This is a genomic window from Alistipes muris (genome assembly GCF_943193205.1).
Lineage (GTDB): Bacteria > Bacteroidota > Bacteroidia > Bacteroidales > Rikenellaceae > Alistipes > Alistipes muris.
Map to the genome: position 1 here is coordinate 115,344 of NZ_CALPDD010000004.1, position 44,431 is coordinate 159,774.

Here is a 44,431-nt window from a genome sequence, read left to right on the forward strand (position 1 = left end):
GGACATGAGGGCCGACGAAATGTAGAACTTGTTGTCGAAATGGTGCTTGTCGGGATCGTCGTTCTTGCAGCCCGTGAAAGCGACTGCGGCGAGCGCCGAAAGAACCAAAAGGCATTTGTTGTATTTCATGGCTTTCAGTTTTAGAGGGAGGGATTCATGATGCCGATGGCCTCGCGGGTCTTGGCCCACACCTTGGCGGGGTTGTAGTAGTCGTAGCGGACGTCCTCGATAAGCAGACCCGCACGCGTGTAAGCCGGCGAAGGAAGCGTGGTCCACCCGGCCCAGGCCTCGATGGCCTCGATCGTGTTGCCGAAGCTGTCGGCCATGCCGGTATAACCGAATTCCTTCTTGTCGTCGCCGGGACGGGTGGTCTGGGCGGTCACGATGAGCCGGTCGGCCGGCACGCCTGCCACCCTGACGGCGGTCAGAGCCGAGAACGACATCTCGTCGAGCGTCCTCACGCTACTGGTCGACAGAATCATGTAGGCACACTCTTCGAGCAACGGAATGTTGGCCTCCGTGAGGGCTCCGGTGAAGCCGCGGAAGATAATCAAGCGCGACGGATTGGCTTCATGCCATGCACGGATGGGCGCGAACAACGCGTCCTGACGGGCGGAATAGACTTCCAGTGCCTCGCCCTGCATACTGCCCACGGCCAGACCCGGGTAGGTGAAGATGAAACCGTCGTAACCCCAGCGGTCGGCCAGCGCAATCTGCTCATCGACGCGTCCGTCGAGATAAGCCAAGGCATCCTCCTCGGTGAGCGAAGGGTCCTCCTTGAGCACCTGCGTCCAATCGTTCTCGAACGTCTGCAAGTCGATGTTGAAGAGAACGCGCGTCCCTTTCACCTCGCGGACCTGCCGCATCTCGTCGACCAGCGTCCGGCAAAGCTCCCGGGGCGTATTGACCACGATGAAATCGACGCTGTCGGGAATGGCCATGAAGTGCTGCGTGCGGTGGGTGGTGGCAGCGCCCGCTTCGGGCACGTCCATCGTCACGAACACCGCCTTGTGAGCACCCGCCTTGTACTCCCGAACCGCCTGCATGTACTGCGCGTAGAGCTCGGGGTGCGCCTGCTCGAACGACCCGTAGTTGACCCCGATGGATTCGGGTTCGACCGCCTCGTGGCAGCCCGCCATGAAAAGAACGGCTGCGAGGGGCAGGATATGTTTTCTGATATTGAAATTCATGGTTTGTCGGTTTTATAGGTTAGCGGATCCGGGGATTGCAGTCCCACCACAGCCGGGTCGACATCTTGTCCTGACCGCCCAGCCACTCGTCCACAGCGGCCTGAATCGTTGCGCCGTTGGCCTCGTACTCCTCCAATGGGTAGGTCAGACGGCGGGCGCCCAACTGCACGTTCGTGATGTCGGGGTTGTTGTTGACCACCACGGGGAACAACTGCGGATAACCCGTGCGGCGGTAGTCGGCCCACGCTTCGGAACCCAGCGGGAAATTGGCGATCCATTTCTGGGTGATGATCCGTTCGAGGTTCTCCTCGAAATCGGCTGCATCGTTCCACGGAATCGTCACCGTCGAGAGGTTGGTATAATCGTGACCGAACGCCGGGTCGGCATAGCTGCCCGGAAGCGCCGCCGAAGCCATGTAGGCCGCCAGCTGGTCCGCCACGCCGCAGCGCTCGAACGACAGCCGGATACCCTCCTCGTAGAACGTCTTGGCGTCGCCGCCCATCGCCCAACCGCGCAGAGCGCCCTCGGCGCGCAGGAATGCCACCTCCGAAGCGTTCATCCACATGAGCGACGTCGAAGCCGTGACGTTATAACGCGAATACCTGTTGATACGCTCGTCGTCGGGAATCTGAATGCCGTTGCGCAGACCCACGTAACCGCCGCCGCTGAAAGTCGCCTCGTTGAAATAACTGGCGCGGCGGGGGTCGGCATAACCGTTCATGAACGACGTGATGTCGGCAGCGATGCGGTGGTCGCCCTCACCGGACTTGAAACTGAAGAAGCAGACGTAGAACGGATTGCCGTCCTTACCGAAACCCGAGTACATGGCATTGTCCGCATTGCTGGTCATCACGCCCAGCTCCGAACTGACGGCCTCTTCGGCCAACTGCTGCGGAGTACGGCCGTCCTCGGTGGTGAAATCGGTGTAGACGATACGCATCGCCAGGCGGAGCTTGAGCGAATTGGCCAGACGGCCCCAACGCTCCAGGTTACCGCCGTAGACACGGTCGGCGTCGGTCGAAATCATGCCAGCGCGGTTGCGCGTCAGCACTTCGATGGCAGCGTCGAGGTCGGCGAACATGGCCTTGAAGACCTCCGCTTCCGAATCCAGCGGCACCGGATTGACGCCCGTGCCGACCTGCGTGTAGGGAATCGGACCGTAGGTGTCGGAGACACGGTGCACGCCGGCCACCTTCACCACCTTCGCCACGGCGATGGCGTTCTCGTCCTCGGTCACCTTGCACAGCTCCGAGTAATTCGACATCTCATTGGTATAGACGACGCGGTAGAACACCGGCGACCAGTTCGACTGCGGGTCGTAGGTCGAGAACTTTCCGGTGTTGAAACCGCTGTTGGCGTCGGTAATGTACCCGCCGTAGGGACCGCCCAGCAGCACGTCGGTGAACTGGCACTGGTTGCGGTCGGTCGGAACGACCCAGCTCTGCATGGTGGTCATGAACGACCGCATGGCGTAGCCGTCGCGCTCCATCTCCTCGCCGGTCACCTCGTAGGGGTTCCGGTTGATATCTTCGTAGTTGGCCGTGCAGGAAGCCGCGCCGAGCGCCGCCACCGCAAAGACCGCCTTGATGTTCGATATGTTGAATTTCATGGCGTTTTAGCTTGGTTAGAATTTGACACGCAGGTTGAAGCCGACGCTGCGCAACGAAGGCATCATGAAGTAGTCGATACCCTGGTAGTAGTTGCTCGTCGTAGCCACGGCTTCGGGGTCGAACGGCGCCTTGTTGTAGAGCATCCACAGGTTGCGGCCCACCACCGACACGGTGATGTCGCACACGTTGCCGAGCAGCTTGCGCGGAATCGTATAGCCGATCGAAGCCTCCTGCAACCGCACGTTCGTAGCCGAATAAGTATAGTACTGCGGGGTGGTATCGCCGTTGGCCACGGTCTGGTACCACTTCTGCGCGTCGATGATGTCGCTGCCGTTGAAGACGATGCCGCCGGCGTCGCGCGCTGCGGCCGAAGCCTCCGAGACACCGTAGTAATCCATCACGGCCTGCGTACGCGAGTAGACCACGCCGCCGATGCGGGCCGTCAGCAGGAACCCGAAATTGAGGTTGCGCCAGCGGAAGTCGTTGCGGAACGCCAGGTTGGCATCGGGGAAGACGGAACCCAGCTTGATGAAGTCCTTGGTCTGGGTCTTGTTGTCGACGAAGATATTGCCGTCCATGTCCTGGTAGATGTCGCCGTTGGAATCGCGGCGCAGGTCGGCGCGCGAGTAAATGTCGCCCAACGAACCGCCCTCGCGCAGGATGAAGCGCACGTTACCCATGCCGCCCACGTTGAGGTCGCCGATGGGAATCACCTTGCCCGTGTTGGGATCGACCACCTCCTTGCCCAGCCGCATGATTTTGTTGCTGTTGGCGCTGGCCGTGAAGTTGCTTTCCCACGAGAAACGGTTCCAGGTGTTCCGGTAGCCCAGCGAGAGCTCGAAACCGCGGTTGCGCACGTCGCCGTCCTGCTTGTAGACCTTGCTGTACATCGAGCTCGCGGGGATACCCGTGTTGAAAGTCTGGTTGACGGTGCGGGTGTTGTAGTACGAAACATCCAAATTGAAGTGGCGCAGGAAACGCATCGTCAGACCCACCTCGAACGACTTGGTGCGCTCGGGCTTCAGGTCGTAGAGCGGGCTCTGCGACGAGAGGTTCCAACTATTGGTCGAAGCGTTCCACGAACGGGTCGGGTTGGCATAGAAACGCGAGAAAGCCAGACCCACCGACGCATAGGATGCGCGCAGTTTGACATAGGAGAGGTCCTTGGGCATGTTCGGGATGATTTCCGACAATACGATCGAAGCACCCACCGACGGATAGAAGAACGAAGAATTCACCGAATTGGGACCTGCCAGCTGCGAGGGCCAGTCGTTGCGGCCCGTCACCGTCAGGTAATAAGCCCCCTTGAACCCGGCTTCGGCCGAGAAGAAGATCGACTGCGACTGCTCGCGCCAGCCGATCTGCTCGCGGACGGTCTTCGAGTTGGAAAGGTTGTAGACGTTGAAGACGTTCGGAATGTTGTTGGGCTCGTAGATGGGGTTGCCGTCCTTGTCGTAACCCGTCTGCTCGCCGTAGGCGATGGGACCGCGGACCTTCGATGCGTCGGAATAGAGGTCCGAAATCGAAGCGCCGACATTGGCCTGCAGGCTCCAGTCATCGCCGAAAGTCTTGTTGATGTTGACCATCACGTCGCCGTAGGTCTGGCGGTCGTTGGTCTTGGTGATGCCGTACAGACCGTTGGGCGAACCCTCGGTGCGCAGGTTGTTGGTCGAAGCGTAGAGCTTCTCGGTATAGTCGCTGTTGGAGTTGTCGACCCGGATTCGGCCCGACACCGACAGCCAGTCGAGAATGTCGTAGGTCAGCGACGCGTTGAGCATGTAACGGTCCTTGCGGGTCTCGCGCAGGTTGCGGTAGCTGATCCAGTAGGGGTTCTGCATCTGGTAGGTGTCGGCACCCATCGTCGGCCAATACTGCTCGTAGATGCCGCGCGACGCATTGTAGCGCTCGTACATCTTGATGTCCGCCCAGTCGTCGCCGCGCGGGAAGAGGTAGGCCGACACCAGCGGGTTGGAATAAACACCCTGGTTGACCATGTTGCGGTCGGTCTGGATGATATAGCTGGCACCTGCGTCGAGCTTGAGCTTGTCCTTGAGGAACGACGAGGTGTTGCGGAACGTGAAGTTGTAACGGTCGTAACCGTTGTTGGGGATGATACCGCGCGAATTGACGGCGCTGGCCGAAGCGTAGGTCTGACTGCGCTCGTTGCCCGTCGAGAACGAAACCGTCTCGGTACCCACGACACCCGTCTGGAAATAGTCGGCGGCGGGGTCGTATCCTCGGTAATTGAACGAATTAAGGCGCTCGCCCCACGAATAGATGCCGTTGGTGGCTCCGGCCAGCTTGTCGCCCGTGCCGTAGCGGGTCTGGAACATCGGCGTCACGAAAGGCGTGAGCACCTCTGTGTTGCTGGTCACCGTCACGGAAGTCTGTCCGGCCGTACCGCGCTTGGTCGTAATGAGGATGGCACCGTTGGCGGCGTCCGAACCGTAGAGCGCCGCCGCGGCAGCACCCGACAGCACGGTCATCGACTCGATGTCCTCGGGGTTGAGGTCGGCGATGGCTTCCGAAGCGCCCTGCGAATCGAACTCCTCGCTGCCGTCGCTGCGGAAGTTGCACATCGGGATGCCGTCGATGACATAGAGCGCGTTCGACGACTGCTCGATGGACTTCGAGCCGCGCATCACCACTTTCGACGCACCGCCCACGCCCGACGACGAAGCGTTGATGTTCAGACCGGCGACCTTGCCGCTGAGCGAATTGATGAAGTTGGCGTCCTTGACAGCGACGATGCTTTCAGCGTTGATTTTCTGAGCGTTGTACGACAGCGCCTTTTCCGAACGCTTGATACCGAGGGCGGTCACCACCACCGACTCGATTTCGGAAGCCGATTCCTGGAGCGTGATGTCGAACGAAGTGCGGCTGCCGATGGCGAGCGCCTGGGGCTCGTAGCCCAGATAGCTCACTTCGAGCCAAGCCGTCGAAGGTGCGGGAACCGACATGGCGAAGCGGCCCTCGGCGTCGGTCGTAGCACCGATATAGGTGTCACGGACAATGACCGTCGCACCGATGATCGGCATGCCGCTTGCATCGTGCACATAGCCCGTAATGGAAGCGGGCTGCTCGGCCTTTTTCACCGAAAGGATGATGCTCAGCGAACGGATGTCGTAGCTCAGGTCGGTGCCTGCGACCATCCGGTTCAGCGCCTCGGTGAGGGGAGCCGCCGTCACGTCGAGGCTGGCGATACGGTCGGTCTTGACGTCCGCGCCCGTGACGAACAGATATTTGGTCTGCTGCTCGATTTCGGACATGATTTCGGACATCGGAACACGGTCCATGCGGATCGTCACTTGAGGCAAGCTGCTGTTCTGCGCCACCGCCGGTTGCAGCCGGCAAAGACACAATCCGAACACAAAAAGGAACACGAACGCCCTTTTCGCCTGCCGGAAAATCTTTTTATTCATAAATTTGTTCATTTTAGGTTTAGGTAGAGAATTCGCCCGAACCCCGGCCTGCGGGATACGCTACTATCCGTGCAGGCCATTTTTTTCGGAGTTCCGGCAATGTCATTCGATCTTCAAACAAGGTCGGCTTACATCATAGGCAGTCGGATTTTCGGATTATACTTGGTTTATCGGATGGTTATCGTATTGCTCTGCTCGTCTTTCACGTACTCGAAATCGCCGAAGCGCCGGAGCACCTCCAACGCATTGTCGATGCCGACCGACTGACGGATTTTACCCTGTCCGATGCGGATGGAGGGTTCGCGCTCGATGCGGATCGTCACGCCGAAAGTCTTCTCGAAGCGGTGCATCAGCTCGGCGAACGTCTGGCCCGTGAGCCCGATGATTCCGTTCGTCCACATGTATTCCTCGTCGCTGCCGATCATCGCCCGGCACAGGTGTTCGCCCTCGAGCGTCACCACTTCGTCGGGTTCCAGCATCAGCCGCTCGCCGGGAACGATGCGGTTCGTCACGGCGACACACCCCTCGAACAAGGCCGTGGCAAAAAGGCCGTTCCGCTCCTCGGCCATGACATTGAATTTGGTACCCAGGACCTCCACGTCGCAGGCGTAGGTCTCCACGATGAAAGGATGCCTGGCGTCGTGCGCCACCTCGAACCGCGCTTCGCCGTCGATTTCCACCCGGCGTTCACGCCCCGTGAAAAGCGCCGGATAACGGAACGTCGTTCCGGCGTTGAGCCACACCGAAGTGCCGTCCTGCAAAGTCAGATTGACACGCTGTCCGTAGGGCACCGACACGGTCAGCAGCTGTTCGCCGCGCTGCGAGAAATCCCGCGCGACATGAAAATTATAGCCGCCGAACGCCAGCAGAACGGCTGCGGCCGCAGCGGCGCTCCAACGACGCAGGGCCCGGCCGAGCCGGAAAGTGCGGTCCTTGGCATAGAGCTCGTTGATGACCGGGGCGCTCATGGCCACCAGATCGTGCTGGCGCTGCACCTCGGCAAGCTCGGATTCGTGTGCGGGGTCGGCATCCAGCCAAGTCAGTACGGCCGTCTCCTCTTCGGGCGATGCCTGGCACGCCACATAGCGATACAATGTCTCTTTCTCCATAATCGCTATATTGACGCACAACGAAGCGGGATTTGCGAAAAAAATCGCAAAATCCTGCAAATAAATATTTTTAATAATTCGGGAAGGGAATTTTCCGGCTTCTCAAAGGCCGCTGAGAAGCAATCCGACGAGCGGAAGATAATCCTTGAGCGCGGCTTTCAGCGTCTCTTTCGCCGCACGGAGTTCATAGGTCACCTGACCCTCGGAAAGCTCGTACACGGCGGCGATTTCGCGGTAGGACATCTCTTCGTAACGATGGGCCACGAAAATCCGGCGCCGCTGTTCGGGCATCCGGCGCAGTTCGCGCTCGATGATGGCAAGCGCTTCGGTCATCATGAGGTTCTGGGGGTCGTTGGCTTCGAGCCGTGCGACGCGCTCGCCGACCACCCGCTGCTCGGTCCGGTGGAGGTCCTGATGAATCCGCAGGTGAATGGCCCTATCGCGCAGATGGTCCAGGCATTTGCGCTTGAGCATCGTCAGCAGGTAGGCGGGCAGGTTGCGGGGCGTCGTCTCCGCGCGGTTCTCCCAGGCTTTCAGAAAAGTGTCCGCGACGAGGTCTTCGGCCGCCATTCGGTCACGCACATACGACACGGCGATCCGCACGAAATACGGTTTGTATTTCGCGTAGACCTCCTCCAGCCCGTGGGGGGGGGAATTCTTGGGTGTGCGGTTCATGGCGGTATCGCGTCCGAATGAAAAATAAAGGTAGCGTTTTTTGTTATTCCCGCAAATTTTTTGCTCCGGATTTTTCCCGCTCCGCCCCGCGGAAATATATAATATTTCCGATTCGCACAAAAAAACCGGCCCTCCTGAGGAGGGCCGGGGTCATCGGGTATTGCAAAGATTCGGGGTTATTCGTAAGTTATCTCAAGATTTTCGTTATAAGTTCCAGTAGGTGTCAACTGGCCCGCCACCGATTTAGGCAAAATCACTTTTTCCAGTTTCGAGCAGAGATTCAGCCCCAAATTTTTGATTGCCGCACAATTACGCAGGTCTACCGTACCGGCCAGGCTCGAACAGCCGTTGAGCTTGATTGTGGTAATGTTATAACACTGCGAAAGGTCAATCTCAGTCATGGCTCCATTGATTTCAAGCTCCTTGACGTTGCCCCTTGAAATAACCGTCAACGATGTTGACATCAAATTGCGGGGATCGAACCACGAAAGGTTCATTTCACCCAAATCAGCATACGTCAGATTTTGCACATTATTAACACTCAAATTAGTGATATTCGGATTCTTGGACAAATCCAAACGGGCCAACGGATTGCCGGACACGTTAAGCGTCGTGATATTCGTGAACACCTCTATTCCCGTCAAGTCCGAAATCTGGCAGTTGCTGACATTCATCACAGGAATCGTCGTTCCATCATCAAGCACCTTGCAAACCTCGCTGGCGTCACTCTCGATATAACCCAGCGCCAGCAGTTTCGCGCGGAAGTTGGCATCGGGAATACGCACCGCACCCTCCGGCAGCGGCTCCTCGCCGTCCTGCTTGATGGTAACCTCCAAATTGAGTTCTGCATTCTCCGGATGGGCAATGGTCACCTTACCCTCGCGCGGTTCGCCGTCGTTGGCGGCCACTTCGATGTTGAGCGTATAGGCCGCAACACCCTCCTCGGCCGAAGCGGCCACGGGTTCGCCTACGGTAATCCAATCGGCCGAAGCAGCGACCGCAGGCTTGAAGTTGGCCTCGAACGCGAACGAAACCGTCTCGGCGGGTTTGCCTACTTCATAGCTCAGTTCTGTTCCCTCGGCTACTTTCAGCACGTCGTTCTGCGCCTGCGTCACCACCACGTCGACCGACATTTCGCCCAGCGTGAAAGTAACGGTCGCCCGGCGGGCCTTGCCCGTGTCGTTGGCGGCGGCCACCAACTCCGCACGTTCCGGAGTTGCAGCGGCAGCCGAAGCGGCCGTCGGTTTGGTCAGCCAGTCGGCCCCCTCCTCGACGGTGTATTCAAAGGCACCCGAAGCCTTGACCTCAACATAGATGCTGCCGCCCTTGACGGGTGCCGCATATTCGCGCGTCTCGATAGTGAGCTCGTCTCCGCCCGACTGCGTGAGCGTCAGCTCGGCGATCTCACCGTCGCACAGGAACTGGAAAGTCCCGGTGCGCTCCTCCGATTGGGGGTTCACGCCTACGGTGAAGGTCACCTTGTCGCCGTTTTCGCCCGACTTGGCCGACGGCTCGAATACCTTGTCGTCGCCGATGAGCTCCCATGCGCCGCTCGACGTCACCGTGATTTCGTCCGACGTACCCCCGGCCGCGGCAAAAGCATACTCCGTCGCGCTGAGCGAGATGGCCGCTTCCGTCACGGGCGGTTCGGGTTTCTGCGGTTCGTCCACGTTCTTGTCATCGCCGCACGACCATGCGAGCATTGCCGAAGCAAGCAGAATCAGATACTTTTTCATTTTGATTTAAGTTTTAGGTGTGTAATTTGGTGTTCGTTTTCATACAGCGACCGGGGCTACCAGTCCTTGGCGTAGGTCTTGCCGGACCAGACCAGCTGGTCGCCGAAAAGCCGCGACGCGATGTTCCGCATCGACTCCAGCTGGCAGCCCACCCGGTTGGGATTGGGCTGGGAGAAGTTGGCGCGCGTGGGGTCCATGGCGAAAATCATGTGGACCTGGCACCCGGTGTCGAGCATCTGCTGGTACTCGTCCTGGCCCGCGATAATGAGGTTGAAGACGTCCTTGAAATACTCCTCGGGGTAGATGCCCAGCCGCTGCACCGGATAGCCCGTAACCAAGTCTTCGTGGCGGTAGTCGTTGAGCATGTAGTCGACCCATTCGGCCGAGGGACGGCCGTCCACGTCGGGGAGGTTGTAGAGCCGTCCCGGGCGGTAGGTTCCGGCCATATAATCGCCCATGTAGGCCATATAGACGATATTGAGCTTGTCGGGCATCGCCTGCTTGGTCTCGTAAATCAGTCTCGCCGCCGCAGCGCCCGACGCCGGATAGACGAAGCCCGGACCCTCTGCGTAGTCCGAATACTCGTCGTCCCAGAATATGCCGTCCAGCTCGTAGGCTTCGCACAAGTTTTTCAGTTCGCGGGCGAATGCGCGCGCCGTCTCGTCGGCCAGCCCCGCCACGCCGGCCCGGTCGTGGTTGCCCATCATGCTCAGCACCACCTTGATGCCGCGCTGCTGCAAGGGCTTGATGTATTTCTCGCGGTTGTCCAGCAGGTGACGGATGTTCTCGTTGTTGGAGATGTAGACCCGCCCGGTCTTCGCGTCGTAGTTCATGTTGGACGAGAAGAGCACCACGATGTCGACCAGCATCTTGCCGCTGTTCTTGAGCGTGAATTCCAGGTTGTTGAGCGGATTGGTCTCGTTGACCTCCATGCAGCTCACTATCTTGATGCCCGAAGGTTTCGTGGCATCGGGAATGTCGCCCATGTCCTTCACGAGCAGCATGTAGACGTCTTCGCCCGGCGCCATCCGGATCGAGGCGTCCGTGGGGGTCACGCGCAAGGGCACGGCATAGGTCCGGCCCTCGGCCGCTGCCGGCGCCGCTTCGACGGTCACCGTTATCTCCGACGAGCGCTGCGACTGCGCCGTCACCAGCACACGTCCGCCCGCCTGCAACGACACGGCGTCGGCCGGATAGAGTTCATACGAGGTTGCGTGGGCGAGGTTGTAGGCGGCGAGCGCCGATTCGTCGTAGGCAAAAGTCACCGTCATGGTCTTCGCCGCGGGGCGCGTCATACCGAAGTAGATTTGCGTCGTGCCCGGCTTGCCGTTGCGCAGTTCGAGCGTCGTCGTCGAACGCGGTTCGTCGAGGTTACGGACATAGCCGCAGGTCTGGTCCACCCCCTCGAAGCCCTCGCCCGAGGGTCCGGGGACCTCGATTCCGTCGGTACAGGAAGCCAGCACGGCCGCAGCCGCCCAAAGCAGGTTCTTTATGGTTCGTTTCATGGTTGGGTTATTCATTGGTTGGTGCTTGTTTTTCGGGCAGCCAGACTTTCGTCCAGCCGATGCCCCGGACGACCTCGCCGTCGCGGTTCTGCCCCACGCGGCCGTGGTTGGCCGAGGGCGACGAATCCCGGATGACGGTTCCCGACCCCTCGTCGAATTTCCAATAGGCCACCAGCCCCTCCGACGCCGGGTCCACCTCGTAGGGGTGGGCCGCTATTTCGGCCTGCGTGCGCACCACGTTCCAGATGCGGCACTCGGCGATGCAGCCGGCCAGCCAACGGTTCTTGTCGTACGAAAGGCCGATGTGGAATCCTGTGCCGGGCGATGCGACGTCGGTCTTCACGGCCAGCGTCCGCGTGCCGTAGACCTGCTTGCCCGAGGCCTTTTCCTCGCCGTCGAGATAGATGCGCCAATCGCCCTTGATGAGGTCGTGGGTCACGGCGATGTGGACCCAGCGCCCTACCGGAACCGCCGGGCTCTCGGCCGCCGTCGGGAAGTTTTCGTTCGACGAACGGCCCGCAATCTGAATCTGGTTGTTGGCGTAGCCCGCATCGCCGATGCGCATCAGGTAGAGCCCCTCGATGCCCATCACCGTCGAAATCATCCGGTCGAACTTGTCGACCTTGACGAGCGCTTCCATCGTTATCTGCCGCAGGCCGCTCAGCGGGGCCGGGTTGTCGAACTTCGGGAACTCCACGTAAGTCTCCGTCATGTCGGCCACCACGTTGATGATGGCCCCCTCGCGCAGCAGGTAGTAGTACGTGCGGGCGCTTTCGAGCACCTCCATCCCCGAGCGGACGCTCACCGGAAGCACATAGGAGCGGCTCATGTCGAGCTCGTCCAGCCGGTGGAACCCGACGGTCGCTTCCGACGACTTCACGCCCCCGGCCGGAATCGTCGCCTCGGCCGGCTCGATGGTGTAGAATTCCTCGGGCAGCAGCTCGGCTTCGGTGTAATAGGCTTCACAGAAGCGCTCCACCTTCGAGGCGTCGGCCTCGAAGCGCACCGTCAGCTCCCCGTCCACGGGTTTGGCCGTGGCCACGCTCAGCGCCCGCGTGTAGCTTTGCGTGGTGGGTTTCACGGGCAGGTCGGCCGAAAGTTCCGTGCGGTCGATGAAGACCTTGTTGTCGAAGCGCACTTCGTTGGGGTCGTCGTGCTTGCACCCGGCCAACCCGAGAGCCGCTGCGGCGCAAGCAGCCATTATGATTCGTTCGATTTTCATGGGGTCGTCAGTTTTTGGGCGAGGGGTTGACGGTCGCAATCGCCTCGCGCGCATGTTTGTAAATCAGCCCTGCATTGTAGAAGTCGCGTTCGATGCCCTCCACCAGCAATCCGGCCCGCGTGAAGTCGGCCGAGGGGCGGGTCATCCACGCGGCGGCCAGCGGCAGGGCCATCTCCTTGCCGTAGTAGCCCACAGCGTCGGGGTCGTCGCGCACGACGGTGGGAACCGTCACCACGAACCGCCCTGCGGGAACTTGCGGTCCCATGCAGGAGCGCACGGCGAACGTCAGTTCATCGACGCTCGTGGCGGCCGACGTGTCGACCACGATGTAGTCGGCCTTAAGCAACAATTTCGGGTCGAGCAGGGTCGTGGGGTCGCCGCCGAAAAGGAAGAGTTTCGATTCGCTGCCGTCGACCCATTCGGTCACCGGGCCGATGAAAGCGCGCTGCTCGGCGGTGTAGACGGCCAGCTCTTCCGGTGTCATGTGAAGCGTGCTTTTGCCGTTGTAGCGCACCAGAACGCCGTCGTAGCCGTATTGCTCGCAGGCATCGAAAGCCGTAGCCATCCGCTCCGCAAGGTAGGCGGTCCATTCGGCCGCATCGGCGCCCCCGGCGGCTTCCCAGTCGCTGCGCAGCCCGTCATGGTCGACCGCATAGATGAAGCGGGTGCCCTTGTCGCGGCGGGTCTGCTCCATCTCGGTCTGCTGCCACTCGGGCAGTTGGGGCGCCGTGAGCACCACCACGTCTAAGCTGTCGGGCAGCGAAGCGATATGATGGGCCCGCGAGGAGGGTTCGGCGGTCGAGTTGTCGAAAGTCGCCAGCACGGCCTGGTGCGCTGTGGCTTTCCAGCTCCGCAGGTTCTCCAGGTAGGCGGCATACTGTTCGGGGTACTCCTCCCCTATCTCCGGGGTGTGGAGCCCGAGCGATTCGGGGTCCGTCCAGTCGCTGCACGAAGCCAGCAGGAACGCTGCCGGCACCGCCAGCAACCGGGCTATTTTATGGAATGTCGTTTTCATGTCGGTGTTCATTGTCAGTTGTTTTTGCGGTCCCACCACACGCGCGTGGACATGTCGTCCTTGCCGCCCAGCATTTGCAGCGCCTTGGCGTAGTTCTCCGTGTTCTCGGTGTATTCCGTATCGGGATAAGGCATGCGGCGGGCTCCCCGGGCGTCGTCGACCACGCCGCCGCTCATGTTGTGAGGCACAGCCATGAGCCGCGGATAACCCGTGCGGCGGTACTCGGACCAGCTCTCCACGCCCATCGGGTAGTTGGCGATCCATTTCTGGGTGATGATGCGTTCGAGGTTGCGCTCGAAGCGGTCGGCGCCCGTCTCCCAAGCTATCGTGCAGCCCGAGGGAGTGCCGCTGTAAGAGTAGTTGCCCAGCGGGTCGGCGTAGGTCTCCTGCGTATGTTCGGCGTCGGCCAAGTATTCCGCGGCTCCCGCAGCTCCCCATTGCTCGAACGAGAGGGTCACGCCCTGGCGGTAGAACGATTCGGCGTCGCCGCCCATCGACCAGCCGCGCAGGGCCCCTTCGGCCCGCAGGAACGCCACCTCCGCAGCGTTCATGATGCAAATGGGGTCGCTCGACCGCACCGCCATACGGCTATAGCAGTTCATCGTCTCCTTCGAGTTGAGGTAGCGCTGCTGCTCGATGCCGTTGCGCACGCCGTGATAACCGTTGACGATGCCCGTAGTCTTCTCGTCGAAAGTCGAAAGCGTGAAGTAAAATTCGCGGCGCGGGTCATTGTAGCCGTTCATGTAGCTGACGATGTCGGCCGAAGCGCGCGCATCGCCCCACTGGTTCATGAAGAAATCCCACGGGTTGTTCTTCGATATAAGGCGCCGGGCGTTGTCGCTGTTGTCGGCCATCACCCCGATGGGGTCGGCCACCGCTTCCTCGGCCTTGGTGCGGGCGGTCTCGGGGTCGGCATAGACGATGCGCATGGCCAGCCGCAGCTTGAGCGAATTGGCAAACCTGACCCATTTGGCGATATTGCCGCCGTAGACCGCATCGGCCTTGGCGCTGAAGCTCTCCGCGGCATGGGCCGAAAGGGTCTCCACCGCGGCGTCCAGCTCCCCGAACATCCGCGTGTAGACTTCCTGCTGCGAATCGTAGGGCGAATTGAGGGTGTTGGCCTCGCCCACCTGCGAATAGGGAATCGGGCCGTAGGTGTCGGTCACGCGCTGCATGACGCCCACCCGGCAGACATCGCCCACGGCCAGCAGCACCTCGTTGTCGGTCACCGACCGCAGCTGGAGGTAGAAAGGATAGAACTGCGAAATGGGGTCGTTGAACGGGATGTTGATCCACGCCTGCGAGGGGTTGTAGGTGGCATAGCGCCCGCCCCAGCCCGTTCCGGGGTTGGTGTCGGCGCTGTAACCGCTCCACGAACCGCCCATCAGGCAGTCGACGTACTGGCTGATGCCCTCGGCTTCGGGCATCAGCAGGTTCTGCATCCCCTTGAGCGCCGACGAGGTGATATAGTCGTCGTACTGCATCTGCGAGTTGTCGGGTTGGTAGGGGTTCTTGTTGAACTCCTCGTAGTTGGCCGTGCAGGCGGCCGGAGCCGTCAGCAGCAGCGCCGCCAGGAAGCGCAACGTAGGTTTTATGGTTTTCATCGGTTCGTCGGTTAGGTTAGAATTTGAGACGCAGGTTGAAGCCGACGCTGCGCAGCGACGGCATCATGAAGTAGTCGATGCCCTGGTAGTAGTTGCCCGTCGTGGCGACGGCTTCGGGGTCGAACGGCGCCTTGCAGTAAATCATCCACAGGTTGCGGCCCACCAGCGAGAGGGTGATTTCCACCACGTCGCCCAGTTTCTTCTTCGGTATCGTGTAGCCTATCGAAGCCTCCTGCAGCCGCACGTTCGTAGCCGAATAGGTGTAGTACTGCGGCAGACCGCCGTTACCGCCGATGGTTCCGTACCACTTCTCGGCCGAAATCCGGTCCATGCCGTTGATTCTCACGTCGCCGCGGTCGCGCGCCGCAGCCGAAGCCTCCGACACGCCGAACGCATCGAGGTAGGCCTGTGTCGCCGAGTAGACGATGCCGCCCAGACGGGCCGAAATCATGAAGCCTAAGTTGAAGCCGCCTATCTGGAAGTCGTTGCGCCACGCCAGGTTGGCCTTGGGGAACACCGAACCCAGCTTGATGTCGCTGACCTTGTATTCGACCCCGATGTCGCCCGCTTCGTCCACATAGATATGGCCGTTCGAGTCGCGTTTGAGGTCGGCCGTCGAGTAGAGGTCGCCCAGCGAACCGCCTTTTTTGAGCAGGAAGCGCGCCTGCGAAAGTCCGCCCACGTCGAGCCGCTCCTTGGTGATCAGCTCGCCCGTGATGGGATGCTTGTAGTTGTCGACCAGCTCCAATATTTCGTTGCGGTTCGACGAGAGGGTGAAGTTCGACGCCCAGGTCACTTTCTTCCACGTATTTTTGTAGCCCAGCGCCAGCTCCACACCGCGGTTGCGCACCGAACCCGTCTGCACGTAGAACTTCGAGTAGCCCGACGAGGCCGAAATCTGCGGGTCGAAAGTCTGGTTGAAAGTCTTGGTGTCGTAGTATGAAACGTCGAGACTGAAGTGCTTGAGGAAGCGCATCGTCAGACCCACCTCCCACGAATTCGTCCGCTCGGGCTTGAGCTCGTACATCGGATAGGCGGACTGCGGTTTCCACACGTTCTGCGAAGCGTCCCATTCATAGGTCGGATAGGCCAGGAACCGCGCGAACGGCAGACCCACCGAAGCCCACGAACCGCGGATTTTCACATACGAAAGGTTCTCAGGCATGCGGGGAACGAGCTGCGAGAGCACCACCGAACCGCCCACCGAGGGGTAGAAGAACGATGCGCTCACCGAATGGGGCCCGGCCAGCTGCGAGGGCCAGTCATTGCGCCCCGTCAGGGTCAGATAGTAGGTGCCCTTGTAACCGATTTCGGCCGAAGCGAAGACCGACTGGTACTGCTCGCGCCAACCCTCCTGCTGGCGGTGCGTGGTGGCGTTGTCGAGCTGGAAGACGTTGAAGACATTGGGCAGACCGTCGGCTCGAATCGGGCCGCGCATCTGGCTGGCGCTCTTGCGCGTATCGGAAATCGCGGCTCCGACGTTGGCTTGCAGGCTCCAGTCTTCGCCGAAAGTCTTGTTTATGTTGAGCAGCACGTCGCCATAGAGCTGCTTGTCCTTGATGGTCGAGGTGCCATAGTAGCCGTTTTCCGACCCCTCGGCGATGGTGGGCTCGGTCGACGCGTAGAGTTTCTCGGTGTATTCCGTCTCGGCGTTGTCTATGCGGATGCGGCCGCTCACCGACAGCCAGTCCAAAATGTCGTAGGTAAGTCCCGCGTTGAGCATGTAGCGGTTCTTGTCGTTGGCGCGCAGGTTGCGGTAGTTAATCCAGTAGGGGTTCTGCGAACGCAGCGTGCCCCACCCCTGCGGCCAATACTGGGTGTAAATCTTGCGTGCCGGATCGTAGCGTTCGTACATCTTGATGGCTTCCCAGTCGTTGCCGCGCGGAAACAGATAGGCCGAAACCAGGGGATTGGAGTAGATGCCCTGGTTGGTCATGTTGAGGTCTTTCTGACGGATGTACGAACCGCCGATGTCCAGCTTCATGCGGTCGTGGATGAACGACGTCGTGTTGCGGAACGTGAAGTTGTAGCGGTCGTAACCGTTGTTGGGGATGATGCCGCGCGAATTGACGGCCGACGCCGACACGTAGGTCTGGTTGCGGTCGGTGCCCGTCGAAAAGGCCACGGTCTCGGTGCCGACCACTCCTGCCTGGAAGTAGTCTTTGGCCGGGTCGTAGCCATAGCTGTTCGATGCGTTGAGCCGGGGGCCCCAGCTCGCATCGAGGTTCGACGTGCCGTAGCGGTTCTGGAACTGCGGCATGACGAAAGGCGTCATGAGCTCCGTGTTGCTCGAAACGGTCACGGAGGTGTGTCCGGCTTCGCCGCGTTTGGTCGTGATGACGATGGCGCCGTTCGAGGCCTGGCTGCCGTAGAGGGCCGCGGCCGCAGCGCCCGTGAGCACCGATATGGACTCCACGTCTTCGGGGTTGAGGTCGGCGATGGCTTCGGTCGCGCCAGCCGAACTGAATTCCGTACCGCCCTCGTCGGCAAGGTTATACATCGGGATGCCGTCGATGACATAGAGCGCGTTCGACGACTGGTCGATGCCTTTCGTTCCGCGCATCACTACTTTCGAGGCACCGCCCACGCCCGACGACGAAGCGTTGATGTTCAGACCGGCGACCTTGCCGCTGAGCGAATTGACGAAGTTGGCGTCCTTGACCGCTATGATTGCGTCGCCGTCGACTTTCTGAACGTTGTACGAAAGGGCTTTTTCCGAACGCTTGATGCCGAGGGCCGTGACGACCACCGCATCGACGTCCACCGCCGACTCCTGCAACGTTATCTGAAAGTCGGTGCGGCTGCCGACCGCCAGCTCGACCGGTTCATAGCCCAGGTAGTTGACCGCAAGAACGGCCTGCGACGCAGGGGGCGGGACTTGCAGCGTAAATGTTCCGTCGAGCCCCGTGCTCGCGCCGACGGTCGTGCCCTTGACCACCACGGCCACGCCGACCGCACCCTGGCCCGCAGGGTCGACCACCCGTCCGGTCACGGTCACCGGACCTTCGGGTTTGTCGGCTTCCTTGCGGAACAGCACGATGGAAGTGTTTTCCACCTCATAACCGATATTGGTCGTGCGGAAAAGTTGCTGCAATACGTTTTTCAGCGGCATGTCGGTGGCCTCGACCGAGACCTTGCGCGCCACGTCGACGCTCTGGTCGTAGACGAACAGGTAGGTCGTCTGCCGTTCGATCTGGTCGAGCACCTGCTCCAGCGCCGTATCGGTCGCATGGAGCGTCACCGGGACGGACTGGGCCCGGGCGCGTCCGGCGCAAAGGCAGCCCAGCAGGGTCAGTAAAGGCAACAGCAAGCAGGCTCTTGCCCGGTTTTTCATCTTCATAGGTTCATCTTGGTTTATTAAGTTGGGCGGTTTGTTCGGGGAGAGGTCAGCGTATGTAAATCACATCCCGGGTTTCGTTGCGCACATACTCGAAATCGGCGTTGCGCTGCAAAATCCACAGCGCGTGGTCGATGCCTTCGGCTATTCGGATTTTTCCGGTCAGGGAGCGGGTTCCGGCGGGCTCGCGTTCCACTTCGATGCGCACGCCGTAACACTTCTCGAATTCGCGCAGCAGCCCGCGGAACGAGGCGTCGCGGAACACGATCAGCCCTTCGCGCCAACGGAAACGTTCATGGTCGGGGATGGGTTCCACCACCAGCCGGCCTGCGGTCCGCAGCACCCGGTGGTCGGGCTGCAACTCCACCCGGTTGCGCGAATCGGCCTTGTCGACCACGCGGACGCGGCCTTCGACCAGCGAAGCGGTGAACTCTTCGGCTTCGGCACGGGCTTCGACGTCGAACTTCGTACCGAGCACCTCTACGTTGCAGGCATAGGTCTCGACCACGAACGGACGGTTCTCGTCGTGCGTCACATCGAAAAACGCCTCGCCTTTCAGCTCGACGCGTCGTTCGTCGTTCGTAAAGAATGCGGGATAGCGCAGTTCGGAGAGCGCGTTCATGCAGACCTGGGTGCCGTCGGGCAGCGTCACGTCCACATGCTGTCCCGCCGGCACGGAAATCACGTTGCAAGCCTGCGCAAACTTGTCGTTCGTGCGCGACACCCAGGTCGCACCGATGCTCGCCGCCACGGCTATCGCGGCAGCGTATCGCATCGTTCGGCGCACCCATGGCGGGAGTATAAGCCCCCTGTGCGCGGTCTGCCGCGCCGGGCCGGTGGGCCGGGCGTGCATCAGCAGCGCATCGAACACCCGGCGTTCGGCCAGCAGCTCCTCGCGGTGCGCGGGGTCTTCGCCGAGCCATTCGAGCACCCGGCGTTCATCCTCGGCAGAGGCTTTACCATCGAAGAATCGGTACAACAGTTCTTTCTCCATGACATAGTAATAACCCCTCTACGCAAGACATCCCTGAAAAAAAATCATTTTTTTCAGGGATGTCCTGTGAGGGCGGTACCGTCTGGGAAAGTAATCAGTTGGCTGTGAACCAGAAGAGGAAGAAAGCAAGGTAATCTTTCAGCGCTACCCGCAGCCACTTCATCGCTTTCGAGACCTCGAATTCGACGCTCTTGACCGTGATGCCCATTTCGTCGGCGATTTCCTTGTAGCTTTGGCCGCGAAAACGGCTGCGGACAAAGATTTCGCGCGTACGTTCAGGCATCTGCGCCAGCGTCTCGTCCACGATGCGGCGGGCTTCCTTGCTGAAGAGTTCTTCCGGGTTGCAGGCTTCCAGCGTCGCTATGCGTGTGCGCAAGACCTGCGTATTATGGGAGTGGAGGGTCTCCGCCGCACGGAGCCGCACGGCCTGGCCGCGCAGGCGGTTGAGACACTTGTTTTTGACGATGGTTAGCGTGTAGGGCGGGAAAGTTTCCACGGTGAGGGTTTCGCGGTGTCTCCACGCCGCCACGAAACTCTCCATGACTATGTCTTCGGCCTCGGCAGGGTCGGCCACATAGCCCGCAGCAAAACGGAGGAACCGCGGGCGGTATTCGCCGAAGAGTCGGTCGAATGCCGCCATATCCAGGACCTCGCCGGGTCGGGGCGTTTCGGGGTACATCGTCGTTTCGCTTGCTTATGGTCTACAAAGATAGTGCAAGACACGTGCAAATCCAAATCCGTTTCCGCTGACCGATAACAAAATGCGGGCTGCACCTATGCAGCCCGCGATTCATAAAAACGCCTTGTCCTTACCGCGCTTCGGCTTCGCAGTAGGCACAGCGGCAGGTGCCGTCGGCCGCCCGGCGGAACAGCCGGTCCACATCTTCGGTCGCCGAGATGCAGCGCGGATTCGGGCACATCCGTTCGTTCACGATGTACGATTCCGCGAAAACCGGCGTCCGCCCGTAAGGCTTGTTTTCCCCGGCCTGCTCCAGCAGCGTCAGAATAAGCGCCATGCGCACGAACTTGCCGTTTTCCACCTGCCGGAAATAAGCCGCCCGCGGATCGTTGTCGACCGACCGCGCTATTTCGTTGACCCGCGGCAGCGGATGCAGGACAATCATATCCTCACGGGCCGTCTTCAGCTTCTGAGGGTCGAGCACGAAGCTGTCCTTCACCCGGTCGTACTCCGCTTCGTCGGCAAAACGTTCTTTCTGCACGCGCGTCATGTAGAGGATGTCCAGTTCGGGCATCGCCTCCTCCATCGTGCGCACCTCGCGGAATTCCAACCCTGAATTGGCACTCATTTCGTGCAGCATGTAGTCGGGCAGGCGCAGCTCTTCGGGCGAAATCAAGATGACCTTCACCCCCTCGTAGCGCGACAGCGCCTTGATGAGCGAATGAACCGTGCGGCCGAATTTCAGGTCGCCGCAGAAGCCGACGGTCAGATGGTCGAAGCGGCCTTTCTCGCGCTTGATGGTCAGCAGGTCGGTCAGCGTCTGCGTGGGATGGGCATGGCTGCCGTCGCCCGCATTGATGACCGGAATCCCCGCATATTGCGACGCCGCCAGCGGAGCGCCCTCCTTGAAATGGCGCATCGCTATGATGTCCGCAAAGCAACGGACGACGCGTACCGTGTCGGCCACCGTCTCGCCCTTGGAGACCGACGACGACCGGGCGTCCGAGAATCCGATGACTTCGCCGCCCAGCTCCAGCATCGCCGACGTGAAACTGAGCCGCGTGCGGGTCGAGGGTTCGTAGAACAGCGTCGCCAGCTTCTTGCCCTTGCAGGCCTGGCTGTATCCCGCGCGGTCGGCTATGATTTTCTCCGCCAGCGCTATGACCTGCCCGGTCTCTTCGACCGTCAGGTCCATGGGGTCTATCAGATGACGCATAAATTTGGGGTAATTAAAAATGAAAAATGAAAAATGAAAAATTAAAAATCAGTCTATTATTCGCCAGTCACTACCGATGTTGCATACGACAAGAATAATTTTCAATTCTTAATTTTTCATTTTTAATTCGATTATTTCATCCACCCCTCGTCGGCGGGGTTGTTGCGGAACGTTATCAGACGCTGCTTGTCCTCGGGGCGGATGTATCCCTCGGCCGCGGCCACCTCGACCAGCGCGTCGAGGTTCGACAGGCTGTGGTTCTCCACGCCCGCTTCGCGCAGGCGGTCCAGCCCTTTCTGCATCCCGTAGGTGAAGATCGACGCTACGCCCAGCACCTCGGCACCCGCTTCGCGCAAGGCTTCCACCACTTCGATGCACGAGCCTGCCGTCGAAATCAAGTCTTCGATGACCACCACTTTCTGGCCTTTTTCGAGTTTGCCCTCGATGCGGTTGCCGCGGCCGTGGTCCTTGGCTCCCGAACGGACATAACCCATCGGGAGGTCGAGCAGCGTCGCCGTTATTGCGGCATGGGCGATTCCGGCCGTCGAGGTTCCCATCAGCACCTGCGCTTCGGGGTATTTGGTGCGGACGATTTCCGCCAGTCCGGCTTCCACATGCCTGCGCACCTCCACGGCCGTCAATGTCAGCCGGTTGTCGCAGTAAATCGGGCTCTTGATTCCGCTCGCCCACGTGAACGGTTGTTCGGGTCGCAGGAACACCGCGCCTATCGACAGCAGGTCCTTGGCAATTTTCTTTTCCATATTTTCAGTTCGTTTCGGTTCTTCATTCCAGCGCCTTGCGCAGGATCCGCTCCACTTCGTCGGGGTAGATGCCGCCTTCGTGGACCTTCGTCCCGCCGACATAGAACGTCGGGACATAATAGTAGTCGTAGCGGTCGGCCTCTTCGGGGTTTTCCGATTCCTCGACCATCTCGATTTCCACGGCCGCCAGTTCCGGATGCGCCGCCTTGGCGTCGGCTACGTATTGCAGGGCCCGTTTGCAGAAAGGGCAGTTGCGCAGGTAAAACAGTTTTACGGACTTCATGTTTCAGTGAATAATTAATAGTGAATAGTGCATAATTAAGTTCAGCAAAACCTATTCCTTATTAACTATTCATTATTCATTCGCAAGAAATTCCGCCACGCAGCGTCGGTAGGCCGCCACCGGGTCGGCCGCCGCCGTGATGGGGCGCCCCACCACGATGTAGTCCGAACCGATTTCGCGGGCCCGGGCCGGGGTGGTCACCCGCACCTGGTCGGCTACTTCGCCGTCGGCAAAGCGCACGCCCGGCGTCACGGTCAGAAATTCCGCGCCGCACGCTTCGTGGACCATTCCCGCTTCCAGCGGCGAACAGACCACGCCGTCGAGCCCCGCTTCGCGCGCGTTGCACGCATATTTCACAATCGTTTCGTTGATCGGGGCCCCAATCAGCAGTTCGCGCTGCATACGTTCCTCGCTCGTCGACGTGAGCTGCGTCACCGCTATCAGCAGCGGCCGCGTGCCGTCCTCGCGCGTCAGTCCCTCCACGGCCGCGCGCATCATCTCGATGGTCCCTGCCGCGTGGACGTTGCACATGTCCACGTCCAGCCGCGACAGCACGGCCATCGCCTTGCGTACCGTGTTGGGAATGTCGTGCAGTTTGAGGTCCAGGAATATCCGGTGGCCGCGGCGCTTGATTTCCCGCACCACGGCCGGGCCCTCGGCATAGTAGAGCTCCATGCCGATTTTCAGAAAGGGTTTTCCCGATTCGGTTGTGAAACGGTCGAGGAAACGGAATGTCTCTTCCGCCGACTTGAAGTCGCAGGCAATGATTACGTCCTTGTTCATCATACGATTCCTATTATGTCGCTCAGTTTTTCGATGCCCAGCCGCTGCATTTCGCCGGGCAGGGCTTCAATGATTTTCTTGCAGGCATAGGGGTCTGTCAGGTTCGCCGCCCCCACTTCCACGGCCGTCGCTCCGGCCATCATCATCTCGATGACGTCGCGCGCCGTCTCCACGCCGCCGCAGCCGATGACGGGGACCGCGCATGCCTTGGCCACCTGGTAGACCATCCGCACCGCCACCGGGAAGACCGCCGTCCCCGAGAATCCGCCCATCGTGTTGGCGATGACGGGTTTGCGGCGCGCCACGTCGATACGCATCCCCAGCAGCGTATTTATCAGGCACAGCCCGTCGGCTCCGGCTTCTTCGCAAGCCTTGGCTATCGCCACGATGTCCGTCACGTTGGGGCTCAGCTTGATGTAGACCGGTTTGGTCGTCACGGCCTTCACCGCCCGCGTCACCTCGGCGGCCGCTTCGGGCGAGGTGCCGAACGACATGCCCCCGTGCCGCACGTTGGGGCACGATACGTTCACTTCGATCAGCCCCACCTGCTCCTCCTTGTCGATGCGTTCGCAGCAATAGGCGTATTCTTCCACCGAGAAGCCCGAGATGTTGGCCACGAGCGGCTTATGGAAATATTCGCGCAGGCGCGGCAGTTCGCAGGCTATCACGTGGTCGATACCCGGGTTTTGCAGGCCTACGGCGTTGATCATCCCCGCACGGCATTCGGCTATGCGCGGCGTCGGGTTGCCGAAGCGGGCTTCGCGCGTGGTTCCCTTGAACGCGAACGAACCCAGGATGTTCAGGTCGTAGAATTCGCGGAACTCTTCGCCGTAGCCGAACGTCCCGCTCGCCGGAATCACCGGATTGTCCAGCCTCAACCCGCTCAGTATGACGGATGTATCCCGGTTCGATTGTGAATTGTGAATTATGGATTGTGAATTCACCATAAGATTTCATTTTTCATCAGTACCGGCCCTTCCTTGCAGATGCGCTTGTTGCCCGTCAGCGTCCTGCACGAGCAACCCATGCAGGCGCCGAATCCGCAGCCCATGCGCTCCTCGAACGACAGCTGACCGTCGCACGGGGTCGCCTGGCACAGCGCTCTCAGCATCGGCTGCGGGCCGCAGGCATAGAAATAGTCGAAATCGAGCCCCGCGAGAGCGTCGGTCACGAATCCCCTTACGCCCTCGCTCCCGTCGGCCGTCGCCACCGTCACCGCGCACCCCAGTGCCCGGAATTCTTCGGCATAGAAGACTTCCGCCGCCGTGTTGAAGCCCAGCACGACCTGCACGGGCTTGCCGGCCGCCAGAAGCACTTTGGCCAGGTTGTAGAGCGGCGGCACGCCTACCCCGCCGCCTACCAGCAGAGGCCGCCGGGCTTCGTTGTCGGTCGAGAAACCGTTGCCCAGCCCCGTCAGCAGGTCGAGCCGTTCGCCCGCCCCCATCCGGGCCATCTGGGCCGTCCCCTCGCCCACCACCTTATATATAAGGGTCAGCGTCTGCGCATCGTAGTCGCACACCGAAATCGGCCGGCGCAGGTACCTGCCCGCCAGCGCGATGTTGACGAACTGCCCCGGCCGCACGATCCAGCGCGTGTCGCCCTTGAGCCGCATCCGCCGCACCGTTGCGGTCAGCGGCACGTTCTCTTCGACGGTATAGATTCCTTGCTTGTACATCATTCGGCGTCGATTGTCGATACCCGCAGCGTGATTTCTTCCAGCACGTCCAGCAACACGGCCACCGTCTCCAGCGCCGTGAAGACCGTCACGTTGTTCTCCACGGCCGTGCGGCGGATTTCGTAGCCGTCCAGCCGTGTGTCGTGCTGGTTGATGTCGATCGTGTTGATGACGTAGCTCACATGGCCCTGCCGCAGCGCGTCGATGATTTCCGGGCTTCCCTCGCTCAGCTTGCGGCGCGTGCGGGTGCGGATGCCGTGCTCGCGCAGGTAGGCCGCGGTGCCCGTGGTCGCTTCGACGTTGAAACCGAGTTCGTAGAAACGTCTCACCAGCGGCAGCGCCGCTTCCTTGTCGCGGTCGGCGATGGTCACGAAAATCGTCCCGTAGTTCGACACGTTCATGCCCGTCGCCTGCAATGCCTTGTAGAGGGCTCGCGTCAGCTTGTCGTCGTAGCCTATCGCTTCGCCCGTCGACTTCATCTCGGGCGACAGATAGCTGTCCATCCCCCGGATTTTGGCGAACGAGAAGGCCGGAGCCTTCACATACCAGCGCTTCTTCTCCCGGCCGTAGACCTCCGTGATGCCCTGTTCGCGCAGGCTCTTGCCGAGTATGACCTGCGTGGCGATGTGGGCCATCCCGACACCTGTGGATTTCGAGAGGAACGGCACCGTGCGCGACGAACGCGGGTTCACCTCGATGACATAGACGTCTTCTTCGCCGTCCACGATGAACTGGATGTTGTACAATCCCACGATGCCGATTCGCAGACCCAGCCGCACCGTGTAGTCGATGATTTTCGCGCGCGCCTTTTCCGAGACGCTGAACGTCGGGTAGACGCTGATGGAGTCGCCCGAGTGGATGCCCGTGCGCTCCACGTGTTCCATGATGCCCGGGATGAAGACGTCGCGGCCGTCGCAGATGGCGTCCACTTCCAGCTCCTTGCCCATGATGTAGCGGTCCACCAGCACAGGCTGGTCCGTGTTCACTTCCACGGCCGTTTGCAGATAATGGCGCAGGCGCTCTTCGTTCGACACGATTTGCATCGCACGGCCGCCCAGCACGTAGCTCGGGCGAACGAGCACCGGATAGCCTATCCGCGCCGCCGCGCGCACGCCCGCTTCGATGTCGGTCACCGCTTCGGCTTCGGGCTGGGGGATGCCCAGCTCCTCCATGATTTTCTCGAAGCAGCCGCGGTCCTCGGCATTGCGTATCGCTTCGCAGTCGGTGCCGATGATGGGCACGCCGAGCGCCGCCAGCGGTTCGGCCAGGTTGATGGCCGTCTGTCCGCCCAACGACACCACAATGGCCTTGGGACGTTCCAGCCGGATGACGTTCATCACGTCCTCCACCGTCAGCGGCTCGAAGTAGAGCTTGTCGCTGGTCGTGTAGTCCGTCGACACGGTTTCCGGGTTGTTGTTGACGATGATCGCTTCGTAGCCCGCTTCGCGTATCGACCAGATGGCATGCACCGTCGAATAGTCGAATTCCACGCCCTGCCCGATTCGGATGGGCCCCGAACCCAGCACCACGATTTTCTCCTTGTCGCTGACCACCGATTCGTTTTCCTCCTCGTAGGTCGAGTAGAAATAGGGCACGTACGACGCAAATTCGCTCGCGCAGGTGTCTATCATCTTGTAGACCGGGAAAATGCCGTGCTCCTCGCGCAGGCGGAACATCTCCTGCTCCGAAAGGCCCCACAGCTGCCCGATGTATTTGTCGCTGAAACCCATGCGCTTGGCGTCGCGCAGGGTCTCCGCGTCGCGCGGATTCGCCCGCACAACGTTCTCGAACTCGACGATGTTCTTGAATTTTTCGAGGAAGAACATGTCGATTTTCGTGTTGTTGTATATCAGCACCAGGTCGATGCCGCTGCGGATGAGCTGCGCTATGGCGTACAGACGGTCGTCGGTCCCCGTGCGGATGTATTCCAGCAGGCGGTCGGTCGTCCAGCCGTCGAATTTCCTGTGGTGGATGTGGCAGACGCCCGTTTCCAGCGAGCGCACCGCCTTGAGCAGCGATTCCTCCACCGTGCGGCCCACGGCCATCACTTCGCCCGTGGCTTTCATCTGCGTCCCCAACACGTTCGACGCGTCCGAGAACTTGTCGAACGGGAAGCGGGCTATCTTGGTCACCACGTAGTCGAGCGTGGGCTCGAACGAAGCCGGGGTGTTGGCGATGCGGATTTCGTCCAGCGTCAGCCCCACCGCTATCTTGGCGCTCACCCGCGCAATCGGGTAACCCGAGGCTTTCGACGCCAGGGCCGACGAGCGCGACACGCGCGGGTTCACTTCGATCAGATAATACTCGAACGACAGCGGGTCCAGAGCGAACTGCACGTTGCAGCCCCCCTCGATTTTCAGTTCGCGGATGATTTTCAGCGCCGAATCGCGCAGCATCTGATATTCGCGGTTCGTGAGCGTCTGGCTCGGCGCCACCACAATCGAATCGCCCGTGTGCACGCCCACCGGGTCGATGTTCTCCATGTTGCAGATGGCGATAGCCGTGTCGTTGCTGTCGCGGATGACTTCGTATTCGATTTCCTTGTAGCCCTTGATGCTCTTTTCGATGAGCACCTGATGTACAGGCGAGAGGAACAGCGCGTTGCGCATCATTTCGCGCAGCTGCGCCTCGTCGTCAGCGAAGCCGCCGCCCGTACCGCCCAGCGTGAACGCCGGACGCAGCACCACGGGATAGCCTATCTTGCGCGCTATTTCGGCCGCTTCGTCGGTCGTCGTCGCCACTTCCGACGGCAGCACCGGCTCGCCCAGCGACTGGCACAGCTCCTTGAAGAGCTCGCGGTCCTCGGCCCGCTCTATCGACTCGAACGACGTGCCCAGAATCTCCACCTGGCACTCGGCCAGAATACCCTTCTTGGCCAGCTGCACCGCCAGGTTGAGCCCCGTCTGCCCGCCCAGCCCCGGCACGATGGCGTCCGGGCGCTCGTAGCGGATGATTTTGGCCACATATTCCAGCGTCAGCGGCTCCATATAGACCTTGTCGGCGATGTGGGTGTCGGTCATGATGGTCGCCGGGTTGGAGTTCACCAACACCACTTCGTAGCCCTCCTCGCGCAGCGCCAGGCACGCCTGCGTCCCCGCGTAGTCGAATTCCGCGGCCTGTCCGATGACTATCGGGCCCGAACCGATGACCAGTACCTTGCGTATGTCCTTTCTCTTAGGCATTTTTGTGCTCCTCCATCATTTTAATGAACTTGTCGAACAGATAGCTGCTGTCCTGCGGTCCCGGTGCGCTCTCGGGGTGGTACTGCACCGAGAAGACCTTTTCCTCGGGGCATTCCACCCCCTCGGCCGTGTTGTCCAGCAGATTCACGTGGGTCAGCCGCAGGGGCGTTCCCTCAAGCGATTCGATGTCGACCGCAAAGCTGTGGTTCTGGCTCGTAATTTCTATCTTGCCCGTATCCAGGCATTTCACCGGGTGGTTGCCTCCGCGGTGGCCGAATTTCATCTTGAAAGTCTTCGCGCCGTAGGCCAGCGCCACCATCTGATGGCCCATGCAGATGCCGAATATCGGCAGGCGGCCTTTCAGCGCCCGGACCTTTTCGATGACGGGCTCCACGTCCACCGGGTCGCCCGGGCCGTTCGACAGGAAGATTCCGTCGGGCCGGAACGCCAGTATCTCCTCCACCGTCGCGTCGTAGGGCACCACCGTCACGTTGCAGCCCTTGGCGTTCAGACAGCGGATGATGTTGTATTTGATGCCGCAGTCCACAGCCACCACGTCGTAGCGGTGGTTGGGCGTGCGCGAGAACCAGCGTTTCCTGCAGCTCACCCGCGCCACCATGTCGTGCGGCAGTTCGCACGCGCGCAGGCGTTCCATCGCTTCCTCGTGCGGCGTGGCGGCGTCCGTAATCATCACTTTCTGGCTCCCCTCGTCGCGGATTATCCGCGTCAGACAGCGGGTGTCGACGCCCGAGATGCCCGGAATGCCCATCTCCTCGAACACCTCGTTCAGCGTGCGCGTATAGCGGAAGTTCGACGGGATGTCGTTGTACTCGCGCACGATCAGTCCGCCGATGGTCGGGAACTTGGTTTCGTAGTCTTCTTCGGCCGTGCCGTAGTTGCCGATCAGCGGATAGGTCATCACCACCGTCTGGCCCGTGTACGAGGGGTCGGAGATGATTTCCTGGTAGCCCACCATCGAGGTGTTGAAGACGATTTCGTGAATCGCCTCCTTGTCGGCTCCGAACCCGTAGCCGTAGAATTCGCGGCCATTTTCGAGTACGATTTTCTTGGTGTAAGGTTTCATATCGTTTTGCTGTCTTTCGTTATCCCTCTCTCCGGGCTCTCCTTCCCGTCGTAAACGACGCGGCCGCCCACTACCGTCAGCACGGCGCGGCCCCGCGCCGGCCAGCCCGCAAAGGGGGTCGAACGTCCCTTGGAGCGGAACGCCGCCGGGTCTATTTCGTAAGGCGTTTCAAGGTCCAGCACCGTGAAGTCCGCCGCTTCGCCCGGCTCCAGTCCGCCCCCGAGGCCGAATATCCGGCGCGGATTCACCGCCATCAGCTCCACGAGCCGCTCCAGCCCTATCTTTCCCGGCACTACCAAATGCTCGTAGAGCACCCCGAACGCGCATTCCAGCCCCACGATGCCCATCGCGCTGCCCGCCAGGCCGCGGCTTTTCTCCTCGGCCGTGTGGGGCGCATGGTCCGTGGCTATCACTTCTATCGTCCCGTCGGCGATTCCGGCCAACAGCGCGTCGCGGTCGGCCCGGCTCCGCAGGGGCGGGTTCATCTTGAAACGGCCGTCTTCCTGCAAATCTTCGTCACACAACAGCAAGTAGTGCGGCGCCGTCTCGCAGCTCACGCGCAGCCCCCGGGCTTTCGCCTGCCGCACCAGCTCCACGCTTTCACGCGTCGATACATGGCAGACATGATACTGACAGCCCGTCTTCTCGGCCAGCATGATGTCCCGCTCCACCTGACGCCATTCGCTTTCGGAGCAGATGCCCTTGTGGCCGTGCTCGCGGCAGTAGCCGCCGTCGTGTATATAGCCCCCGTGCAGCAGGTCGTCGACCTCGCAATGGGCCACTATCGGCCGGCCCGCCGCTGCGGCCCGCCGCATCGCTTCCTCCATCAGCCCGGCCGACTGTACGCCGCGGCCGTCGTCCGAAAATCCGGCAACATGCGGTGCCAATGCCGCGAAGTCCACCAGCTCGCCGCAGCCCCGCTGTCCCATCGTAATCGACGCATAGGGCACCACCCGCACCACGGCGTCGCGCCCGATGAGGTCGGTCTGCACCCGCAGGTGTTCCGGCGTATCGGGCGCCGGGTTCAGGTTCGGCATCGCGCAGACGGTCGTGTAGCCGCCGCGCGCCGCTGCCGCCGTGCCCGTCGCGATGGTCTCCTTGTGCGGGAATCCCGGTTCGCGCAGGTGTACATGGACGTCGACCAGCCCCGGCACCACATGCCGTCCTCCGAGGTCCACCGTCCGGTCCGCCGTGGTCCCCGGCGTATCGGCCGCCATACGGCCGTCTTCCACCAGCAGCGACCCCGCCGCGAATCTTCCGCCGCGGTAGACTTGTGCGTTCACGTACCTTGTCTTCATTCCGGTCCGAGCATAAAAAAATAGGGCAACCGTGCCGGTTACCCTAATAAAACAACAATGCCGCATTCGTCGACAGACCCGAAACCCGACCGATGGTCCTGCTGCCAGAACGTGCCGATCCGAGTTATGTTGGGTTCGCGTCTCATCATGCGGTTGCATTCGGGGACAAAGGTACGACTTTAAGGACGAAACCGCAATCTTTCCGGACGAAAAATTTTCAACAATCCGTCCACATCCCCGCCTTTCTCCGGTGTCCCGGCGCCGCCCTCATAAAACCCGGCTTTTACTCGGACCGAACAGGTCCGTCCGGTCTTCCATCGTTCCGTCCGCCGCCACGCGGTAGAATCGTTGGTTGGTCGTCGGCGAGCCCAGCGGCCCCAGCGCCTCCACCCACGGACCCAGTTTGATGTAGTCGTAGGTCTCGGGCGCCACGCCTGCCGGGAGTTCCGGGCAGCCCGAGTACCACCCCACCCGCAGCTTCGGTTTCAGCCGCCGCACCGTCGCCGCCAGCCGCGCAATTTCGTGGGGCGCCCCGTCGCCGCCCATGAAACACACGCACGTCACCGCCGGCCCGTAGCGGCCGAGCAGCACCCCCAGCGCTTCGTCGTCCAGCACTTCGCCCGCATCGGCTTGCAGGTGGGGGCTGTGGCAGCCCGGACAACGGTTGGGGCACCCCGCAATATTTATCGCCAGCGTCGTTTCGCCGGGTATCTCGGCGAAAACCACATCGTAGTTACAGAACCGTACCACCCCGCTACTCCGCTTTGGCATAGAACCTCCGGGCCGCTTCCTGCTGACGCGCCACCGAGAAATTCGACACCCGCTTCATGTAGCCGATTACCCGCGTCAGGTAATCCACCCGGTCGCTGTGGCACTCGGGGCATTCCTTCAGATAGCGTTTGTCGATATGGCCGCACACGTTGCATACCGTGTTGGGGATGTTGAACGTGAAGTAATTGCACCCCTCAGCCGCCGCCACCCGCAGCAGGTGGCGGTATTGTTCCTGCGTGAGGTGTTCCTCCAGGTTCATGTGGAGCGCAGAACCGCCCGTCAGATGTTCGATGTACTTGCGGCCGTGCAGACGGAACTTGTCGATGACGTTCAGCGACGGGTCTTCCACCGCATAGAAATAGGAGTTGTAGCAGTCGCGCGGCACCGCATAGCCGTCTTCGCGGTCCCACTTGGCGTGCTTCACCCCCACGTTTTCGGCCGGAATCATTTCGCAGTTGAACATCAGCTCCTTCGAGCGGTATTTCTTGTTGTAGCGCTCCACCAGCCCCAGCACTTCCTGCACGAACGCCGCATAGCCGTCGTTGTCGTCGATGCGCAGCCCCAGGAATTCGGCCGCCTCGACCAGCCCGTTCACCCCCACGGTCAGATACTGCCGCGCAAGGTTTATGTAACCCGCATCGAAGAGCGGGAGCATCCCTTTCGATTGCAGCGCCTTGAGATTTTCGTTGTAGGCCGTCTGGACCTTGTGCACCAGGTCGACCACTTCTTCCAGGAACGTCAGGTAGTGCATCCCGTTCTTCACCGCATACTGGATGCAGCGGTTCAGGTTGATTGTCAGCACGCTTTTCGAGCCTGTCGACACACCGCCCGCACCCAGCGTGTAGCTGAATCCGTTGTCCTGTATCTCGTTTCTGAGACGGCAGCACGACGAAAGCGAATCGGCATTGTCGCTGATGTAGGTAAAGAACGAATGGCCCTCGGCATACATCTTCGCCGTGAAGTCGCCCCATTCTGCGTCCATCGCGTCGCCGTCCTTGGTCAGCAGCGCCATCGTCTCGACCGGGAACGTCAGCACGGTTTTGGTGCGTTCGCGGTTGAACCATGTCATGAATCGTTTTTGGAGCCACGAGAGCGATTCCCAATGGGGTTTCGACCCGTCCGGGAATACGAATTCGCCGAAAAGCGACTCAAAATAGTAGCGGTCGTAGTAGGCCACGTTCCAGAACACGGCCTGGAAGTTCCGCGCACCCGTGGGCTGGTTGATGGAATAAACGATTTGCTCGAAGCTGTCCGTGATGATTTTGTCGATCGTGCGCCGTTTGCGCGAGAGGTCCACCACTTCGTCGGCACGCAGATAGTAGTCTTCGCCGTATTCCTGTTCGATGAAGTAGTTCATGTACATCAGAAATTCCGGCGTTGCGCAGGCCCCCGACAGCATCGACGAGACGATGAACACCATGTTCACGAAGCCGCCGCAGAACGATTTGAGGTTCGTCGGCCGCGTCGAGTTGCCGCCCACCGTAAGCGTGCCGTTGAGCAGCCACGGGTACATCGTCACCGAAGCGCAGTAGTTGGCCATCGAGGTTTCGTCGTTCTTGTAGATGAAGTGGCTGTTCAGCAGGTGCAGATACCTGTCCGCCAGCTCCTTGCCGTACATCTCCTTGATGCGGTCGGTCAGCAGGCGGCGGTTCAGACGGATGAAGTTCTGCTTCGGCAGTTCGCCGATGAGGGTGGCGATGTTCTTGTTCTCCACATTGGCGTTGGCGTCGTATTTCGAGCCCGTCGCCGGGTTCGAGGCGTCGCAGTAGGAGGTCAGAAAATCCAGCTTCTCGCGCGTCTCGCGGTCTTCGGTGTGTTTCTGGCGATAGAGTATGTAGCTTTTCGCCACCGCAAAGTAGCGTTCGGCCATCAGCGCCGTCTCCACCTGGTTCTGTATCTCCTCCACCGACATCCCGTCCGACACCCTCACCCGGCTCAGCACCGACGTCAGGTCGTCGTCCGTGGCGTAGCCTCCCGCCGCCAGAAAGGCCTTGCTCACCGCACGTTTGATTTTCTCCACCGAAAACACTTCGCGCTTGCCGTCGCGTTTGACAATGTTGAGTTCCGAAATTCCCATATCCGTATATTTTTATTATAGTGTCATTCCAAGCCCCAGCCCCGGCCTCGCCCCGCGTCTCTGCCGAATCATCTGCAGCAAGCACCTCGCGGGCCCGGCTGGGGCGGTCGTGCCATAGGCGCGAGCCGGGCCCCGCGCAAAGTTGCTATCCCGTCATTACGAGGAGCCGCAGACAAACCGGCACTCGTAGCGCAAGCGTTTCCCGGCAGTCGCCAAGCCATCCCGTTCCACCCCAAGGGGCGAAACAGCCTTTTCAGTTTTCCGATTCTTGTTTTTTCATCGTTGGACCGCACCCTTTTTCCCGAGGGCGTCGGTCCCGTCCGGCAAGGCAGGTCTTCTGACTCGTTCCTTCTGCACGCCTTCCCGCCCGCAGGGGCAGTGGCTCAAAGATTGTGCAGGTCACGGCGGAACTCACAGCTACGGGAATAGTCCCTGATTCGCACAGGCGTTCCCTTTTGATCCCGTGCCGGCAGCCGCCGGCGGGGAACCTTGCCAGCAGCAAAAGTAGGAATTGTCCGCCGTTCCGCCAGCATCGGCGCCCGGTTTTTAATGAACAAGTTTTGAACAAACGCCCCGAAACGCCGCAGGATGCACCGCTGCAAAATTTTCGTTACCTTTGTACATAATATTTCCGCTCCATGACACACCGTTTGCAGTTTGCCGCGTTCTGTTCCCCCGCCGATTCCGGATGGGCCGAGGCCATGACCATCTACCGCGAAGCCTTCCCCCCGAGGGAGCGGCGCAGCGAGGAGGATACTGTCGCCGCGCTGACCGACCCAGCGTTCCGGGCCGAGAGCATCCGAGTGGACCGGCAGGTCGCCGGCATCCTCTTTTATTGGCTGTTCGGCGCTTCTTATTATGTCGAGTACCTCGCTGTCTCGCCTGCACTCCGGGGTCGGAACATCGGCGCCGAAGCGTTGGCGGAGTTCTGCCGCGGCAGGCGGGTCATCCTCGAAATCGAGCCGCCCGAAGAACCCCTCGCCATCCGGCGCAAGCACTTCTACGAACGCGCGGGGTTCGTCGCCAATCCCCACGCTTACATCCACCCCTCCTACGGCTGCCCCAACGAACCCCACCCGCTGGTGCTGATGAGCTTTCCCGGCCCCCTCACAAACGACGAAGCCCGCGGTTTCGCGGACTTCGTAAGAGAAAAGGTACTTCGGTATTCGCAGCTCGAACACCCCGGCTACAAGTAGCCTTCTTCGGCAAACTCGCGGACCGAACGCACGTAGCGTGCGATGGTCTCCTCCATGGTGTCGTACGATTTGCCGCCCGCCGCGTTCTTGTGGCCGCCGCCGTTGAAGTACTTGCGGGCAAAGAGGTTGACATCCACGTCGCCGCGCGAACGCAGCGACACCCGGATGAACTTGCGATGAGCAAGGAACATCGCCGACATCTTCATCTTCTTGATTGTCAGCGCGTAGTTCACAAACCCCTCGCTGTCGCCCTGCTGGAATCCGAAGCGGCGCATTTCGTGTTCCATCAGCGACATGTAAGCCACCGTCCCGTCCTCGATGAGCTGCATCTTGCGGTTGATGGCATAGCCGAACAGCCGCGCGCGGCCCTCGGTATAGGCGTTGTAGACATTGTTGTAGACCGTCGGGACGTGCACGCCCCGTTCCACCAGCGTCGCCACCGCCCGGAACAGCCCCGGCGTGAGGGACGAAAAGGCGAAGTTGCCCGTGTCGGTCATCATCCCCACATAGAGCGCTTCGGCCATCTGCTGCGTGATGGCCTCAGTCCCGAAGAGCGCTTCGATAAGCCGGTACATGATATAGCACGTGCTCGACGCTCCCGGGTAGGAGAACATCAGGTCGAAACCCTCGTCGGGCGAGAGATGGTGGTCGATCAGTATCCGCCGGGCCGAGGTGTTGGCCGACAGCATGTCGCTGAGTATTTCCAGCCGGGAAACAGCGTTGAAATCCAGGCAGAAAATCAGGTCGGCTTCCGCAAGGGCCCGCGCCGCACGGCCTTCGGTGTCGCTGCGGAACACCACCACTTCCTCGATGCCGGGCATCCAGTCCAGAAAATAGGGATATTTGTTCGGCACGATGCAGGTGGCCTCGTGTCCCAGCGCCCGCAGCGCCCCGGCCCAGGCCAGCGACGAGCCCACGGCGTCGCCGTCGGGATTGGTATGGGAGACGATCGCCGCACGCAGACCCGGCGTGGAGAGCATCTGGCGCAGGCGGTCGACTTGGTCGGTTGATAGTTTCATCGGCTCGGGTTGTTCGTTCGTCGGTGCAAAAATAGTAAAATTCCTTATTCCTCCGCGGCTTCCGCTTCAAAAACCAGGTGTCCGCCTTCGGCGTCCACGGTCAGTTCCGCACGGCGGCCCATGTAGAGCGCTTCGTTGAGGATGTCATGGCCCGCCGGGAATCCGAACAGCAGCGGAATCCCCAGCGGCCGCAGGTGCGCCGCCACCCGCTCGTAGGCGTCGGCTCCGAAGCGTTCGGCGCCCGCTATGTGGCTGAAGTCGCCCACCACCACCGCCTGTACGTTGCTCAGCGCCCCGCTCCGCAGCAGTTGCTGCATCATCCGGTCCACCCGGTAGACGTATTCGTTCACTTCCTCAAGAAACAGAATCGTCGGGCTGTCGGTCTGGAGCGCTTCGGGGGTCCCGCAGGCGGCGCACAGCACCGTCAGGTTGCCTCCCGTCAGACGGCCCCGCGCCTTGCCCGCCACGTCGAGCGGATGCGGCGCCACGTCGATGCGGCGAAGCAGTCCGAACAGGGCCCGCCGCAGCGATTCGGCTGCCAGGTCTTCTTCCTCGAACACGAACGAGCCCGGCATCGTTCCGTGTATGCTCTCCACCCCCACATGCGCCAATGCCGCGTGCAGCGTCGTCAGGTCGCTGAATCCCACCAGCCATTTCGGGTTCCAGCGCAGCTCCTGCAGCCGCAGCATCGGCAACAGCCGCACCGACCCGTAGCCGCCGCGGCACGCTATGACGGCTTTCACCGTCGGGTCCTCGATCATCGCCTGCAAGTCGGCGGCGCGCACGCTGTCGGGGGCCGCAAAGTAGCCGTCGCTCTGATCGCAGCAATGGGGCGCGAACTTCACATGCAGGCCCCACGACGCAAAGCGGCCGCGCAGCAGCGCCGTATCGGTCTTGGCCGCGAGTTTCGCCGCCGGGGTCACCAACCCCACCGTATCGCCGATGCGCAGGTAGGGCGGGCGCACGAATTCCAGCGTGTCGGCCGACGCCGTCGCGCCAAGGAGCAGGCAGATTATCGTAAGCAGTCGTTTCATCGTTCGTTATCGTTTGCGGCGGACCAGGCTTTCGGGCAGCGGCAGCCGCAGTCGCAGAAAGCTCACCGCCGAACCTGCCAGCGCAGCCGCAGCGGCCACGGCCAGCGCCGCACGGGTGCTTCGGTCCGGCACCGCATGGAACAGCAGTGCCATCAGCGCCGCGCCCGTCGTCTGTCCCGTCAGCCGGGCCGTTGCCAGCATCCCGCTCGCCGAACCGCTCCGCTCGGGCGGGGCCGAGGCTATCAGCATACTGTTGTTGGGCGATTGGAAAAGCGCAAAGCCCGCCCCGCCCAAAGCCAGCCGCCATACGATGTCGGCCGCCGAGGGTTCCGCAGGCAGCCACGCCAGCGCTGCCAGTCCCGCGGCCATCGCCGCAAGACCCGTGCCGCCCAGCGCTCCCGGGTGCAGCCGCCCCACCAGCATCCCCGCCGCCGGAGCCACCGCCACAATAACTGCGGGCCACGCCGTCAGCAGCAGTCCTGCCGTCACTTCGTCGTAGCCCAGCGTGTGTTGCAGATAGAACGGCAGCGCCACCATCGAAAGCATCTGGGCCAGATAGGAGCAGACCGACGTAAGCACCGACACCGAGAAGACCGGAATCCGCAGCAGGTCGAGCGGCAGCAGCGGATGCGTCTCGCGCAGCTGGCTCCGCACGAACCACCCGCCCGCCGCCAGGAGGACGACCGCTCCGGCCAGCAATATCCGGCCGTCCCAGCCGTGGGAAAGGCCTTCGACCGAAGCCATCAGCAGTCCGAACGTCAGCGCGTTGAGCGCCACGTCGCGCCACCGGGGTGTGCGGCTGTCGGATTGTACGGGATTGGGCGGCAGAAACCGCGCGCTGAGCCACAGCGCCGCCGCACCCACCGGAATATTGACCGCAAAGAGCCATTGCCACGGCCCCGCCGAAAGGATGGCGGCCGCCACGGCAGGCCCCGCCACCGACGACACGGCTACTACCGTGGCATTGATTCCCATCCCGCGCCCGAGCTGGGCCCGCGGGTAGATGAAGCGTATCAGCGTCGTGTTGACCGACGTCACGGCCGCCGCCCCGAAGCCCTGGAGCACCCGGACCAGCACCAGCGTCGCGAACGACCCGGCCAGCGCACAGCCCGCCGAAGCCAGCGTGAACAGCGCCAGGCCGCCCACATAAATCTTACGGTAACCCAGCGTCTCGCCCAGCGCAGCCAGCGGCAGCACGCTCACCATGATGGCCAGCTGGTAGGCGTTGACAATCCATATCGAATCGGCCGACGACACCGCCAGCTCCGCCCCCAGCGTCGGCAGCGCCACATTGGCTATCGCGCTGTCCAGCACCGAGAGCCCCACGCCGAACGCCACGGCCAGCACGGCACCCAGCCGGCGCGGCATGGGCAGCCCGTCGCCGGGTGCAGTATGTAGGGAAGTCGTGTTCATCAATTCCGTCCGCCGGGGTCAAGCTCTGCGGCGGGTCTGCAAACTTACGCCATAAAATCCGAAGATGAAAGGCCCGGGGCCGGAAATCGCCTGCGCCCCTTGCGCTTTCATCCTCGGCAAACAGCCCCGCAGATGCTGGACGCAGCGCACGGGGAAACCGTTTGCCCGGTTATTGTTGTTCAGCGGGTTCACGTTGCCCGTGTCGAAGTTCAGACTGCCCGCGTTGAGGTTGCCTGCCAGATAGGACGACGATGACCAGCACCAGCCGCCCGCGCCGACACTCGTCAAGGCTCCCGTCGTAACGTGACGGTAGCCCGCAGCAGGCAGTCGAAGCAGTCGCTGGAATGAATGACAGAAAAAATGAATAATGAATAGTTAATAGGGAATAATTATCCGAAATTCGGAAAAACAATTATTCACTATTCATTGTTAATTATTCATTAACCCAAGTTTTCCGCCAGACTGGAATGAATAACTGACGGCGTATTGAAACGTTTTAACAGGCTGTTAAAACGTTTTAGCGTTCAGCGAAACGCCGCCAGCGGACTGCTGAATCTACGGGCCGCGCTGACGAAAACCGTGGCCTTCGTCATTCCGGGCCGGGGGCTGTTATGGCGTCGGAACCTGCGGCGGTGTGCCGCAGGTCCGTCAGAAATTGAAAAAGTAATTCATGAAGAAGTTCCAGAACGTCACCACGCCCGTGGCTAAAAGTTTGGCCGCATAGAAGTTCGCCCGGAACTTGTGGTGCAGCAACCAAATCGTCGCCGTGTTGATGACCAACCCCAGCAACGCGATGCCCAGGAAGCGCAGATACTGCCCCGCGATGTCGGGGTCTTCGTTGTGGAACGTCCACACGCGGTTGAGCAGGTAGTTGGTCGTCGCGGCGCACAGAAAGCCCACCGAATTGGCCGCATACTTGTTCACGCGCAGCCATTCCTTGCACGCGTAGGTCACCCCGAAGTCCACGAAGACCCCCGAGCCGCCTACGACGCAGAATTTGATGAATTGCAGAATCATGGTTTCAAGACCTCCGTCCGGAGCGGTTTTCCGTTGAACCAATGGGTGCGGCCCTCGCGGCGCAGGGCGAATCCGGCGGCATACTCTTTTCCGGCCAGCCGTTCCGGTACCCGCAGCATCGCTTCAGCCTCCGTTTCCGAGCGGGCCGGAATCGTACAGCGCACTCCCGTCGGGATTTCCTCCACCTCGAAACGGCCGTGCTTCCAAACCATGACCAGCTCCGTCTCCCCGCCGATTTCCACCTCGTAGTCATACGGATTCGCCAGCCGCACCCGCATGCGCAGTTCCTGCCCGGGCACCACCTGCTCCGGCAGCCCCGCAAACGCAGCGTCGACCAGCCGCACGGGGCGGAAATCGGGGTCGACCAGCCACGTGAATCCCCGGCCGTTGGCCAGCGCGATGCTCTGCGTCCGGAAAAGCGTGTCGCCCGGTTCGCGACGCGGCGTCTCGACCAGCACTTCACGCCCGGCAAACCGCGAATCGTCGTCCCGGAACTGCCATTGGTGGGTCCTGTAACCGATATTGGGCTGGCAGTAGGCTTCGCCGCCCGTATAGAAGCGGTACTTGGCCGCCATGGCATAGCTCCCTCTGAAAATGACCGGGCGGCCGGCGGCTTCGCGGGCAATGGCTCCGTAGCTCGCCTTGTTGTCGAAGACCTCGAACCGGATGCCCAGCGGGTTGAACATCATTTCGATGCGGACCAGAGCCATCAGCGCCACCACAACCCACCCGGCGCGCATCACGTAGCGCCGCGTGCGGGGATGACGGCGCGCATAGTCGAACAGCACGCAGACCAGCCCGAGCGCCGCGACGATGACCCACTGCGGCTGCACATAGCCGCGGAACGCCGACAGCAGGAAGAACCCGACAAAGGCGGCCGGGAAGCATTTCAGCGCACGCCGCACCGCGTCCTCGGGCCGGGCGGCCCGCCACGCCTTGATGTAAAGCGGCAGATACAGCGGATTGAAAACCACCAGCATGTTGGCCACGAAATCGGTCACGTAGCTCAGCCGGAACTGCGCATTGCGCCCCGAAAGGTGGTAGGCGAACGAAGCCCAGTCGTGGTGATATTGCCACAGGAAATGGGGCACAAGCAGCAACAGCGCCACCGCCCCGCCCGCATAGAGCCCCGGACGGCGCAGCAGCCGCGGATTGGCCGCCAGCGCAAAAAGCACCACCAATGCCCCGTGATACTTGCTGTAAGCCATGGCCGCCATGGCCAGCCCCAGCCAAAGCCAGGCGCCGCGGCGCCGTTCGGCGAACCGTCCGAGCGCCAGCAGAAACAGCGTCGCAGTCATCATCAGCGGACCGTCGGGCACCGCGATGAATCCGTAGAGCTGCAACATCAGCGTCGCGGCCGAAAGCATCGCGAAAAGTTCTCCGTCGCGCCGCACCGCATCGGCAGGCCGTATCAGCCGCCACAATAGGTAGAGGTAGAGGGGCTGCAGCAGTGTGAAGAAGAAGCGCACGCCCAATTCGGTTCCGGGCCAAACGTGCTGCCCCAGCCACACCAGCAGGGCCGTCATCGGCGGATGGTCGAAGTAACCCCAGGCCAGGTGCTCGGCGAACATCCAGTAGTAGGCTTCGTCGTTGGCAAGCTCCGCCGTCGCGGCCAGCACGATGTTGCACACCCACCAGACGCCCAACCACAGCAGCACCGCCCCGTCGGCCCCCAGCGACCGGTAGTTTTTCACAAGCGCGTTCTTCATTCCAGGAATCAAAACTACTCGCCCTGGGCCGAGAGTTTGGCAATCTGTTTTTCCGCTTCGGCGGCAAGGTTCGCGGCCTGCTTCTCGGCCTCGGCAACCAGTTTGTCCCCGGCCTTTTCGGCCGCGAATTTGGCCAAAGTGCCTTTCTTGGCGGCTTCGTCCACAAGTTTGGTCCGCTGAACCTGCGCGGCCGCTACGAGTTTTTCACCCGCCCGCTTGGCTTCGTCGCGCAGTTTGGCCGCCTGCTTCTCGACCTCGGCACGCAGATTCTCTTTCTGCTTCTCCACTTCGGCCGCAAGCGATTCGCTGCCCGTAAGTTTCTGAATCTGTTCGTCGACCACTTTCTTGACGGCCTGTTCGGCAGCTTCGCGGACGCCCAGCGTAATCTTGGGTGCGGTGAACGTTCCGCCGATCTTCACGTTGAGCGTCTCCAGCACGCCGCCTGTCGCCGACGCGGGCATCGAAACCTTAGCCACATAGTCGATGGTCTGGTCCAACCCCGTCGAACCCGACAGATTCACGTTGGTTCCGGCAAGTTTCAAGTCGAAAGGCTGCGTCGTGACACGGCCGTTCTTGATGGCGAAACGAATCGCCACGTCCTTGGCTTCAATCTTGCGCAACTTGTCGTTGTTCAGCGCCTTGGCCAGCGCGTCGAACGCTTCGATGTTCTGAACACGGATATTTTCCGATTTGATTTCGCCCGTTGCGTTGACCGACTGCAAATCGGGCGACATCGTGGAATCGAGCGCCGCGGTCATGTCGAGCGACAGCGAGTAGTCGCCGCCCGTCTTGGCGAACACCGGCACCAGTTTCTGCACCATTTCGAGTTCGTCGAACGTCTGCGAGAACGACGCTCCGGCCAACGACAGCCCCAGCCGCAGCGACGGACGCGACGGGTCGGCCGCGGTCGAATAGCGGCCCGACGCCGAAGCCTTGCCGCCGAAAAGCTGCAGCGCCAGCTTGTCGAGCGACAGCGCACCCCCGGCCACCCGCATTTCGCCCGTGAGGGCCGAAACGGTCATCTTGTTGAAGAGGATTTTCTGCAATTCGGTATTGAGCGAGAGGTCCAGGTTCTTGGGCACCACCAGCACCTGCATCGGTTCGGCGGGCTGCTCCTCAACAGCCGCAGGCTCTTCCGACGCGGGAAGCGCCGCCATGATTTCGTTCAGATCGAGCAACCCGGAACGTACATAGAGCCGCCCGGCCAGCTTGTCGCCCCGGAGCAGATAGCCCAGATAACCCGTAAGCTGGCCCTTGGCCGACAGGTCGCTCCGCCCTACCGTCACCCCGAAGTCGCCGAGGGTCATGGCCTTGGGCGTAATGGTCGCGGCGGCGCGGCGGATATGCACCGCAGGGAGTTTGGGCACCGTCAGCCCCAGCTGTTCGATGACGAACGTTCCCGAAGCGGCCATCTGTTCGTAACGCTTCTTCTCGATGTCGGACATGCGGCCCGACACCTTCAGGTCGGCCGTGATGACGCCCCCGAGGTCGATTTGCTTGTCGAGCGGATAAACCTCGCGAACGGCCCCCAGGTCCACCTTGCCAGCCACCGAAGCCCGGAAAGCGGGGTCGCTGACGAGGTTGGTGGCGTGGAACGTCGCGGCGAGCGAATTGCCCGCCATCTTGAGCGAAAACTTCGAGAGGTCGACGACCGTCTTGTTCATCGTACCGCCGGGATTGGAAATCCCTGCCGCAAGCTGAATGTCGGTGACGGCCTTGGGCAACGACGAATATTGGAAACTGCCGTTGCTGACCGTGGCCTTGGCCGCAAAGGCGGGGAGCACCGAACCGTGTATTTCGCCCTTGGCCCACACGTCGAGCGCCAATTCGCCCGAGGCCGAGAGATTGCGGAAATCCTTGGTATAGAAAGCCGGAATCAGCGACAGCACGTCCTTGAACAGCACCTTGCCGCATCCGGCCGTCAGGTCCATCGCAACGGCGCCGCTCTCCTTGAGGTGCACCCACCCATCGAGCGACAGGGCGATGGCGTTAAGCCGGAACGTATTGTCCGTAAATGTGAAACGGTTGTTCTTGAGGTCGGCGGCAATCGTAGCATCGAGTTCGGCTTCGGCGCCGCTCAGCAGGGGAATCCCGCCCGAGACGAAACGCATCTGCCGGGCATCGAGCCGCAGCGCGAGGTCGGTCCGCTCGGCCGACATGTCGCCCCGCAGCCGCAGCGACAGAGGAGCAGTGGAAAAGGCCATGCGGGTGGAATCGTCCTCGTAACGAACCGACGCATCGGAAATCCGGAAATCGCGCAACTGCAACCGGAACGACGACGATTCGGACTGCTCCTCGGTCTCCTCGTCGGGCTCTTCGTCCGTGGGCTTCATGACGTCCCAGTTCACAGCTCCGTCGGCCAGTTTGTGAGCGTGCAGCGCAGGGGCCGCAAGGATGACTTTGGAGACCTCGAACCCCTCGTCGCCAAAGAACGACAGCAGGTCGACGACCACCGAAATACGCCGTGCGGCAACGATGGTGTCGCCCTCGAAACGCTCCGTACCCACGAGGGTCAGCCCCTTGAGCTCGACCGACGCATGGGGGAAATGGCGCAGCAGACTGATGTTCAGCTTCTCGAAATCGAGTTTTGCCGTCAGCATGGCGTTGGCCTCGCGCTTGACGATTTCGGCCACTTTGCCCCGCAGCGCCATCGGAGCCACAATGATGACCGCCAACAATACGGCCGCGACAATGGCCGCAATCCTGAAAGACTTCTTCATGTTCGGATTATGATTCTGAGGGGCAAAGATAATTAAAATTAAAGATATTGGCGGTCGTTACGCCGTACAATTGTGCGAGGTCGCGGTCGAGCATGACGCACTGGCCGCGGATTTCATAGATTTTGTTTTGGATGGCGGCAAGTTGGGGGTTCATTGTGCTGGGGCGGAACACGGTTGACAACATCAAATAGAATAAAAAAGGCGGAAAGAAATCAGTTTCTTTCCGCCCCGGAAGTTGCGTCTTCTCTTTTATTTATTGTTTATTTTTCGGATAATCCGTTTCTTTGAAAAATTCGTGCAACGAAATATTATAATACTCACAAAACAAAGACAAGGTTTCCAAAGATGGAAACTTCTGCTGGTTCTCGTAATGCGAAATATGCAGGCGTGTATTCTCGATCAGATATTCCTGTGTGTGGTTATGCTGTTCTCGAATCTCTCGCATTCGTCGAGCTATCCAAGCCCTTAATATATTGTCTTTGCGTTGCAGAGATTTTATTTTTTAGACAAAAGAAAGGGCAAAACAGTAAATTTAATCTGCACGATAGTGCTTGTTTGAATAATTTTACATATCTTTGCTCCATGACAAATTCAATAAATGCAGAAATAATGCTAAATTTGCGAGAGAATAGTTCGGCTTAGCCGACGGACATAACGACATAAAGGGTAAACAACTCTTTATACCCTCGTGAACTTGGGACCCTCGAAAGAGGTTGTTAGCGCGGTATAATGGTTGTCAGTCCTTGTTATGTCCCGCTTATTCTATGGCGGGACACGACAGGGGCGCAGGACAGCTTCCGCGCAAAGGTTCCCAAGACCAACGAGGGGTAGCTGACACCGCGCCCTTTTTTGTTTTCGTGGGCGGGTGTTCAACACAAGCTAATTGCGGCTGCAGCATATTGTGGAATAAATTTAAGGGCGGCCGGGACCGTCGCACCCCGCCCTGGTTTTTTTAAGACTGCCTGCCGAATAACTGATAATATATAGTCTGCGCAGAATTCCTGCGTTCCTGCGTAAGACTTGCCCCACGACCGCCGGGTTTCGGGTGCGGAGAAACGGAGCCCCGGAGGTTGAGTTGCGTCACATCCCAGCAAC

The 44,431-nt window shown here is 60.9% G+C and carries 34 protein-coding genes, 1 pseudogene and 1 riboswitch (1 of these 36 running past the window's edge); of the genes and pseudogenes, 1 reads left to right on the forward strand and 34 read right to left on the reverse strand.

Annotated elements, in window-relative coordinates:
* The 25 genes from NFR47_RS03670 to nrdD all read right to left on the reverse strand — a co-directional run.
* Window positions 1–129 carry the start of a DUF1735 and LamG domain-containing protein gene (locus NFR47_RS03670; RefSeq protein ID WP_251214230.1) on the reverse strand. 1,047 nt of this gene lie to the left of the window's left edge, so the window shows 129 of its 1,176 coding nt (coding positions 1–129); it begins with the start codon at window positions 127–129; its stop codon lies beyond the left edge, outside the window.
* Between the two features lie 11 nt (window positions 130–140).
* On the reverse strand, window positions 141–1,190 hold the full coding sequence (locus tag NFR47_RS03675) for a glycoside hydrolase family 18 (RefSeq protein ID WP_251214231.1): 1,050 nt from the start codon (window positions 1,188–1,190) through the stop codon (window positions 141–143).
* A 19-nt stretch (window positions 1,191–1,209) separates the two neighbouring features.
* On the reverse strand, window positions 1,210–2,799 hold the full coding sequence (locus NFR47_RS03680) for a SusD/RagB family nutrient-binding outer membrane lipoprotein (protein WP_251214232.1): 1,590 nt from the start codon (window positions 2,797–2,799) through the stop codon (window positions 1,210–1,212).
* A 15-nt stretch (window positions 2,800–2,814) separates the two neighbouring features.
* Window positions 2,815–6,222, reverse strand: a complete 3,408-nt coding sequence (locus NFR47_RS03685; RefSeq protein WP_251214233.1) for a SusC/RagA family TonB-linked outer membrane protein — start codon at window positions 6,220–6,222, stop codon at window positions 2,815–2,817.
* A 167-nt stretch (window positions 6,223–6,389) separates the two neighbouring features.
* Window positions 6,390–7,331, reverse strand: a complete 942-nt coding sequence (locus tag NFR47_RS03690) for a FecR family protein (protein ID WP_251214234.1) — start codon at window positions 7,329–7,331, stop codon at window positions 6,390–6,392.
* Between the two features lie 102 nt (window positions 7,332–7,433).
* Window positions 7,434–8,006, reverse strand: a complete 573-nt coding sequence (locus tag NFR47_RS03695; protein ID WP_251214235.1) for an RNA polymerase sigma-70 factor — start codon at window positions 8,004–8,006, stop codon at window positions 7,434–7,436.
* A gap of 176 nt (window positions 8,007–8,182) precedes the next feature.
* Window positions 8,183–9,742, reverse strand: coding sequence for a BACON domain-containing protein (locus tag NFR47_RS03700; protein ID WP_251214236.1), 1,560 nt, complete (start codon window positions 9,740–9,742; stop codon window positions 8,183–8,185).
* A gap of 56 nt (window positions 9,743–9,798) precedes the next feature.
* The gene (locus NFR47_RS03705; protein WP_251214237.1) at window positions 9,799–11,247 is read right to left on the reverse strand and encodes a BT_3987 domain-containing protein; all 1,449 of its coding nucleotides are present in this window, start codon (window positions 11,245–11,247) and stop codon (window positions 9,799–9,801) included.
* Between the two features lie 7 nt (window positions 11,248–11,254).
* Window positions 11,255–12,469, reverse strand: coding sequence for a DUF1735 and LamG domain-containing protein (locus NFR47_RS03710; protein ID WP_251214238.1), 1,215 nt, complete (start codon window positions 12,467–12,469; stop codon window positions 11,255–11,257).
* 7 nt (window positions 12,470–12,476) lie between these two features.
* On the reverse strand, window positions 12,477–13,484 hold the full coding sequence (locus tag NFR47_RS03715) for a glycoside hydrolase family 18 (RefSeq protein WP_251214239.1): 1,008 nt from the start codon (window positions 13,482–13,484) through the stop codon (window positions 12,477–12,479).
* Window positions 13,485–13,498: 14 nt separating this feature from the next.
* The gene (locus NFR47_RS03720; RefSeq protein ID WP_251214240.1) at window positions 13,499–15,088 is read right to left on the reverse strand and encodes a RagB/SusD family nutrient uptake outer membrane protein; all 1,590 of its coding nucleotides are present in this window, start codon (window positions 15,086–15,088) and stop codon (window positions 13,499–13,501) included.
* A gap of 16 nt (window positions 15,089–15,104) precedes the next feature.
* Window positions 15,105–18,428: a SusC/RagA family TonB-linked outer membrane protein gene (locus NFR47_RS03725; protein ID WP_251214241.1), complete on the reverse strand. Its 3,324-nt coding sequence runs from the start codon at window positions 18,426–18,428 to the stop codon at window positions 15,105–15,107.
* A gap of 46 nt (window positions 18,429–18,474) precedes the next feature.
* Window positions 18,475–19,419 (reverse strand): FecR family protein, encoded by a 945-nt coding sequence (locus NFR47_RS03730; protein WP_251214242.1) that lies wholly within the window; start codon window positions 19,417–19,419, stop codon window positions 18,475–18,477.
* Between the two features lie 94 nt (window positions 19,420–19,513).
* Window positions 19,514–20,098 carry an RNA polymerase sigma-70 factor gene (locus tag NFR47_RS03735; RefSeq protein ID WP_251214243.1) on the reverse strand — a complete coding sequence of 195 codons (585 nt, stop codon included), beginning with the start codon at window positions 20,096–20,098 and terminating at the stop codon, window positions 19,514–19,516.
* A gap of 130 nt (window positions 20,099–20,228) precedes the next feature.
* Window positions 20,229–21,314: an aspartate carbamoyltransferase gene (gene pyrB / locus NFR47_RS03740; RefSeq protein ID WP_251214244.1), complete on the reverse strand. Its 1,086-nt coding sequence runs from the start codon at window positions 21,312–21,314 to the stop codon at window positions 20,229–20,231.
* Window positions 21,315–21,445: 131 nt separating this feature from the next.
* Window positions 21,446–22,075, reverse strand: a complete 630-nt coding sequence (gene pyrE / locus NFR47_RS03745; protein WP_251214245.1) for an orotate phosphoribosyltransferase — start codon at window positions 22,073–22,075, stop codon at window positions 21,446–21,448.
* Between the two features lie 22 nt (window positions 22,076–22,097).
* Entirely contained in the window at window positions 22,098–22,358 is a 261-nt protein-coding gene (locus NFR47_RS03750; RefSeq protein ID WP_251214246.1) for a glutaredoxin family protein, read from the reverse strand.
* 72 nt (window positions 22,359–22,430) lie between these two features.
* Window positions 22,431–23,141, reverse strand: coding sequence for an orotidine-5'-phosphate decarboxylase (gene pyrF, locus NFR47_RS03755; protein WP_251214266.1), 711 nt, complete (start codon window positions 23,139–23,141; stop codon window positions 22,431–22,433).
* The gene (locus NFR47_RS03760) at window positions 23,141–24,088 is read right to left on the reverse strand and encodes a dihydroorotate dehydrogenase (protein ID WP_251214247.1); all 948 of its coding nucleotides are present in this window, start codon (window positions 24,086–24,088) and stop codon (window positions 23,141–23,143) included. Before NFR47_RS03760 ends, pyrF begins: the two co-directional genes overlap by 1 nt.
* Window positions 24,082–24,816: a dihydroorotate dehydrogenase electron transfer subunit gene (locus NFR47_RS03765; protein ID WP_338022842.1), complete on the reverse strand. Its 735-nt coding sequence runs from the start codon at window positions 24,814–24,816 to the stop codon at window positions 24,082–24,084. Before NFR47_RS03765 ends, NFR47_RS03760 begins: the two co-directional genes overlap by 7 nt.
* On the reverse strand, window positions 24,816–27,998 hold the full coding sequence (gene carB, locus NFR47_RS03770) for a carbamoyl-phosphate synthase large subunit (protein WP_251214249.1): 3,183 nt from the start codon (window positions 27,996–27,998) through the stop codon (window positions 24,816–24,818). The genes NFR47_RS03765 and carB overlap by 1 nt, the downstream gene beginning before the upstream one ends.
* A complete protein-coding gene (gene carA, locus NFR47_RS03775) occupies window positions 27,991–29,082 on the reverse strand; it encodes a glutamine-hydrolyzing carbamoyl-phosphate synthase small subunit (RefSeq protein ID WP_251214250.1) in 1,092 nt (363 codons plus the stop codon). The genes carB and carA overlap by 8 nt, the downstream gene beginning before the upstream one ends.
* Complete coding sequence (locus tag NFR47_RS03780) at window positions 29,079–30,380, reverse strand: dihydroorotase (protein ID WP_251214251.1); 1,302 nt, start codon at window positions 30,378–30,380, stop codon at window positions 29,079–29,081. The genes carA and NFR47_RS03780 overlap by 4 nt, the downstream gene beginning before the upstream one ends.
* 267 nt (window positions 30,381–30,647) lie before the next feature.
* On the reverse strand, window positions 30,648–31,130 hold the full coding sequence (locus NFR47_RS03785) for a radical SAM family protein (RefSeq protein WP_251214252.1): 483 nt from the start codon (window positions 31,128–31,130) through the stop codon (window positions 30,648–30,650).
* Window positions 31,131–31,134: 4 nt separating this feature from the next.
* Complete coding sequence (nrdD, locus tag NFR47_RS03790) at window positions 31,135–33,228, reverse strand: anaerobic ribonucleoside-triphosphate reductase (protein WP_251214253.1); 2,094 nt, start codon at window positions 33,226–33,228, stop codon at window positions 31,135–31,137.
* A 310-nt stretch (window positions 33,229–33,538) separates the two neighbouring features.
* A riboswitch (cobalamin riboswitch) is annotated at window positions 33,539–33,735 on the reverse strand.
* A 131-nt stretch (window positions 33,736–33,866) separates the two neighbouring features.
* Between nrdD and NFR47_RS03795 the strand changes: the two genes are divergently transcribed.
* Complete coding sequence (locus tag NFR47_RS03795) at window positions 33,867–34,424, forward strand: GNAT family N-acetyltransferase (protein WP_251214254.1); 558 nt, start codon at window positions 33,867–33,869, stop codon at window positions 34,422–34,424.
* On the opposite strand, the gene NFR47_RS03800 is transcribed toward NFR47_RS03795, so the two are convergent.
* The 9 genes and pseudogenes from NFR47_RS03800 to NFR47_RS03840 all read right to left on the reverse strand — a co-directional run bounded on the left by NFR47_RS03800 (window position 34,415) and on the right by NFR47_RS03840 (window position 43,781).
* Window positions 34,415–35,443 carry a DHH family phosphoesterase gene (locus tag NFR47_RS03800; protein WP_251214255.1) on the reverse strand — a complete coding sequence of 343 codons (1,029 nt, stop codon included), beginning with the start codon at window positions 35,441–35,443 and terminating at the stop codon, window positions 34,415–34,417. The genes NFR47_RS03795 and NFR47_RS03800 overlap by 10 nt on opposite strands.
* A 44-nt stretch (window positions 35,444–35,487) precedes the next feature.
* Window positions 35,488–36,477, reverse strand: a complete 990-nt coding sequence (locus NFR47_RS03805) for a S66 peptidase family protein (RefSeq protein ID WP_251214256.1) — start codon at window positions 36,475–36,477, stop codon at window positions 35,488–35,490.
* Window positions 36,478–36,483: 6 nt separating this feature from the next.
* The gene (locus NFR47_RS03810; RefSeq protein WP_251214267.1) at window positions 36,484–37,845 is read right to left on the reverse strand and encodes an MFS transporter; all 1,362 of its coding nucleotides are present in this window, start codon (window positions 37,843–37,845) and stop codon (window positions 36,484–36,486) included.
* 63 nt (window positions 37,846–37,908) lie between these two features.
* Window positions 37,909–38,178 (reverse strand): hypothetical protein, encoded by a 270-nt coding sequence (locus NFR47_RS03815; protein ID WP_251214257.1) that lies wholly within the window; start codon window positions 38,176–38,178, stop codon window positions 37,909–37,911.
* Between the two features lie 360 nt (window positions 38,179–38,538).
* A complete protein-coding gene (locus tag NFR47_RS03820; protein WP_251214258.1) occupies window positions 38,539–38,907 on the reverse strand; it encodes a GtrA family protein in 369 nt (122 codons plus the stop codon).
* On the reverse strand, window positions 38,904–40,616 hold the full coding sequence (locus NFR47_RS03825; RefSeq protein ID WP_251214259.1) for an ArnT family glycosyltransferase: 1,713 nt from the start codon (window positions 40,614–40,616) through the stop codon (window positions 38,904–38,906). The genes NFR47_RS03820 and NFR47_RS03825 overlap by 4 nt, the downstream gene beginning before the upstream one ends.
* 14 nt (window positions 40,617–40,630) lie before the next feature.
* Window positions 40,631–43,336 (reverse strand): AsmA-like C-terminal region-containing protein, encoded by a 2,706-nt coding sequence (locus NFR47_RS03830; RefSeq protein ID WP_251214260.1) that lies wholly within the window; start codon window positions 43,334–43,336, stop codon window positions 40,631–40,633.
* Window positions 43,337–43,379: 43 nt separating this feature from the next.
* Window positions 43,380–43,490 (reverse strand): annotated as a pseudogene (locus tag NFR47_RS03835) (ORF6N domain-containing protein); the annotation flags it as partial.
* Window positions 43,491–43,589: 99 nt separating this feature from the next.
* Window positions 43,590–43,781 carry a helix-turn-helix domain-containing protein gene (locus tag NFR47_RS03840; RefSeq protein WP_251214261.1) on the reverse strand — a complete coding sequence of 64 codons (192 nt, stop codon included), beginning with the start codon at window positions 43,779–43,781 and terminating at the stop codon, window positions 43,590–43,592.
* Window positions 43,782–44,431 lie beyond the last annotated feature (650 nt).

Coding starts and splice junctions, on each gene's coding strand:
- NFR47_RS03810 (WP_251214267.1), bottom strand. CDS start 37,845: ATGCCGCGCCGGCTGGGTGCCGTGCTGGCCGTGGCGTTCGGCGTGGGG.
- pyrF (WP_251214266.1), bottom strand. CDS start 23,141: ATGAACAAGGACGTAATCATTGCCTGCGACTTCAAGTCGGCGGAAGAG.
- NFR47_RS03780 (WP_251214251.1), bottom strand. CDS start 30,380: ATGAAGACAAGGTACGTGAACGCACAAGTCTACCGCGGCGGAAGATTC.
- NFR47_RS03800 (WP_251214255.1), bottom strand. CDS start 35,443: ATGAAACTATCAACCGACCAAGTCGACCGCCTGCGCCAGATGCTCTCC.
- NFR47_RS03730 (WP_251214242.1), bottom strand. CDS start 19,419: ATGGAGAAAGAACTGTTGTACCGATTCTTCGATGGTAAAGCCTCTGCC.
- carB (WP_251214249.1), bottom strand. CDS start 27,998: ATGCCTAAGAGAAAGGACATACGCAAGGTACTGGTCATCGGTTCGGGC.
- carA (WP_251214250.1), bottom strand. CDS start 29,082: ATGAAACCTTACACCAAGAAAATCGTACTCGAAAATGGCCGCGAATTC.
- NFR47_RS03710 (WP_251214238.1), bottom strand. CDS start 12,469: ATGAAAATCGAACGAATCATAATGGCTGCTTGCGCCGCAGCGGCTCTC.
- NFR47_RS03720 (WP_251214240.1), bottom strand. CDS start 15,088: ATGAAAACCATAAAACCTACGTTGCGCTTCCTGGCGGCGCTGCTGCTG.
- NFR47_RS03820 (WP_251214258.1), bottom strand. CDS start 38,907: ATGATTCTGCAATTCATCAAATTCTGCGTCGTAGGCGGCTCGGGGGTC.
- NFR47_RS03715 (WP_251214239.1), bottom strand. CDS start 13,484: ATGAAAACGACATTCCATAAAATAGCCCGGTTGCTGGCGGTGCCGGCA.
- NFR47_RS03685 (WP_251214233.1), bottom strand. CDS start 6,222: ATGAATAAAAAGATTTTCCGGCAGGCGAAAAGGGCGTTCGTGTTCCTT.
- NFR47_RS03695 (WP_251214235.1), bottom strand. CDS start 8,006: ATGAACCGCACACCCAAGAATTCCCCCCCCCACGGGCTGGAGGAGGTC.
- NFR47_RS03675 (WP_251214231.1), bottom strand. CDS start 1,190: ATGAATTTCAATATCAGAAAACATATCCTGCCCCTCGCAGCCGTTCTT.
- NFR47_RS03680 (WP_251214232.1), bottom strand. CDS start 2,799: ATGAAATTCAACATATCGAACATCAAGGCGGTCTTTGCGGTGGCGGCG.
- NFR47_RS03700 (WP_251214236.1), bottom strand. CDS start 9,742: ATGAAAAAGTATCTGATTCTGCTTGCTTCGGCAATGCTCGCATGGTCG.
- NFR47_RS03705 (WP_251214237.1), bottom strand. CDS start 11,247: ATGAAACGAACCATAAAGAACCTGCTTTGGGCGGCTGCGGCCGTGCTG.
- NFR47_RS03765 (WP_338022842.1), bottom strand. CDS start 24,816: ATGTACAAGCAAGGAATCTATACCGTCGAAGAGAACGTGCCGCTGACC.
- NFR47_RS03825 (WP_251214259.1), bottom strand. CDS start 40,616: ATGAAGAACGCGCTTGTGAAAAACTACCGGTCGCTGGGGGCCGACGGG.
- nrdD (WP_251214253.1), bottom strand. CDS start 33,228: ATGGGAATTTCGGAACTCAACATTGTCAAACGCGACGGCAAGCGCGAA.
- pyrB (WP_251214244.1), bottom strand. CDS start 21,314: ATGCGTCATCTGATAGACCCCATGGACCTGACGGTCGAAGAGACCGGG.
- NFR47_RS03690 (WP_251214234.1), bottom strand. CDS start 7,331: ATGGAGAAAGAGACATTGTATCGCTATGTGGCGTGCCAGGCATCGCCC.
- NFR47_RS03735 (WP_251214243.1), bottom strand. CDS start 20,098: ATGTACCCCGAAACGCCCCGACCCGGCGAGGTCCTGGATATGGCGGCA.
- NFR47_RS03805 (WP_251214256.1), bottom strand. CDS start 36,477: ATGAAACGACTGCTTACGATAATCTGCCTGCTCCTTGGCGCGACGGCG.
- NFR47_RS03840 (WP_251214261.1), bottom strand. CDS start 43,781: ATGCGAGAGATTCGAGAACAGCATAACCACACACAGGAATATCTGATC.
- NFR47_RS03750 (WP_251214246.1), bottom strand. CDS start 22,358: ATGAAGTCCGTAAAACTGTTTTACCTGCGCAACTGCCCTTTCTGCAAA.
- NFR47_RS03795 (WP_251214254.1), top strand. CDS start 33,867: ATGACACACCGTTTGCAGTTTGCCGCGTTCTGTTCCCCCGCCGATTCC.
- NFR47_RS03830 (WP_251214260.1), bottom strand. CDS start 43,336: ATGAAGAAGTCTTTCAGGATTGCGGCCATTGTCGCGGCCGTATTGTTG.
- NFR47_RS03725 (WP_251214241.1), bottom strand. CDS start 18,428: ATGAAGATGAAAAACCGGGCAAGAGCCTGCTTGCTGTTGCCTTTACTG.
- NFR47_RS03760 (WP_251214247.1), bottom strand. CDS start 24,088: ATGGTGAATTCACAATCCATAATTCACAATTCACAATCGAACCGGGAT.
- pyrE (WP_251214245.1), bottom strand. CDS start 22,075: ATGGAAAAGAAAATTGCCAAGGACCTGCTGTCGATAGGCGCGGTGTTC.